Here is a 55925-nt window from a genome sequence, read left to right as displayed (position 1 = left end):
TGAGGTCGGGCGCATTGTGCAGGCCGTAGAGCTCGTCGCAGGGGAATTTCTCGAACAAGCCGTCCTTGATCATCGCGCGGGCGCCGCCGAGGCCTTCCTCGGCCGGCTGGAAGATCAGATGCACGGTGCCGTCGAAGTTTTTGGTCTCGGCGAGGTAGCGCGCGGTGCCCAGTAGTATAGTGGTGTGGCCGTCATGGCCGCAGCCATGGAAGCGGCCGGGGATTTTCGAACTCCATTTCAGATTGGTGTTCTCCTCCATGGGCAGCGCGTCCATGTCGGCGCGCAGGCCGATACGCTTGCCGCTCGAACCCTTGCCCTTGATGACGCCGATCACGCCGGTGCCGCCGAGACCGCGATGCACCTCGATGCCCCAGCTCTTCAGCTTGTCCGCGACGATGCCGGAGGTGCGCACTTCCTCGAAGCCGATCTCCGGATGGGCGTGGAGGTCGCGGCGAATGGCTGTAAGTTCGTCGGCATAGCCGTCGATACGGTCGATCGTGGGCATGTGTTGTGTCCAGTTAGCGTGAGGAGGGAGTGAAAACCGGGCCGTTCGGCTTAATGCGGATGCCCGGCCGCAGGCGCGTCCATGGCAGCGTAGCCGTGTCCGCGGGCATCGCGCCGGGGGCAGCGCAGATCATCAGCGTTTCCGCGATCGGCTCGAAATCGGCGCGGAAGTGCACCGAGCTCTTGTTGACCAGAATCTTCTCACGCGTGGGCTCAATGCCGACATAACGGTACATTGCCTGGTCGGCGAGCTGCGCCTTGTGGGAGGAGACGACGACGCGGACGTCGCCGATGCGCAGGCAGGCGGAGGGGCCCATCTCCATCTCGCGGCCGCCATAATAGGGACCGGGCGCGATAAAGCGGCCGTCGGAGAGTTTTTCGACGACGAAGGTGTCGCGATAGGGCTCGTCGCCGGGAATGCCGGACTTGCCGCCGAGCGACAGCGTCACGGTGGCGCCGACGCCGGCCGCATGCGCGGCCTTGGCTGAGGCCGGATCGTAGATCGCGCCGGTCGCGGCGCTGGCCTTGTTGCGGACCAGTGCGCGCAGCATGCCTGTGGTGTCGGAATCGCCGCCGGCGCCGGGATTGTCCTGGGTGTCGGCGATGATGATCGGCTTGCTCGCGCTCTTCGAGAGCTCCATCGCGTGGCGCACGCCGTCGTCGGGTGACCAGATCTTGCCGTCGAAATCGTCCTCGTGGCTTTCGATCAGCTTTACCATCGCATCCGCGGCGCGGTCGACGTCGGCTTGCGTCTTGCCATAGGCGAATACGCTCGGCCCGCAGTCGCGGAAGTCCGCGGCAGGGAAGCCGGGCGCGAAAGACAGCGTCGGGATGGAGTCGTTCTCCAGCGCAGCGAGCTTTTCGTAGATGCCCTTGGTCGGCTGGTCGTTGGTGCATTGCCAGCTGATCGGAATCAGGAACGGCAATTGCCGGAAGGACTTTGCGAAACGCTGCCTCGTCTTCAGGAGCAATGCGAGATGTCGGGCGCAGGCGCGGCCGGTCTCGGCCATGTCGACATGGGGATAGGTGCGGTAGGCGATCAGCGCGTCCGCATGCTCCATCATCTCGGGCGTGACGTTGGCGTGCAGGTCGAGGCTCGCGACGAGCGGAATGTCCTTGCCGATGACGCGGCGCACGCGCGCGAGAATCTCGCCTTCGCCGTCGTCGAGATGTTCCGTGACCATCGCGCCGTGGAGGTCCAGATAGACCGCGTCGATCGAACCAGCGGCTGCGATCCCGTCAACCATGACACTGACGATGCGCTCGAATGCGTCCTTGGTGACATGCGCCGACGGGCTGGCGCCGCAAGCGATGGTCGGGATGAGTTCCCAGCCGTTGGCCTCGGCGCTGTCGACGAAACCGGCGAGGCCGACATTGATGCGGCGCATCACTTTCAGCACGTCGGCACCTTGCGTCATAGCCGGCCAGCCGCCGCCGTGCTGGAAGTCCGCGAAAGTCGCCTTCGTCGGAGCGAAGGTGTTTGTCTCGTGCAGGAAGCCACCGACGGCGATACGTGTCATCAACTCAAGTCCGGCAATTGAAAGTGCGCGACGTTAGGCTTTGACGTTAGCCTTGGCATTGAGGGGAGAGCAAGGTGGGAAGCAATCGCGCCGCGCATGGCCTCAAGCTGTTTTGGGAATGCTTGCCGCGATCCCCGTCATTGCGAGCGCAGCGAAGCAATCCAGACTTTCTCCGAAGAGGGATTCTGGATTGCTTCGCTGCGCTCGCAATGACGAGGGAGATAGCTACGCGCTCGCCGCCACGCTCTCCGACACCGGCCGGAAGTTCGCAAAATCCCAGCCGCGGCCCGGCGCTGCCTCGAGCAAGGCTCTGGTGTACGCCTCCTTCGGATGCGTCAGCACTTCGGCGGCCGAGCCCTGCTCGACGACGCGGCCGTGCTGCATCACCACGACCTCGTCGCAGATCTGCGCTGCGACGCGCAGATCGTGGGTGATGAACAGGATGGCGATGCCGAGCCGTTTCTGGATCTCGTCGAACAGTTCCAGCACCTGCGCCTGCACGGAGACGTCGAGGGCGGAGACCGCCTCGTCCGCGACCAGCACGTCGGGATCGAGCGCGAGCGCGCGGGCGATCGCAATGCGCTGACGCTGGCCGCCGGAGAACTGGTGCGGATAGCGGGCCACCGCGTCGGCGGGCAGGCCGACCAGCTCGAGCAACTCGCGGGCACGTTTCATGGCGTCGGCGTGTGGCACGCCGTAATTGATCGGGCCTTCCGCGATGCTCTCGCCGACGGTGACGCGCGGGTTGAGCGAGCGGTAGGGATCCTGGAACACGATCTGGATCTTCTTCCGATGCGGCTGCAACAGCCGCCGCGAGATGTCCGAGATCTCGCGGCCGGAAAGGCGCACGCCGCCGGAGGTCGGGTCGATCAGGCGGACGATGCAGCGCGCCACGGTCGACTTGCCTGAGCCGCTCTCGCCGACGATGCCGAGCGTGCGGCCCTTGCGTAGCGTCAGCGTGACCTTGTCGGCGGCGACGACTTCGCGGCCTTTGCCGAAGAACGCGCGCTCGCGGTAGACCTTGCCGAGCTCGTTGGCCTCCAGCACCACCGGTTCCTTGGTCTCGGGCCGCGCCGCGCGCGGCACCAGGCTCGGCACCGCGGAGAGCAGGTTGCGGGTGTACTCCATGGTGGGACTGCGCAGGATGGAATCGAGTGTGCCGGTCTCGACCAGTCGGCCCTGCCGCATCACCGCGACCCGGTCGGCGATCTCGGCGACCACGCCCATGTCATGGGTAATGAACAGCACGGCGGTTCCGTGATCGCGCTGGAGGTCGCGGATCAGGGTCAAAATCTGCTTTTGCGTCGTGACGTCGAGCGCGGTGGTCGGTTCGTCCGCAATGAGCAGCTTCGGTTCGAGCACGAGCGCCATCGCGATCATGATGCGCTGGCGCTGACCGCCGGAGAGTCGGTGAGGGTAGGAGGCAAAGATGCGCTCCACCTGGGGCAGGCGCACCTGCTCCATCATGTCGAGGATGCGTTTCTTCCGCGCCTTCGCGTCGAGATTGGTGTGCGCGCGCAGGACCTCGTCGATCTGGCGGCCGACCGGCACCACCGGATTGAGCGCCGTCATCGGCTCCTGGAAGATCATCGCCATCTGCGTCGCGCGGAGCTGCCGCAGGCGGCGGTCGGTCGCGGTGAGAATCTCCTCACCGACCAGCTTGACGCTGCCGCCGGTCGGAACCAGCGTGCCTTTCGGCAGCAGCCCCATCGTGGTCAGCGAGGTCACCGACTTGCCCGAGCCGCTTTCGCCGACGAGGCACAGCGTCTCGCGCTCGTGCACCTGGATCGAGATGCCGTCGATGATGTTTGCGGCGTTCGGCTTTTTGCCGACGGACACGACGAGGTTGTTGATGTCGAGGATGGGGTTGGTCATCACTTGATCGGTCATCATTTGCCTTCCCGCTGCTTCATGCGCGGATCGAGTGCGTCGCGGGCGGCATCGCCGATCAAATTGATGCTGAGGATCGCGATCGACAGCAACAGGCCCGGCCAGAAGATCAGCGTCGGCTTGAGCTGGAAGTACTGACGGCCCTCGGCCATGATGTTGCCCCAGGTCGGCGTCTCCGGCGAGATGCCGGCACCGAGGAAGGAGAGGATGGCCTCGGTGAGGATCGCCGACGCGCAGACGTAACTGCCCTGGACGATCAGAGGTGCGATCGTGTTCGGCATCAAATGCCGCCACATGATCTTTGGCAGGGATGAGCCGACCGAGATCGCCGCTTCAACATAGGGCTCCTCGCGCGCCGACAGCACGACCGAGCGCACCAGTCGTGCCACGCGCGGAACTTCGGGAATCGTGATCGCGATCAGCACGGTCCAGAGGCTGGCGCCGGACAGCGACACCACAGCGATTGCCAGCAGGATGCTCGGCATCGCCATCAAACCGTCCATGATCCGCATCATGACGGAATCGACCAGCTTGAAGAAGCCGGAGACGAGGCCGATCGCCAGCCCAATGACGATCGACATGATCGCCGAGCCGATGCCGATCAGAAGCGAGATGCGTCCGCCGTACATGACGCGCGAGAGCAGGTCGCGGCCGTAGGCGTCGGTGCCGAGCAGGAATTGCGCCGAAGAGGGTTTCAGCCGCTGCGAGGGCGCAAGCTGGATTGGATCATACGGCGCGATCAACGGCGCCAGGATCGAGATCAGCACGACCAACGCCAGGCAGATGGTCGCTGCCGCGATGATCGGCGTCGAGGTCAGGAATCCGAGGCGCGGCCGCAGCGGCGACGTGATCGGGATGGACGACTGAGGAAGGGTATCGACCGACATTTTTGTTGTTATCCTTGCCTCAGTACCGGATCCGGGGATCAAGCAGGGTGTAGGCGACGTCGATCAGGAGATTGACGACGACATAAATCAACGACGTCAGCAAGATCATCGCCTGGATCACCGGATAGTCGCGCGCCAGAACCGCGTCCACCGTGAGGCGGCCGATGCCGGGGATGTTGAACACGCTCTCGGTGACGACGACCCCGGAGATCAAAAGCGCAAAGCCGGTACCGATCACCGTGATCACGGGCACCGCGGCGTTGCGCAGCGCATGGCGCATCATCACGGCGACTTCGTTGATGCCCTTTGCGCGCGCGGTGCGGACATAGTCCTCGCCGAGCACGTCGAGCATCGCCGCGCGTGTCATGCGCGCGATCAACGCGATGTAGATGAAGGACAGCGCGCAGGTCGGCAGGATGATGCGCTCGAAGAACGGCCCAAAACCGTTCGAGATGCTGCGGAAGCCCTGTACCGGCACCCACCGCAGGTCGATCGCGAAGACCTCGATCAGGATGTAGCCGACCACGAACACCGGCACCGAAAAGCCGAGCACCGACAGGCCCATCACGAACCGGTCGATCCAGGTGCCGTGCTTCCAGGCCGCGATCACACCCAGGGGAACAGCGACGATGACGGCGAGAATGATGGTGGACAGCGCGATCGAGATCGACGGCTCGACCCGCTGGCCGATCATCTTCATCACCGGGAGATTGGAGATGAGTGAAGTTCCGAGATCGCCATGCAGCAGCTTGTTCAGCCAGGTGATGAACTGCACGATCAGCGGCTCGTTGAGACCGAGCGAGGTGCGGATGCGCTCGAGCCGCTCCGGCGTGGCGTTGTCGCCCGCAAGAATCGCGGCGGGATCGCCCGGGGTGAGGCGGAGCAGGAGGAAGACGAACAGCGCCACCACGCCCATCACGGGCACGGCGGCGAAAATTCGGCGAAGGAGATATCCGAGCAAGTTGGATCCCGTCAGATTAGAGTCAAATCAGAGGCAGAGGCTGCAGTGGGTTCTGCCATCAGCCTAACATTTCAGCAATTCCCATGCCATCCGGGCCGCAGTTTTTGCAGTGCGGTCACCTTGTTTTGGTGAGCTGGCTCGGTTGGTGGCGTGGCTCGCGCCATCACTCCAGCGTAGCGAGCAGCCCCGCCATCAGCCGGCCGCGTTCGACGAGACTTTCGACCTCGATATACTCTTCGAGCGTGTGGCCGTTGCCGCCACGCACGCCCAGGCCGTCGAGAGTCGGGATGCCCATTGAGCCCGTGAAATTGCCGTCGGAGCCGCCGCCGGCGCTGGCATGCGGCAGTTCTGCGCCGAGCGACTTGGCGATCGCCCGCGCCTTTTCGTACAGCGCGATGGTGCCGGCATCGGGCTCCCAGACCGGACGCGTCACGCCGCGTGTCACCTTGAAGGCGACATCATCGGTTGTACCGGAGAGCGCCAGCATCCTCTCGACGCCGCGATCGAGGTCGGCCTGGCGCTTAGCCATTGAAAGCGCATCACCGGTGGCGGTCGTGGCGACGCAATTGACCCATTGCCCCCCACGCACGACACCGACCGAAAACGTGCAGTCCTCGCTCGTCATCGCGTCGATGGCGAGAATCTGGCGCGCCATCTCGCGAATCGCCGAGCGACCCGCCGACAAGGTCGCGCCGGCGTGGCTGGGCCGGCCGGTCGCCTCGAGATTGAAGCGCGCGATGGCGTAACGTCCGGTGGTGACGCCGTTGTCAGCGCGGCCGGGCTCGGGCACCAGCACGTATTTGTTGCGCGCGGCTTCGGCCTCGATGATGTCGCGCGTGGAGGGCGTGCCGACTTCCTCGTCGGGCGTGAACAGCACGGTGATCGGCAGCGGCGTCGTGAACGAGGCGCGGGCCAATTGGCGGATCGCTTCCAGCGAAAGATAATTGCCGCCCTTCATATCGTAGATGCCCGGTCCGTAGCACTTGCTGCCCTCGCGCCGCCATTTCAGCTTCTCGATGGTGCCGACGGGGTGGACGGTATCCATGTGTCCGGCAATCAGGATGCCCGGCTCGCCTTGCTTCGGATGCGGAAAGCGTGCGCGGATCACGCCACCAAAGCCCTGGCGACCGGCGATGCGCTCGATCGTCGCACCCATGATCGTCATCTCCCGCGCTGCGATATCGAGCATGCGATTCACGGCGCTCGCGTCCCAGGTCGGGCTTTCGCATTCCACCCAGCCGCGCAGGCCCTGGAGCATCGCTTCGCAATCGAAGGGAAGATTGGCTGGATTCATCTCAATGTCTCTCGAGCTTCGGAACATGGAACGCAGATTGCATCGGCGCGGGGCAGGACAGGCGGAGAGCGTTGTAGAGCGAAACCGATCCTTGTGGAGCCCGTGCGCGCGCCGCTTGGGCTTGCAGCGAAACCGGATTGACGCGCTCGGCACTGTCTGCAAGTCTCGAAAAGATAAAGGCATTGCATGAGGTTAGTTCGCCTAAGGAACGAACCGGATGCTCAATCAATAACCTGCCTTTGAACAGTTTCACGTCAGGAGAAACTTTTATGTTTAAGTTGATGCGCCGGGGGCCTCGCGCGTTCGCCTCCAAATTTGCGCTGTCGGTCGTCGCGCTTTCGATCGCACTGGCGTCGCCGGTGCTTGCGGCCGGCAAGACCATCACGGCAGTGATGCATTCGGATCTGCGCATCATCGATCCGATCTTCACCACGGCCTACATCACGCGTGACCATGGCTACATGATCTACGACACCCTGGTGGCGCCGGATTCGAACTTCAAGATCCAGCCGCAGATGGCGGACTGGAAGATCTCCGACGACAAGCTCACCTACACGTTCACGCTGCGCGACGGACTGAAGTGGCATGACGGTGCGCCGGTGACGGCCGAGGACTGCGTCGCCTCGCTCAAGCGCTGGGCCGCGGTCGACGGCATGGGCCAGAAACTGCTCGACTTCACCGCCAGCATCGAGGCGACCGATGCCAAGACCATCACGCTGAAGCTGAAGGAGCCCTACGGCCTCGTGCTCGACTCGATCGGCAAGCCGTCCTCCCGCGTTGCCTTCATGATGCCGAAGCGCCTCGCCGAGACGCCGCCGGACAAGCAGATCCCGGAGCAGATCGGCTCGGGTCCTTTCAAGTTCGTGCAGTCGGAATTCCAGCCGGGTGTGAAGGCGGTCTACGTCAAGAACACCGACTACGTGCCGCGCAAGGAGCCGTCGAGCTGGACCTCCGGCGGCAAGGTGGTGAAGGTCGACCGCGTCGAGTGGATCACCATGCCGGACTCGCAGACCGCAGTGAACGCGCTGCAGTCGGGCGACATCGATTTCATGGAGAATCTGCCCTACGACATGCTGCCGTTGCTGGAGGCGAACAAGGAGATCACGATCGAGGTCTCGAACAAGTTCGGCTTCCAGACCCTCGGCCGGATGAACTTCCTTTATCCCCCGTTTGATAACGTCAAAGTGCGCCGTGCTGCCTTTCTGGCGATAAACCAGAAGGACGTTCTCGACGCGCTCGTCGGCAATGCCAAATATCAGAAGATCTGCGGCGCCTTCTTCGTGTGCGACACGCCATTCGCGACCGAGGTCGGTGGCGAGACCCTGGTGAAGGGCAACGGCATGGCCGAAGCCAAGAAGGCGCTCGCGGAGTCCGGCTATGACGGCACCCCGATCGTGATCATGGCGCCGGGCGACGTCACGACGCTGAAGGCGCAGCCGATCGTTGCGGCTCAGTTGCTGCGCGAGGCCGGCTTCAAGGTCGACCTGCAAGCGACCGATTGGCAGACGGTGGTGAGCCGCCGCGCCAGCCAGAAGCCTCCGAAGGAAGGCGGCTGGAACATGTTCTTCACCAACTGGGTCGCGGCCGACGTCTCCAACCCGATCGCCAATCTCTCGATCGGCGGCCAGGGCAAGAAGGGCTGGTTCGGCTGGGCGGAGAACGCCAAGATCGAAAAGCTCAAGGACGACTTCGTTCGCGCCGCCTCGCTCGACGATCAGAAGAAGATCGCCGCTGACATCCAGAAGGAAGCCTATGAGCAGGTGATCTACATCCCGCTGGGGCAATATCTCCTGCCGAGCGGCTGGCGCAAATCGCTGACCGGCGTGCTCGACGGTCCCGCCACCCCGTTGTTCTGGAACGTCGACAAGTCGGAGTAGGGCGAGGGCTCTTGGTCTGAAAAGCGAAACGGCGCCGTGGATCTCTCCGCGGCGCCGTTTCCATGAACCAACACTGACTCGACCTCTTCTAGCAGTGGCTGTCGCGCAGCTGCTCCAGCCCTTCACCTGCGAACGGCAGGCTTCTGTCCGGCTGCTGCTCAGAAATTGGTTGCCGTGGGGTGGGCCGCTCGATTTCGCGCGCGGGCTGATCGAGTCTGCTCTCTTGTTCCATCTCGCCTTCCTCTCAAATTGCTGCAGTACAACATCAAACCCGTCTGGAAGTTCCTCACGCGAGGGCGCGATGATGCGGCTTGAACAGCCGTCCCTTCTCCACCACCAGCACGATCGCGAGGGCCGCGAGTGACGACGCGAAGAAGCCAACCGAGAACGGCAGCAGCGTGCCGTCGAAGCTTTGTCCGATCGCCATGCCGACGGCGATGCCGATCAACGTGGTGATCGAGCCGTAGAGCGAAGACGCAGTGCCGGCGATGTGGCCCTGCGGCTCCATCGCGAGGGCGGTGAAGTTGGCGACCATCATGCCGAACGAGAACATCATGAGCGCCGAGAGCACCATGAACAGCGGAAGCGGCAGCGCGCCGAGGCTTTCAGTCAGCAGCATCACGCCCGCCACCGCGGTGTAGAGCGTCAGCGCGCCGTGCGAGATCACGCGCATGCCGAGGGTCCCGACGAATCTCGCGTTGAGAAAGCCGGCAATGGCGGTGCCGGCCGCGATCGCCGCGAAGGCGAGTGGAAAATAATGGCCGAGGTGATAGATACCGACAAAAACCTGCTGGGCCGAAAATACGTAGGCGAACAGCGCACCCATGACGCTACCAGCGGCGAGCGCGTAGCCGATGGTTTGGCGATGGGTCACGGTCTGCCAGTAGGCCCTGAGCACGTCGGCCGGCGCAAGCGACCTGCGTTCGCCTTCAGGCAACGTCTCCGGAAGTCGCAGCACGCACCATGCGAGCGCGAGCAGCCCGTAGAGCATCAGCACGACGAAAATGCCGCGCCATTGCGTGACCAGCAGCACTGCCTGTCCGAAGGAGGGCGCGATCACGGGGACGGCGATGAATATCATCATCGCAAGCGACATCACGCTCGCCATGCGGCGGCCGACGTAACAGTCGCGCACGATCGAAGTTGCGATCACGCGCGTCGCCGAGGTGCCGAAGCCCTGCAGTGCGCGCGCCAGCAGCAGCGTCTCGAAGGACGGCGCGGCAATCGCCAGCACGCTCGCCACAGCATAGACCGCCATCCCGCCGAGCAGCACCGGGCGGCGGCCGAAGCGGTCCGACAGCGGACCCATGACGAACTGGCCTGCGCCAAAGCCGATCAGGAAGGTCGACAGCACCAGCTGGAGATGGTTGGCGACGGGGATATTGAAAGCTGACCCGATATTGGGCAGCGCCGGGAGCATCATGTCCATCGCAAGCGGATTCAGCGCCATGATCGACGCGATCACGATGACGAATTCGGGGAAACCCATGGGCCGGTGTCCCGAGGACACCCAATCGTCGGCATTGACGTCGGACAAGAAGCTCACCTCTGAAATCGAAGACTCTGTCTAACGACGATGCTGCAATGCACAAGTTATGTTTCGGGATGGCTGGCAGGCGGGGCCGGAGCGGACAACAATTGGTGAAGAAGCCACCATTAGGGCTCTCAGATCATTAAAGGCGGCGAAGCGCTGGGCCGGGCCTCAACTAGCCGGCGCGACGGGACTTACCCCGAACGGTTCCATGTCATTTGTCCGCCCAGCATCCAATGGTTGTTTGATCGGATGAAAATCCTCAAGAGCGGGTCTGTCGCGGGTGCGCGGGACAGGCCCGGTCCCTTGTTCGTACCGGGAGCGATCATGCAGCGATCCAGGGCGGTCTTTGTCACGGGTGTCATCTATGCCTTGATCGGCCTGGTCCTCACGGCCGGCGGCATCTGGCTTGCCGCGTTGGGCGGCTCGATCTTCTACGTCATGCTTGGTGCCGGCCTTCTGCTCACGGCCGCGCTGCTCGTGGCGCAGCGACAATCTGCGCTATGGCTGTTTGCAATCGTGCTGGTCGGCACGCTGGCATGGGCCGTCTACGAGGTGCAATTCGATTGGTGGCCGCTCGCGGCGCGTGGCGACGTCGTCTTCCCGATGGCGCTTTGGCTTCTCACGCCGGTGATCGTCCGTGGACTGGTGCGAAACGAGCGGGTGTCCTACCGAAGTGCAACGGCGCCGCTCTGGGCCGCCATCGCCATGGCGTCGGTCGTGCTCGTGATCGGGCTGTTCTCCAGCTATCACGACGTCAATGGCACGATCGCGGAGTCCGGTTCTGCGGTCCCGCAAAGTGAAGCCGACCCGCAGCCGGATGGCGATTGGCGTGCGTATGGACGTACCCAGTTTGGACAGCGCTATTCGCCGCTGGTGCAGATCACGCCTGATAATGTCGGCAAGCTCAAGGTCGCCTGGACCTTCCGCACCGGCGACGTGGCAACGCCAAACGATTCCGGCGAGACGACCTTCGAGGTCACTCCGATCAAGGTGCGCGATACGCTCTATCTTTGCTCGCAGCACCAGGTCCTGTTTGCGCTCGACGCCAAGAGCGGCACCGAGCGCTGGAGGTACGATCCCAAGCTGACCTTCAACAAGACGTTCCAGCATATGACCTGCCGCGGGGTCTCCTATCACGAAACGGGAGCCGGCGCCGTCGACAGCAGCGGTGGTGCGGCGCCCGCCGAATGTCCCCGGCGGATATTCCTGCCGGTCAATGACGGGCGCATGATCGCGCTCGATGCCGACAGCGGCAAGCTCTGCGACAGCTTCGGCGACCACGGCACTCTCAACCTGCAAGACGGGATGGGAATCACGACGACGGGTTTTTTCGAGCCGACGTCGCCGCCGGTTGTCAGCGACAAGATTTTGGTTGTGGCCGCCGCGGTCATCGACAATTATGCGGTCGACGTGCCGTCGGGCGTCGTCCGCGGCTTCGATGTTTACACCGGCAAGCTGGTCTGGGCATGGGACTCCGGCGCGGCGGACGAGAACGCGTTGCCGTCGCCGACCCGCCACTATACCAACGGATCGCCGAATTCGTGGATCTCCGCCGCGTTCGACCCGAAGCTCAACCTCGTCTTTATTCCCACCGGCAACAATGGTCCCGATATCTGGGGCGGCAATCGCAATGAGCTCGTCGAGCGCTATTCCAGCTCCATCGTGGCGCTGGACATCAACACCGGCAAACGCGTCTGGTCGTACCAAACCGTGCATCACGACCTCTGGGACATGGATGTTCCGTCGCAACCGAGTCTGGTCGATGTCACGACGGCCAAGGGCGTCGTGCCCGCGATCATCCAGCCGACCAAGGTGGGCAACCTGTTTGTGCTCGACCGCAGGAACGGCGAACTGATCGTGCCGGCGCCGGAGCGCCCGGTCCCGCAAGGAGCCGCGCCCGGCGACCGCACCGCGCCGACGCAGCCGTTTTCCGAGCTGACATTCCGCCCGGAGGCGAAACTGACCGGCGCCGATATGTGGGGCGGTACGATCTTCGACCAGCTGTTGTGCCGGATTGCGTTCCATCGACTGCGTTACGAGGGCACGTTCACGCCGCCATCGTTGCAGGGCACGCTGGTGTTCCCCGGCAATCTCGGCATGTTCGAATGGGGCGGCATCGCGGTCGATCCCGTGAGACAGATCGCCATCGCCAACCCGATGTCGTTTCCCTTCGTCTCAAGGCTCATTCCGCGCGGCCCTCTCAATCCTCCCACGCCGACGGCCGAGAAGCCGGTCGGCAGCGAGGTCGGGACGCAGCCGATGTATGGCACTCCGTTCGGGGTGGATCTGTCGGGTTTTCTCTCGCCGTTCTCCGTGCCGTGCTACCGGCCGCCATGGGGCTCGATGGCCGCAATCGATCTCAGGACGATGAAGATCGTGTGGCAGCATCCCAACGGCACCATCAGGGACACCACGCCGCTTCCGCTTCCCTTCAGGATGGGCGTGCCGATGCTGGGTGGGCCGATCACGACCGCAGGCGGAGTCGCATTCTACACCGGCACCTACGAGTACACGATCCGGGCTTACGACGTGCGCAACGGCAACGTGCTCTGGGAAGATCGGTTGCCGGCTGGTGCCCAGTCGACGCCGATGAGCTACGAGGCCGACGGCAAGCAATATGTCGTCACCGCGGCCGGCGGCCATGGCTCGTTCGGCACCAAGCGCGGGGACTACGTCATCGCCTACGCGTTGAAGGATTGAACATGGAAGGTCGTCTTGGAGGGATCTTCCGGCTCATGCTGTTGGCACAGGTCGCGTCGTCGGCTCTCGTGGTGCGGGCAGCCGGGGTCGAACCGGCACAGCGCTTGCGCACCGAGGGATTTTAAGTCCCTTGCGTCTACCAATTCCGCCATGCCCGCTTGATCCAACGAGATCAATCACTTAAGTCCCTTGCCGGCCGTCTGGAATTGGCACTTGGTGGGCCGGAGGGGCGGTTCTTCCTTAAGCGAGCCGGCCGCACAAGGCAAAGCCTCAATCCGGACACCGGGTGCTGCTTTAGGCATTCTCAATCCACGGGGACTATTCATCCGGCATGCCTGTTTCGTTTCCCTCCCGCTGTCGCCCCGTGCGTACGCTGCTTCCGCTGGCCTTGCTCTGTGCGGCGCTCGGCGGCTGCGCGAGCGTCAGCGACACCATCAGCCCGGCCTTCGCCGATCCGGCGCGCTATGACCTCTGGGATTGCAAGCAACTTGCGCCCGAGCGCAAGAATCTCGTCAAGCGCATCGCGGACCTCGAGCGATTGATGGCCAAGGCCGAGACCGGTGCGGGTGGCGCCGTGGTGGTCGAACTCGCCTATCGCAATGACTACATCGCCGCGCGGGGACAGCAGAAGCTGATGGAGGAGACCTGGGCCAAGAACAGGTGCCGCGAAAGCGATATGGAAGCGGCTGAGCCGCCCGCTAAGCCGGCGGCTCCGCCCGCGCCGGCAGTTGCCGCCAAGCCGTCCAGATCGAAGTCAGGCGGCGCCGTCAACTGACGTGCTACGCCCGCCAACCGTAGATCCAGTCCTGCCGCGCCAGCATGCGTTCCGGGCCGAGCGCGCGGACCGCAAGGTCGCGTGCGTAGGCGAGCGGCCCGCTGAGATGATAGATGCGGCCCTGCTGCCGCGCGGTCCGCTGCATCCGCCGCACACGCGCCTGGCGCGTACGGCCGTATTGTCTCAGCGCAGCGGTGATGCCCGCGGTGCTCTCGGCGACCTCGAGGCTCAAATGCTGCGCGAGCACCGCGGCATCCTCGACCGCCATGCCGGCGCCCTGGGCCGCAAACGGCAGCATCGCATGCACGGCGTCGCCGAGCAGCGCGACCGGGCCTTTGCTCCAGGGGCAGTCGTCGGGCACGCCGAACAGCGCCCATTTCCGCCAGCTATCGACGGTGGCGAGCATCATGCGCGCCGGCGGCGGCCAGCGCGGCGCGGCGAAGGCGTCCATCACCTCGCGGGGATCGCCGGGCGTGCTCCAGCCCGGCCTGTTCCAGGTGCCCGGAAGCACCGCGACCACGTTGATCTGGCGTCCGCCCGCGATCGGGTAGGCGACGAGATGGGCGTTCGGGCCCATCCAGAGCTGGACCCGACGCGCGGTGTAGTCCTTGGGCAGTTGCGTGGCATCGAGCGTGCCGCGCCAGGCGATCAGACCGGAGAAGCGCGGCTGCACCTCGGGAAACAGATGCTGGCGCACCGTCGACCAGATGCCGTCGGCGCCGATCAGCGCACTGGCAAGGTCGCTGCGCCGGATCGTGCCGCTGCGGTGGACGACCGTCAGCCCCTTGGTGTGAGGCGCGACGTCTTCGAAGGTCGCGCCGAGTTTCAGGTCGATATCGGGATGGTCGGAGACTGCACCGGCGAGGGCGGATTGCAGGTCGGCGCGGTGCACCACCCAATAGGGAGCGCCGGCGCGCGCGGCGGCTTCTCCCAGCGGCATGCGCAAAAGCTCGCCGCCGGCCCGCGCGCTCATGATCGAGACCGCCTCCGGGATCACGGCGCGGAGCTTGAGGCGCTCGGCGAGGCCGAGCTCGACCAGCACGCGGCTGGCATTGGGGGAGAGTTGCAGACCGGCGCCGACTTCCTCGAGCTGCTCGGCCTTTTCCAGCACGACGATGCGGAAGCCGCGGGCCGCGAGCGCAAGCGCAGCCGTCAGTCCACCGATGCCGGCACCGGCGATGACAATCGTTCGGGAGAGCGCCACCCCTGACCGATGGACGCGGTCAGGCCACCTTGTCCTTCAGGACGCATTCCGGCGGACGGGCTTCGCCCGCCTTCAGGTCCGCGGCGAAACGGTACAGCGTCGAGCAGTAGGGACAGATGATCTCGTTGTCGTTGCCGAGGTCGAGGAAGACGTGCGGATGATCGAACGGAGGGTTGGCGCCCACGCACATGAACTCTTGCGAGCCGATTTCGATGACGGGGACACCGGCATCGTTATGGAAGTGCGGGACGACATGGTCGGACATCGTAACTCATCCTGGAGTGGCAATGGCGGCAGACACAATCACCACTGCCGCGGCATTATTAAGGCGCCGCGGACCATACTGGCGGGTGTAGATGATTGCTAGTCCAGCGGAACCAAAAGCTCCGCAATGCCCCATGCTCATTTGCTCATGCAAATTCGACACAATCTTGCGGCCTGAGAGAAGCCCTTCTTTCGTCGGGGACGTTGTGTCGCAATTTTGGCATACTATGTCTGTGGACGCGCGTAATTGCGACCAATGACGACTCAATCGTCAACGATTTCAGGACCGTCCGGGTTTTCCACATGAAGTGGCTGCGAATCAGCACAGCGTTGACCGGTTTTGTTGCGTGCAGCTTCATGCTCGCGCAGGTTGCGCCGCACGCCCGTGAGGCCGGCGCGATCCTCGCCGCGCAGGATGATCCGGCCGTGCTCTCCGAGCTGAAGCTCGATGCGCTGCTGCAGCGGAATGACCGCTTGGTTCAGGACAACATCGAGGCTGCGCTCGCCGCCGGCGATGCCGATCTCGCCGGCAGTTTCGTGGCGCTCGCGCGTGACCGGAACATCGCGTTGCCGGACGACCTCCTGAGCCGCGTGAGCGATGCGGTCAAGGAACAGAATTCCACCTCGTATTTCGCCAAGCGCTTTGCCACCGGCCTCGTCACCGGCAATGCCGACGATGTCGCGAGCCTGTCCGGGACGGTGGCCGGGGATCTCTTCGTGATCGGCGACATCAGGGACGTCGTGCGGGAGGGCAAGCACCTCGCCATGGGCGAGGACACCGATCGCCTGGTGCTCGGCCTCGCGGCGGCCGGCCTTGCGGTGACCGCGGCAACCTATGTGTCCGTCGGTGGCGCTGCGCCCGTGCGCGCCGGGCTGACGCTGGTCAAGGACGCCCGAAAGGTGGGGCGGCTCGGTGAGGGTCTTGCGGTATGGGCCGGACGCTCCGCACGCGAGGTGGTCGATACGCCGATGCTCCAGAACGCCGTGGCCAAGGGCTCCGTGTTCCGCCCCGGTGAGACCGTCAGCGCGATCAAGGCCGCGTTCCGCGCGGAGAAGGCCGGAGCGCTGGTCCGGCTCGGCAAGGACGTGACGCGCGTCGCCGGAAAGACCGGCACGCGCGGGGCGATGGATACGTTGCGGATCGCCGAAGGTCCGAAGGACGTCGCGCGCGCGGCGCGGCTTGCCGAAGCGCAAGGCGGCAAGACGCGCGCGATCATGAAACTGCTCGGCCGCGGCGCGCTGCTGCTCATTGGCGGTGCATTCGATCTGGTGCTCTGGCTGTTCGGTGCGGCACTGACGCTGTTCGGCCTTCTGTCCTCCATCAAGGCGACGACCGAGCGCCTGACCCAGGCCTGGTGCGATCGCAGACGGGCGCGGCGGCTTCGCCGGGCGCAGATCGCGGCCGAAGCCGCTCTGGCGGATGCCGCCACCGCCTGATCGTCATCGCACATCAGGTTGTTGTTTGAGCATGATGTTGCCGAAAAACCGCTGCACAGTTTTCCGGATCGTGCTCTAAAACCAACCATTCCCTTCAAGACCTCACGGAACTGATGATGCCGAGCTTTCACAACGGCGCCGTTGAAATTGCCTATCTCGACGAAGGCGAGGGCGATCCCATCATCCTGGTGCACGGCTTTGCCTCGAGCAAGAACGTGAACTGGGTCTATCCGACCTGGGTCTCTGAGCTGCGCAAGAACGGCCGCCGCGTCATTGCGCTCGACAATCGCGGCCACGGCGAAAGCGCAAAGCTCTACGAGCCCGCGCAGTACTCGATCCCGACCATGGCCGGCGACGTGCTCGCGCTGATGGATCACCTCGCCATCCCGCAGGCCGATCTCATGGGCTATTCGATGGGCGGGCGGATGGCGGCCTGGCTCTCGCTCAACGAGCCGCAGCGCCTGCGTTCGGCAATCCTCGGTGGCATCGGCATCGGCGGCCTGATCGAGGGCACCGGGCCCGGCGAGAACGTGGCCAAGGCGCTGGAAGCGCCCTCGCTCGACGACGTCACTGATCCCGTCGGGCGCACTTTTCGTGCTTTTGCAGACCAAACCCGTTCCGACCGCAAAGCGCTGGCCGCCTGCCTGCGCGGCACGCGCGATCTCATGACGAAGGATGAAGCCGCGCGCATCGACGTGCCCGTGCTGATCGCGGTCGGGAGCACCGACGACGTCGCGGGCTCGGCCAGCGCACTCGGTGCCATCATTCCGGGTTCGGAAGTGCTCGACATTCCGAACCGCGATCACATGCGCGCGGTCGGCGACAAGGTCTATAAGGCCGGCGTGCTCGATTTCCTGTCACGCCGCGGCTGAATCTCGTCCGCGGTTTCGTCGCTGCTCAAGCGCCGCGCCAGTGCCATCAACACCACGAAGGTCGCAACCCACGCCATCCGCGCGCCATAGCGGTCGTGTGGTCCGGAAATCACGCCGCAGATGAAGGCGTTGCCGAGCAGCGCCAGCACGACGGTTGCCGCCAGCAATGTCAGATCGTCGAGCCGGCGGTTTCTGAGCGCCAGCGCGAGGAACGCGACCAGAGCCAGCATCGAGGCCAGCGCGACGGGAACGTGCAGCCAGTTGATATCGTCGAAATTGACAGCCCAGTGCTGCTGGCGCGCCGCGCGCATGGGTGCGACCTGCGCGGGGATGTAACGCTCGATGATGCCATAGGTATGCGGGATCCAGCCATTGGTGCCTTCGCCGGTCGCCACATGCAGCAATTGCTGGCCCATGGCTCTCAAGGCTGCGCCGGCCTGCCACGCCGGATAGTCGGCGAGCGAATGCACGACGATGTAGCCCATCTCGTCGTTCATGCCTTCGAATCGGCCGAGCGTGTTGAACATGCTCTTGCCCCACAGGAACTGGTCGGCGCTCGCCGGTAGTTCATTGCGGTAGGGACAGAGCTTGAAGGCTTCGCGCGGACAGTGATCGCCAAGATAGCGTGCGACGATGCCGTCCTGCATCATGCGGCCGAACGCAACGCCATAGCCGCCGGGCGTCCAGGTCCATTTGCCCGACAAGGCATGGTTCGCCGACATCAGCATCAGGCCGCCGGCGACGATGGTGAGGCTCGCTTGAGCCAATCCGGCGATGGGAAGCCGGCGCCCCAGCAACGGCCGCGCCATCCAGCCGGCGACGCAGAGCCCGAGCAGCACGCCGAGCGTGGCGCTGTGGGTCGCGGCAGCAAAGGCGGTGAAGACGAACAGCGAGTTTTTTTCGAGCGCCGAGGTCCGCTGTCCACCGACCACCAGCAGGAACAGCGACAGCACCCCCAATCCGGCGAAAATGTCGGTCAGCAGCATGCTCGCGAGCCAGGGCAGCGCAGTCGACAGGATCAGAAGCAGGCTGATCGCGACGAAGCGGAACGTCTGCATCAGGCCGAGCACGCGCAAAGTGAGCTGCACCAGCCACAGCGTCGCCAGCGACTGGACCGCGAGGTTGATCCAGAAACCAGAACTCTCGCCATAGTGCAGATAGATGCCGAATACGGTGGAGCGGCTCGGGACGAGATAGCCCTCGTACCAGCGCGCCAGATAGCCGCCGGTATCCCATTGCAACAGCGGATAGCCATTCCAGAACGCCGGCGCGATCAACAGAAGCGGCAAGGCCATCGCGGCCAGCCGCGGCCAGAATGAGCCCGCGGCGGCCGCGCGCAAATGATCGGTGGTGCTGGTCAAATCCGCTCCGTCCTCACTCGGACCATGCCCGCAATAGTCGTTGAGGCGGAATTCACCAATAGTTTGACGCCGCCAGGCTTGAATTCGGCAAAACCCTGACCATTTTGAGCCGACCTTGCTGCCTGGAGCGTCAGAAGAATTGTTGTGATTCAACGGGTTGGCATGCTTTCGCGGGGCAACGCACTGTTCACTCTCAGGCAAGCCCGTCAGGACTTTGTCGGCTAGACTGTGTTATAGAACCAGCGAAACGAGCCAATTCGAAAGAGCAGATCTCATGGCAGTGCATCAGGTCAATCCGGGAGGAAAGCTCGCAACGCTTGATCCGATCTGGGATCGGGTCCGCGGCGAGGCGGAGGACATCGTCCATCGCGAGCCGGAGCTTGCGACCTTCATCTATTCGACGGTGCTGCATCACAGCCGTCTGGAAGATGCGGTGATCCATCGTGTCGCCGACCGTCTCGATCACTCCGCGCTGTCGGGCGATCTCGTGCGCCAGACCTATGACGAGGCGCTGCGCGACGATCCAGATCTCGGCAACGCCTTCCGCGCCGATCTCGTCGCCGTCTACGACCGCGACCCCGCGACCTCGCGCTTCATCGATCCCTTGCTCTATTTCAAGGGCTTCCATGCCATCCAGACCCATCGCCTCGCGCATTGGCTCTATCTGAAGGGTCGCAAGGATTTTGCGTATTATCTGCAGAGCCGGGCGTCTGCGGTGTTCCAGACCGACATCAATCCCGCCGCACGGATCGGCCGCGGCATCTTTCTCGATCACGCCACCGGTTTCGTCTGCGGTGAGACGGCGCTCATCGAGGACGACGTCTCGATCCTGCATGGCGTCACGCTGGGCGGCACCGGCAAGGAGAATGAGGACCGCCATCCGAAGATCCGTCACGGCGTCCTGATCGGCGCCGGCGCAAAGATCCTTGGCAACATCGAGATCGGTCATTGCGCGCGCATCGCGGCGGGCTCGGTCGTGGTCAAGCCCGTGCCGCACAACGTTACAGTCGCTGGCGTGCCTGCCAAGGTGGTCGGCGAAGCCGGCTGCGCCGAGCCGTCGCGCACCATGGATCAGATGATCAACGCCATGGGACTGTGAGACGGAGCTTTGAGCTTGTCAGAAGGGCCGGATTTCCGGCCCTTTCGTCCCAAATTCTTTGGCGATTCATGCTGGCGGTTCGTCGCGTCTCGTCCTAAAACCCCGCCAACCCAGATTTCGATTGGAGACTTGCCGTGGACGTCAAGGAAGTAAGAAAGCTCGACGCGTATCTGAAACGCGTATTCGGCAATTCCAAGATCCGCGTCGTGCCGCGGCCGAAGAAGGATGATTCCGCCGAGGTCTATATCGGCGAGGAATTCATCGGCGTGCTCTTCGTCGACGACGAGGACGATGATCGCTCGTTCCAGTTCCAGATGGCGATCCTCGAGGACGATCTCGTCGATCAGGAATAGTTGTTACACGGAGACTTCGGCTTCGTGCCCCGGACGCAGCGCAGCGCCCCCGGCGATGCGAAGCATCGTCCGGCGCTGGATTCCGCTTCTGCGCAGCAGCGTAAGAACGCTGCAGCGCGTCCGGGACACGCGAGCTGCGAATGCAGCGCCCCTCTATGCCGTGATCGCTTCGCTTCCGCCGCCGCTCTTCGAGCAGAACAAGTCGCTCGCAATGACGAGCATGAGCTCCGCGGCTGCGTAACTCTACTTTTGTGCAAGAATGCGCAGCCGTGCCGTTGCATCGGCAACTACGATGCCATGCGCATCGACGAGCTCGGCGTGCAGAGCCATCTCGCGCTACTGCGTACGAGCAGTTTCTCTGCTGCACGGCTCGCTCGCGTCAATTGCCGCTGGTTCTTGTCGCTCGGCGAGGTGCGACATTTCTCGGCTCAGTCAATCTGCTCTCTAGTGAGATGACGATGCGCCCTGCGCTTTCGCCATGGATGGCGCAGCTGTTCGTTCATGACACAGCGCGCGGTCGAGGGGTTGGAAATGCTCTCATCGATGCTGCTGCCACTTGCGCCGCGAAACTCGGCTACCCTCGGCTATATCTCTACACGTCGGGGACCTTGCCGAGCTACTATGCTTCACGCGGCTGGCAAGCGATCGAGCAGCTCGAATACCTCGGTAAAACACGCACGGTGATGGCATTCGATCTTGGCGCGCAATGACGCCGCGCGCTTCGCAGTCCCGTAGCTCGATCTCATGTCAAGAACCCGCAGTCGCGCCCTTGCATTAGCAACGATGACGCCGCCCGCATCGACGAGCTCGGTCTGCACGACCATGTCGCGATCAGTGCGTTCCACGATCCGCGCACGCGCCGCGATGGAGTCAACCGCGGCGGGGAGTTAGGAACGCATGATGGCATCATGCGCCTGTTTTGCCCGACGGGTCAAGGCGTGATTCGAAAAATACGAAAAAGCTCGACGGTGCCGATGCTTGGCTACTGTGCATGGGGTTGTTTTCGCAGTTATTGTTTTAAGCAGCCCAAGCCGATCTCACGGCAGGGCCGGGAGGCCGCGCCTAGCCCTTCGGCCCGCGCAACTGCGCGGTCAGCCGGTCCATCGCTTCCGCGGCGTCTCGCCATTGCGAGAGCCAGCTCCGCGGAAAGCGGAAGGTGAGGTCGGCGCCGCCGACGCGGCGTTCGGACAGGCACATGCCCGGCGTGGCCGCATCGCGCGTGCAGCGCGCGGTGAGCGCGGGGTTTGCGGCAGAATAGAAATCCTCGCTGCCGTAAGGCGTATCGGCGCGGAACATCCGCATCGTCAGCCCGTCCTCGGGCGTCGCCGCGGCTTGGTCGAGATAGCGCGGATAGATCGTGGCGCTGCGCTGCTCGGGCGAGAGCGCATCGCGGTGCGCGGCGATCGACAGGAAGATGCGGTCGATCGGCTGCATCGCCGCATCCACGCTGTCGGCGGTGACGTGCTTCGGCGCGCCCGGCGGCTCGAGCGAAGGGTACAGGAAGTCGAGATCGATCCGCTCCTGCGGCCCGGAGTGACGCTGGATCTTCATGCGGATCGCAGTGGTCGGCAGGTTGAACAGCGTGCCGCCGACGCTCACCGGCAGCTTGTCCGGGGCGTTCGCGCCGCTCGGGCCCCAGGTCGGCCACAACAAATAGGCGACGAGCGCGACCGCGCACGCCGCGGCAGCGCTGCCGAGCACGATCGGGACGACGTGTGCCCGGGTGCGCGTCCGGGGAGACTGAGGAGAGGTTGCCGAAAACACCGTCATGAGCCGCACGAATGAGCCGGAAGTCGGCCGATGGCCGAATCAGCGGCGAATATGCCACGCGGCGGCGATTTCGCGGAGCGTTCGCCGGCTGCGGGGAAGGGAGAGAGGCCCTGCGCGGGACGGCCGGCGACGTTAACCTTCCCTTAAGGATAATGTAGCGTTAACCCGCCCTATTTGTCACAGGAAGGCTCCGGCGTTGCGTAAGGGCGGACCGTTCCGATGACACCTGAAGCTCTCAATACTTTCTTCGCGATCTGCATCGGTTTCGCGCTCGCGGGCGCGCTCGTGAGCGGGTACCAGGCGGTCGCACGGCGGCCCGCCGGCTTCGGTCTGTTGCAGGACGGCGTGGCGCCGAAGACCTTCGCGGCGGTTCCGTTCCTGGTGTTCGCGGCGCCCTTTCTCATCATGCGAAATACCCTGCGCGGCATGCAGCTGGAGAGCCGCCGCGTCGAATTCGTGATGATGGCGACCGTCATCGCCGGCTTCTGGAGCATGATGAGCGGCACCTTCGTCCTGATGACGCTACGCGCGGCCGGCGTTTTGGTCTGATGCGCGCCCTCTAAGGGCTGCCTGCGCGGCGGCCCTTTGCGTCAAGGCTGCCGTTTCGCTATGGCTGGGTTTGACGCGACAGGAGACCCTCATGGCGATCTACGAGCTCGACGGGCAGGCGCCCGACCTTCCCGCCGACGGCAATTACTTCATTGCGGAGACCGCCACCGTGATCGGCCGCGTGCGCCTGAAGCCAGGTGCGAGCGTCTGGTTCGGCGCGGTGTTACGCGGCGACAATGAGTGGATCGAGATCGGCGAAGGCGCCAACGTGCAGGACGGCTCGACCTGCCACACCGACCTCGGCTTCCCCCTCGTCATCGGCAGGAACTGCACGGTCGGCCACAACGTCATCCTGCACGGCTGCACCATTGAGGAGGGCGCACTCGTCGGCATGGGCTCCATCGTGATGAATGGCGCCAGGATCGGCCGCAACAGCATCGTCGGCGCCGGCTCCGTCATCACCGAGGGCAAGGAGTTCCCGGAACGGTCCCTGATCATCGGCTCGCCTGCGCGTGTGATCCGCACGCTCGACGACGCCCAGGTGCAGAAGATGGGCAGCGCCGCCAAATTCTATGTCGCCAACGGCCCGCGGTTCAAGAAGGGCCTGAAGCGGATCGACTGAGATGCACGCAGGCCGTGCGCGGCCGGCATCTGGTTCCGTACCGTAAAAATACCAGCCGGAGCTTTAATCCTCCGCTAGCGCATCATGCCTATCATGGAGCGTTTTCAACCAGGAGGAGTGGCGCCATGGATGCCGGTGCGGCGCTGGGATCCGGACTCGGCGCCGGAACCAAGTTCGTGAAAAAGCTCGTTCGCTTCGCTCGCGGCGCGGATACGCTGAGCGTTGCGGAGAAGGTCTACAGCATCGCGGGCTTCCTCGCGATCGTCACCGCCTTCCTGCTCGTGATGTCGATCCAGACCGTCCGCCTGCAGACGACCTACCGCCACATGCACGCCTCCTCGGCGGAGGCCGCGATCAATGTCGGGCGCATCAACACGCTGATCTACGCCATCGTCATGGAATCGCGCGGCATATACATGTCCGCCGATCGCGGCGCGATGAAGCCGTTCGCAGACGGTCTGGTGCGCCGTAACCGCGAACTCGCCGAAGCGGTGAAGAGCATGGAGCGGACCGTCGCCGACGATGATGCCGAGCAAGTCTCGAGCTTCCGCCAGCGCATCGCGCAGTTCATCGAATTTCGCCGGGAGCTGGTGCGGCGCGGCCTGGAGATCAGTCCGGCGGCGGCACGCGAATGGGGCGACAACGATGTCAATCGGACGCTGCGCAACAATCTCAACACCGATCTCGAGGGGCTCGAACGCATCTACAGCCAGCGCGCTCGCGAGGCGGACGAACTTGCCAACGAGAACCGCTATGCGGCCGCCTACCTGTTCGCGCTCGGGCTGGCGACGTTGTTTTTCGCGGGGCTGAACGTCGTCGTCATGCGGGTCTCGGTGGTCGGGGCGCTGGCCGAGATCACGCAAGCTACCGACCGCATTGCCGGCGGCGACATCAAGAGCGAGGTGCCGCATCTCGGCCGTCACGACGAGATCGGACATCTTGCGCGCGCCGTGCAGAACTTCCGCGACGCGGTGGCGCGCATCTTCGAGCTCGAGGAGCTCGAGCTCGGCACTGCGCAGGCGCGCGACGCCGCGATGACCGAGCGCGACAAGTTCAACGACAAGTACCAGGCCAAGAAATGGCAGCTGTCGGCGGCGATCAACAGCATGCCGCAGGGCCTGATCATGCTCGACGGCAAGGCCAATGTGGTCGCGATGAACGCCAACTACCGGCAGATCTACAATCTGCCCGAGACGATCCAGGCTGGATCGACGCTCGAGGAAATCCTCCAGCATAGGGTCGAGAGCGGCTTGTTCAGCGGCAACGTCGCGAAGTTTCTCGCGGCGGTACTCGACCGGATCGCTCGGCGCCAGCCGGCAACCTCTGAACTCGCCTTGAACGACGGACGCATCATCAAGATCTACGAGCGTCCGATGGACGGCGGCGGCTGGGTGTCGGTGCAGGAGGACGTCACCGAACAGCGCCAGCGCGAGCGCATTCTCGAGCGGATGGAGCGCTTTCTCGCCACCATCATCGAGAACGTGGCCGAGGGCATCATCGCCAAGGATGCGCGCAACCTGCGCTACGTCTTCGTCAACAAGGCGGCCGAGAGGATGATCGGCATGTCGCGCGGCGAGATCATCGGCAAGACCGCGCGGGAGTTGTTCTCCCCGGAGGCGGCCGAATTGATCGAGCGGCGCGACAAGCAGCTTCTGGCGCAGAAGCAGCAGCTCGAGCCGATCGTCGATACCATCGACAATCCCGCGCGCGGGCGCCGAGTGATCTCGGCCCGCCGGATCCAGATCGGCGGCGCGGGCGAAGAGTCCCACATGTTCGTGACCATGGTCGAGGACCGGACCGAGAAGATGGTGGCGGCCGCGTAGTCATCGGCGCGCCCCATCCCCGAAGCGGCGCGTCAGCTTCCCTCGGACTCTCGCGCTTCGATCGCGCTTGCGACCTTCTCGTGTCCGGCGGCCCACAGCGCGTGCTCGTCGCTCCCGTCCTGGTACGGATTGGCTTCTGCCGGAATGTTCTCGCGCGCGGCACGTTCGCCTTCGGCAAAGGGATCGCGATCGGTCATCGTGGTTTCGCCTGTCTGCTTTGGCTCGTCGAACGCGAGCAGTTTGCGCATGGTCGTGCCTGCCTTGCCGGTTTCAAGCTGATGCGGCGGCATTTGTTCCGGAACCGGTCTTGGCCGCGGCCGTTGACCGGAGAAGGAGAATTTCCGATGGCCAGATCGCCCGCAATCCGTTCAATCAAGACCGTGATTGTGACTTTCGCCCTTGCCGCGATGCCGGCCGTATCGTTCGCGCAAGCGACCGGCGCCTCTGCGGGATCGGCCGGTGGCGTCACCAATTCTCCGGCTCCGCCGCCCGGCACCAACAGTCTGGGTACCGCCCAATCGTCCGGTACGAATGCCGCACCCGGGGTGACCACCGGCACCGGCGCGGGCGGGGGGACTGATGCCGCGGTCAACGCCGAGAACCGGCTGCTCGACAGGAAGCTCAAGAGCATCTGCCGCGGCTGCTGACGCTTGCGCGGAAGTGAGGCAGCGTGGCTGTCGGGATTGCCCATGGGACGCTAGCTTGGTCCTGCTTTGAGCGTGGAGCGTCCACGCGGAGGATCGAGTGATGTTACGCAAGATGATGATGGCGGCGCTGGCCGTCGCGGTAGTCGGGCTGTCGGCCCCGCAGGCGGCCCAGGCGCGGGGCGGTTTTGGTCACGGTGGTGGTGGCTGGGGTCACGGCGGCCACTGGCGTGGCGGCGGCTTCTGGCCGGGGATTGCGATCGGGGCGGGTATCGCCGGCGCCGGCTACTATGGCGGCTATTACGGCTATGGCTCCCCCTACGGCGATCCCTACTATTATGGTACCGGCTACAACGATGGTTATGGCGGCTGCTACGTCGTGCGGAAGCGCGTCATGACGCCATCGGGCTGGCGTATCCGCCACGTGGATGTCTGCGAATAGGCTCGGCTGTACCCACCAAAAAACAAGGTCGTTGACGCAATATACCGTCAACGACCTTGCCAGCCCCGGACATTGAAATCGGCTCACGCCATCCGGTGACGGCGAGCATCGCTCGGAATCATACGGGCGAATGTGATCCAGTTCACAAGTCAAAAAATTTAAAGCCGCGGCGCCGGCTGCTCAGCCGCGCGAGCGCTTGTGTGCGCTGGCATGGACGCGGTGCCGCGCCGGTTTCCTGCGGGTAACCGAGGGGGTCTCCGTCTCGGTCGCCCGGGCGCTCGCAAAGGACTGCCGAAGGCCGTCGATGGACTCGTTCAACGTTGCGACCTGCTCGGACAGGCGCTTGGTGTCGGCCTGCTGGAATGCGAGCAATCGCTTCACAGTCTGGAGCTGGTCCTGAACGACCTGGAGCTGGTCAATCGATTCCTGCTGGGTTGCCTCCAGCCCCTTGGTCTTCTCGACCAGCTGCTCGGACGCCTGTGCGGTGCGAGCCTGAAGCTGCCGCGATGCCACCACCCGGTCGGTCTCGGGGGTTGAGCCGGTATAGGCGCGCCAGATCGCGATCGAGGTCACGCCGGCGATGAGCAGGAGGAGGGCGGCGGCGGTCTGCGCGATGGGCTGGGCGCCGAGGCGAAGGAAGGAGTTGGACGGTGCGTCCTCTGCGAGATCGATCATCGCTGACAAAACCCAAATTGAAACTTGGTGAGTGGCGAAGACCGGCAACCCTGAGGCGACCGGGGCGTCCCGAAAACGTTAAGTTTCGGCAACGAATGGGACCAAAAAGAGGCTGAGAGCAAAAAAACCAGCAATCAGCGGGCCTTGAGGCCTCCGAACGCCCCGTCAGGGCAAAGATCAGGGCTGAAACGGCGAAAACGGCCCGGAATAGGTCTTCGATCGCGGCGCCGCATAGGGCCCGAGCCGGGAAGTCTTCAGTCCCAGTCGCACCAGTGATTCCGCCAAAGTCACCGCGGCGGCGACGCCGTCGATCACGGGCAGGCCGTGCGCCGCGGCGAGTTCATTGGCGAGATCGGCCATGCCGGCGCAGCCGAGCACGACAGCCTCGGCGCGGTCGTCGCGGATTGCGGCCGTGATCTCCGCGGAGATTTTGCCGAGAGCATCGGTGTTGCGCTCCTCGAGTGCGAGCACCGGGACCTCGGCGGCGCGGACGCGGGCGCAGCGATCGGCGAGGCCGTACTTCTGTAAGTTATGCTCGATCGGGACGATGGAGACGCTGAGCGTCGTCACCACGGCGAAGCGCGCGGCGACCAGGCTCGCCATGTGGAAGCCGGCTTCGCCAATGCCGATCACGGGTGCTTTTGCGGCGGCGCGCGCGGCGTCGAGGCCGGTGTCGTCGAAGCAGGCGATGATGTGCGCATCCGCGCCGTCGCGATCGGCTTCGCGGATGCAGCCGAGCATGCCGGGCACCGCGAACGCCTCGTCGTAAAATCCCTCGATCGAGACCGGGCCCATCGCCGGCTGGCGCGCATCGATCACGGTGTCGGGCAGGGCGACCGCGCGCGCCGCAGCGGCGATCTTCACCGTCATGGTCGCAGTGGTGTTGGGATTGACGACGTGAAGCCGCATCAGATCAGACAAGCCCCTTGCCGGCGTCCGAGCCCTTGGCCGCCTGCCGCTTGTTGAGCATGTGGATGGTGCCGAGCGCAAGAGTGATCACCGTGAACGAGACGGCCGAGATCACGGTGCCGAGCGCATAGATGTCGGGGTTCGTCACGGTGGTGGTGAGGCCCTGGAGATCGAGAGGTAGCGTGTTCACCGCCCCGATCGCCTGGCTGGAGCGCGCGAGTTCGTCCCAGGACAGCGTGAAGCCGAACAGTCCAATGCCGATCACGGAGGGCAGGATGATGGGCAGCACGACATGACGGAAGGCCTGCCACGGTGTCGCACCGAGATCGCGCGCGGCTTCCTCGAGCCTGGGATCGAAGCGGTTGAAGATCGCGAACATGATGAGCAGGCCGAACGGCAGCGTCCAGGTCAAATGTGCACCGAGGCCCGAGGTGAGCAGGCCCATCGAGGTCTCGAAGTTGTCGTTCCAATGCGCCTTGATCAGATCGTCGATGATGCGGAATTCAAGCGAGATGCCGAGCGAGGTGATGATCGAGGGCACGATGAGGCTCGCGATCGCCGAGTAGAACAGGATGCTTTGCGCCTTGAACTTGCGGCGAAACGCCATGCCGGCGGCGACCGACAGCACGACGGTCGCAGCCATCACGATGAGACCGAGCAGCAGCGAGCGACGGAAGGCTGCGCCGAGGTCGACGATGCCGGTGCCCTGGAATAGCTTGGACAGCCAGAAGGTCGAGACCCCGTTCATCGGGAAGGTGAGGCCGCCCTGCGGCCCCTGGAACGATAGCACGTAGATCGCGATCATCGGTCCGTACAGAAACAGCACATAAGCCGCGAAGAAGATCGCGAGCACGTAGAAGCCACGCGGGCGGCCCTCCGTCATCGCTTACAGCTCCTTCTTGATGTCGACGATGCGCGACATCATGGTGATGATCAGGAAGGTGATCACAAGCAGGATCACGGCGTTCGCGGCGGCGGCCGGGAATTGCAGCGCGTTCACCCGCGTCTCGATGATCTTGCCGGCGGCCGCGATCTGCTGGCCGCCCATCACGCCGATGGTGATGAAGTCGCCCATCACGATGGTGATGACGAAAATCGAGCCGATCACGATGCCCGGTTTTGCGAGCGGAATGATGACGTTGACAAGCGTCTGGAAGCCGGTCGCGCCGGCGTCATAGGCGGCCTCGATCAGCGATTTGTCGATGCGCACCATCGAGTTGAAGATCGGCACCACCATGAAGAAGGTGAAGAGGTGAACCAGCGCCAGCACCACGGAGAATTCGGAGAACAGCAGCCATTCCACCGGCTGGTTGATCAGCCCTGTCTTCATCAGGCCTGAGTTCACGAGGCCATTGCGGCCGAGCAGCGGAATCCAGGCGATCATGCGGATCACGTTGGAGGTCCAGAACGGGATCGTGCAGAGCAGCGACAGTCCCATCTGCCAGGTCTTGGACTTGATGTGGAAGGCGAGGAAGTAGGCGACCCAGAAGCCGATGAAGAGCGTGATGATCCATACAAGGAAGCAGAGCTTCAGCGTCTTCACATAGGTCTTGGCGATGGTGCAGAGCTCGGGGAGCTGCGCGATGCAGCCCTCGAACGTGTCGGTGTAACCTCGGCCCGAGAAGGCCGGCAGCAACTGGTATTCGTTGTAATCCCAGAACGAGACGACGACGACGAAGACGAGCGGGATCAGGAAGAAGGCGAGAAACACCAGCATCATCGGCCCGGCCTGGAGCCAGGAGATGAAGGAGGGCGACAGCCGCGCCGCTTTGCTGCGGCGCGCCGTCTCCGATCCCCGGACCAGGTCCGGGGATGCTTGTTGAAGGATGTCCTCCGAGGTGTCCATCAGATTAGGCCGCGATGAACTCGTTCCACTTGCGGACCATGTAGTCGTTCTCGTCCATCACGGCGTTCCAGCAGGCGACGCCGCCCATGCGGTCCTCGTAGGAGCCGCCGTCGCGCACGGCGCCGGCCTTTTCGAGCAGCGAGCCGTCGGGCGCCTTGATGTCCTTCTCGGCCGCCTTGCCTTCCATCCAGTAGGCCCACTCGTAAGGCTCCATATGCGCCTTCGCGGTGGAGAGCACGGCGGAATAGTAGCCCTGGCGGTTGAGATAGGCGCCGGCGTAGCCGGACAGGAACCAGTTGACGAACTCGTAGGCCCATTCGAGCTTCGCACCTGAGACGCCCTTGGAGACGCAGAAGCCGGAGGCCCAGGAGCGATAGCCTTCCTTAAGCGGCTGGAAGGTGCAGGCAATCCCCATCGAGCGGACCTTCGTCACCGCCGGCGACCACATCGACTGGATGACAGTCTCGCCCGAGGCCATCAGGTTGACGCTCTCGTTGAAGTCTTTCCAGAAGGCGCGGAACTGACCGGCCTTCTTGGCCTCGGTCATCACCTTCATGGTGAGGTCGATCTCTTCCTTGGTCATGTTGCCCTTGTCGGCATATTTGTACTTGCCGGAGGCTTCCACGACCATCGCGGCGTCCATGATGCCGATCGAGGGGATGTTGAGGATCGAGGCCTTGCCCTTGAATTCGGGATTGAGCAGCTCGGCCCACGAGCTGATCGGCCGCTTGATCAGGTCAGGGCGGACGCCGAGCGTGTCGGCGTTGTAGACGGTCGGGATCAGCGTGACGAATTCGGTTGCCGAGCTCGCGAACTTCTTGGAGTCCTTGCCTTCGAGATAGAGCACCTTCCAGGGCGCGGTGCCCTGGCCGCCGATCTTCTTCCCGCCGGGGGTTTCGCCCTTGGTGAAGACGGGGGTGATGTTGTCGAATTGTTTGATCTTCTTCGCATCGAGGGCGAGGATGTTGCCAGAGGGCACGATCTTTTTCAGCGCGAAATATTCGGTGTCGAGCACGTCGAAGGAGTTCGGCTGGGTCATTACGCGTTTGGTGACGTCGTCGGTCGTTGCGGTGATGTATTCGATCTTGATGCCGGTGTCCTTCAGGCACTGCTTGGAGATGTCGTCGCCCTCGTTCACCGCGGTGCCGAGATAGCGCAGCACCTTCGGCTCGGCCGACATCACATAAGGAAAGCCGGTGATGACGCCGGAGCCGGCGGCAAGGCCGGCGAGACCCGCGGTGCTCTTGAGCAGTGTGCGGCGGCTAAGGCCCTTCTTTCTGGTCGTTTCGGTCATGTCAGTCACTCCTCTGTTGCGCATTCCGGTGATTGATCGGCGCTATTGCAGACGTTGCGCCTTGGCGGGATCCCAGGTGGCCAGCACGCGATCGCCCGGCCGGAACTGGTGGACGTCGAAGGAGGCCTCGGGAAGGTGGGAGAACAGGGCGGTACCGTCTTCGAGCGTGAGCGAGACGGCGATGTAGGAGCCCTGGTACTCGGTCTGGGTCAGCAGCGCCGGCGCGCCGAAGGCGCCGTCAGTGAACGGCGCGATGCCGAGCTGATCGGCGCGCACGGCGATGAGTTTGCCTGCGTCGCTGAGGACGTTGTGACCGCCGATGAAGCGCGCCACGAATTCGGTGCGGGGATGATGGAAGATGTCGCGGGCACTTCCCTGCTGTTCGATCCTGCCCTGGTTCATCACCACGATGTGGTCAGCGAGCGCCATCGCCTCTTCCTGGCCGTGCGTGACCTGGACGAAGCTGATGCCGAGCTCGCGCTGCAGCCGTTTCAATTCGCCCCGCATCCTGACCCGGAGGAATGGATCGAGCGCGGAGAGCGGCTCGTCGAGCAACAGGATCTGCGGCTCGGTGATCAGCGCGCGGGCGAGCGCGACGCGCTGCTGCTGACCGCCCGAGAGCTGTGCGGGCAGCCGGGCCGCGTAGGGGGTCATCGCCACCAGCTCGAGCAACTCGCCGGCGCGCTTGTGCCGTGTCGGGCGGTCAACGCCGCGCATTTTCAGGGCAAACGCCACGTTGTCGAGCACGGTGAGGTGCGGAAACAGCGCGTAGGACTGGAACATCATCGCTGTGCCGCGCTTCGCAGGTTCGAGATCGGTGACGTTCTGCGAGCCGAGGATGATGTCGCCTTCACTGACCGCCTCGTGACCAGCGATCATGCGCAAGGTCGAGGTTTTGCCGCAGCCGGAGGGGCCGAGCAGGCAACAATAGGTGCCGGCCGGGATCTTCAAATTGACGGTGTCGACCGCCAGCGTCGTGTCATAGCGCTTGGTGACGGCGACCAGTTCGAGAGCGGCGGGAGTGGCCATGGCGTGTCCGAGGCGAGGGCGATGCTTCGCCTCTCTCCGCAAGGTCCGTGCCAATCGCCCTCGTATCGTCCTTGGCCGGCCGAATTCCGAAACAGTGCAGCGGAGTCAGATCGTTAGATCGAATCGGGCACATCCGGCCAGCTCGCCGCCTTCGCAGTTGCGTGCACACAAAACAGGCGAGGATTGTATAAAGTTTCGCCTGTGATTGGATACAGATCGTCGATTACCATTCACGTCGATATTCGACGATCGAGCCCTCACCCTCATGGCCGCCAAGTCCCGACCGAAATCCGACGCGCCAGATGCGAGCGATCGCGTCGGCCGCATCCGGGAAGGCGTGACCGCGGCGATCCTCGAGCATCGTCTGCTGCCCGGCACGAAACTCGGCGAGGACGAGATCGGCGAGATCTACGGCTCAAGCCGGACGCTGGTTCGCACGGCGCTTCAACAGCTCGCGCATGAGGGCATCGTCAACATCGAGAAGAACCGCGGCGCATTCGTCGCGCGGCCCACGCCTGCGGACGCCCGCGAAGTGTTCGAGGCGCGCCGCCTGATCGAGCCGACGATCGTCGATCACGCCGTTGACGCGGTGTCGCCCGCCTGGATCGGGCGTCTCCAAAGGCATCTTGCCGAGGAACGCGAGGCGGAGCTACGCGGCGACGCGCGTGCTTCGGTCCGCCTCTCCGGCGACTTTCATCGACTCGTCGCCGAGATGAGCGGCCACAGCATCTATCTCGGTTTCCTCAAGGAGCTGATCGCGCGCTCCTCGCTCATCATCCTGCTCTACCGCCGGCATGACACGCCGGCCTGCGGCACCGATCATCACGCCGGCATCGTCGCCGCGATCCGCAAGCGCGACAGAGCGGCCGCGCGCGCGCAGATGCTGTCGCATCTGGACGAGATCGAGGCCGAGCTGTTCCTGAAGGACCCCGCCGCCGACGAGTTGCGGCTCGCGGATGTACTCGGGGCGTGAGACGCGCGGCTCGCGAGCCGGCGGGAAGCTCCTCCCTGCGTAGCCCGGCAGATGCACTTTTCATATCCGTTCAAGCGCGAGCACGATGAAGGTTCCTAAACGGTAGCTGCGCCCTTCAATGACACCTTCTCAACAGACGGGCGAATAGGAACCCCGCATCCTGCCACATCGTTTGTTCTCTCGAGGAGCAATGCCATGAACGTTCGAGACGAGCACACCCGGTCGCCCTGGATGGATGTTTTGGTCGCCGATGCTCCGGCACTATCGTCCACGGTGGCCACAGACGTCGCAGTCATTGGTTCCGGAATTGCCGGGCTGTCGGTCGCCTATGAGCTCGCCGGTCGTGGACGTTCGGTCGTGGTGCTGGACCGCGGCCGCATTGGCAGTGGGATGACGGCGCGCACCACCGCGCATCTGGCGACGGCGCTCGATGACGGCTACGACGAGCTAGTCAGGGTGCGCGGCTCTGATTGTGCGCGTCATTATTATCATAGCGTTGCAGCCGCGATTGATCGCGCCGAGGCCGTTCAGCGCGCCGAGCGCATCGATTGCAATTTTCGGCGGGTGGACGGTTACTGGGTACTTGCGCCCGGCACGTCCGCATCCGAGCTCGACGAGGAATTGAATTGCTGCCGCACGCTCGGGATTCCCGTCGAAGATTGCATCGAGCCGACCCCGTTCCATGCCGAAGGACTGGTGCGCTCCTTGCGCTTTGCGCGCCAGGCGCGCCTGCACCCGACCAAATATCTCGCTGGTCTCGCCGCCGCACTTCAGGGCCGGGGAGCGCGGCTCTACGCCGACACTTGTGTCGAAGGCATCCGCCAGCAGCATGGCGACATGGTCGTGACGACCACCTCAGGCCACGAGGTCCGTGCAGCCGACGTGGTGGTCGCGACGAACTCGCCTGTCAACGTGCAGGTCGCGATCCATACGAAGCAGGCGCCTTACCGCACCTACGCGCTTGCCGCCAAGATCCCGGGCGACGCGCTGGAGGATGCGCTCTATTGGGACACACTCGATCCCTATCACTATGTCCGGCTGCAGCCGTTCTCTGCCGGCGAAAATCTCGTGATCATCGGCGGAGAAGATCATAAATCCGGCGAGGCGGATGACGGCGCACAGCGTCTTGCCGCGCTCGAACGCTGGGCGCGCGATCGTTTGCCGGACTTGCGCGAGGTCACTCATCGATGGTCAGGTCAGGTGCTGGAGCCCATCGATTTCGTCGGCTTCATTGGCCGCAGCCCCGGCGAGGAGCACCTCTTCATCGTCAGCGGTGATTCCGGGCAGGGCATCACCAATGGGCTTGTGGCCGGCATGATGATTACGGATCTGATCACGACGGGCGCGAGCGCTTGGGAGGAGGTCTACGCCCCGTCGCGGAAGATTCAGAAGAACATCGGCGAGTTCATCAGCGAGAACATCACTCCGTTGAAGAATCTTGCCGAATATCTTACAGCGAGCGAGATTGCGAGCGTCGAAGGACTGCGGCCTGGAGAAGGGCGCCTTGTCCGCAGCGGCCTGAAAAAGATCGCCGCTTGCCGGGACCGGGGCGGAAATCTGCATTTGCACTCGGCCAGTTGCACTCATCTCGGTTGCGTTGTGCACTGGAATTCGCTGGAGCAATGCTGGGATTGCCCGTGTCACGGCTCGCAGTTCGCGCCTGACGGCACCGCACTGAACGGCCCTGCGGTGTCACCGCTCGGCGGCGCCGAAAAACCGGCGGATCTTGAAGCCGCAGAGTGATGCTGCCGCTCTTCGATCTCGTGCTGGTCGAGGCAATCCGCTCATCGGCCTCATCAACTTCGTGGTTTGCGCACTGAGAAGCTGATCGCGCGCTTCCTTGCTCACATCCTGCTCTATTGTCCGCACGCGGAGCGGCTGCCGCCGGAACTACTGCGGCTCCAATCCGAGAGTCTTGATCGACTCGAGCCAGACCGGCCCTTCCTTTTCGTAGAGCGCAAGCGAGGATGCACGATCCATGGCCGGCGCGTCGACTCCGAAGGCATCGAGCAGCTTCTGCACGCGCTCCGTCTTGCCGCCTTCGACCATCAGCTTGGCGAGGATGTCGATCCGGTCCGCCGGCATCGCAGCGGGTGCCACCAGCGCGGTAAAGCTGGTGAGCTGGAAGACATTGCCGGTGACCCCTTGCTCGCCAAATGTCTTGGTCTCGGGCAGCTTCTTCATGCGCACCGGTGTCGGCACGGCAATCGGGCGGCCGACGCCGGTATCGAGCACCGGCAGTGCGGCCTGATAGCTCCCGACCGCCGCCTGAATGACCCCGGCTGCAAGATCCTGCCACATCGGCGCTTCGCCGCGGTAATGCACGATGGAAATGTCGAGGCCGACTTGTCGGTTGAGCTCGGCGATCGCAATGTGCGCGAACGAGCCGATCCCGTACGAGCCGGCCGTGACCTTGTTGCCACGTGCGTACGCGACGAACTCTTCGATCGTCTTTGCATTGGTGGCGGAATGGACCACCAACGGCAGATGCCCCGAAGGCGTCACCGCGACGATCGTGAAATCCTTGTCCGGATCATAGGCCAGCGATTTCAGCAGCAGCCGGTTACCGAGCAAGGTGGACGAGATCGTGTACATCAGCGTGTAACCGTCGGCCGGGGAATCCTTCACCGACTGTGCCGCCAGCGCACCGCTGGCTCCGGTTTTGTTTTCGACAATGACCGGCTGGCCGAGCTTCTGCGAGATATAGTCGCCATAGGCGCGGGCGAAGGCATCGGTGATGCCGCCCGCCGGCGTGGAGACGACTATCTTGATTGCCCGCGTCGGCCAGGCTTCGGCCCAAGCCGTTTCAGAAGCGGCCATCGTTAGGCATGCAATCGCGGCAGCCCAAATTCTCGCGGATGTCCGCACTTCGGCCTCCCCCTTTTCCCTGTGTCATTGGGCAGCCGGCAGCCACCGCAACGAGGTGTCACACGGGCAAGGAAGAGGGTCAAGAAATCAAAATATCGTTTCACTGTATGAAATGATCACGTCCGGTCAGCAGAAGGCGTGCCTGGCGCAGCAAGCCTGGCGCCGAGCGCCTCGGCAAGTGCGGAAGCGACTTTCTTCATCGGAGGTACGAAGCGGCGCACGCCGTCCTCCAGACTGACCGCTTCGCGAAGCATCATCACGTTCATGCTGGCGAACAGCCGGTTCTGAAAGGCGACGGGTACGCCAATCGCCCAGACTGCGCCGCCGAAGACGCGGCGGCTGTAGGTCTCGTCCATGACCGCGAACCCGGCACTGTGGATCGTGCGCAGCACTTTGGCGAGCCTGCCGGGATTGCGCGCGAGATCATTCCAGGGCTCGGGACCGAGGGCAAGGCGGGCGGCAATGCGCTCCTGCTCGGCCGGCTCGCAGAAGGCTAGATAGGCGCGTCCCATTGAGGTGCCCAGAACCGGAAAGCGAAACCCGGGAGGACGGCTGAACAGCAGCGACCCGTCCACCCGCGTCGTGTGGGCGATGACCATGGACTCCTGATCGAGCACCGCGATGTCTGACGGCCAGTGGATCTGCTTGCGGAATTTGTTCAGGATGGGTTCGGCGATGCCGCCGATCCAGGTGGGCTCGTCGTAGCCGGCGCTGAGCTGCAGCGCGCGTCCCGTCGGCGCGTAGCTGGCCGGCTCGGTACGGCGCACCACATAACCTTCATGCTCCAGCGTCTCGAGCATGCGGACGATCGTTGCCTTGTTCAACCCCGTCGCTTTGTGCAGCGAGCCGACGGTCGACTGCCGTTGCTGGTTGATCACCCGCAGGACCTCGAGACCTCTGGACAACGCGATGACGGGGCGGAACGACGTCATGGCAGCTCCTTGTGATTGCCTGGCTGCTACCCAATGGCGGAACGCCGGACCAGTCAACATCGCAGTTCTCGGGTCGCCAGCTCACATGTCCAGCGCCAGATCGTGCGGTGCGGCTTAACGTGACTATTCCTCGCGGGCTGCACTGGCTATATGCTGTGGCTCTGTCATCGAGTTGTCATGTTACCTTAAATGCTGAGGTCAGACGCAGCGCAGGCCCGCGAGACTCCGAGCGCGCCGGATGGGAATCCTGTCCCGAACGACAACAAGAGAACGCAATACGTCGCAGGCTTTCCTCAGGCAAAGTGAACCGGCCGAACCCGGCGCGGAACCTTCGATCATCGAGGCCGCTGTGATCGACCAGACGCCATCGCAAAAGGCGACGCCTGTACCGGCGCCAACCCAGTCGAACGCTGCCGCGCATCCCGCCGGCGAAATCGAGCTTAAACTGCTCGTCGGTCCCGAACGCATGCCGCATTTCAACGCTGCGCCCGTCGTCGCGGCGAACGCGCGCAACAAGGGCACGCGCAAGCATCTCAAGTCCGTCTATTATGACACGCCGGAGCGGACATTGCGTCGCAACGGCTTGAGCTTGCGCGTTCGTCAGAGCGGTGCGTGCTTCGTGCAGACGGTCAAGACCGATGCCGCGGACGACCCGCTGCGCCGCGGAGAGTGGGAGGCGAGGGTGCCGTCGCTTGCGCCTGATCTGGCTTTGGCTCTGCCCTTCATTCCGGAGCAGCTTCGTCGCGAGCTCGAAGCACAGTCGCTCGAAGCGGTTTTCACGGCCGACGTTCATCGTCATGCGCGGATGGTTGACCTGCCGTCCGGCACGGTCGAAATCGCCTTCGACCAGGGCATCCTCACGGCCGGTGACCGGACGTTGCAGGTGAGCGAGATCGAGCTGGAGCTCAAGAGCGGCAGCGCCGGCACGATCTACGAGATCGCGCTGCGGCTTGCCGAGCACGGGGCGGTGAAGCCGTCGATCCGCACCAAATCGGCGCGCGGTTTCGATCTTGCCGCCGACAAGCCGCCATCGGCGCGACGGCCGCGAAAACTTCGCCTCGATGCGTCGGTCACGCTTGAAGATGCCTTCGCGACGATCCTGCGCGCCTGCTTCCTCCATTTGCTTCAATCGCTGCCGGCGGCCGAGGACGGCCGCAATCCGGAAGGCGTGCACCAGCTGCGCGTCTCGCTGCGCCGGCTTCGATCGGCGCTCGATCTGATGCGATCAGTGGGAGCGCTCAGCAATCTCGATGCGCTGCGGTCGGAAGCGAGATGGCTGGCGCAACACCTCTCCGCCGCGCGTGACTGGGACGTGTTCCGGCTCGAGACCTTGCCGACGATCGCAAAGGCCTGTCCGGCGGTGGCGGGCTTCGATGCGCTGGGCCGGGCTGCGGCCGTGCGTCAGTCGGACGCCTATCGCAAGGCGCATGGCGCGCTCGACGATCGCCGCTGCGCCGCGTTCCTCATAGACCTTGGAAACTGGGGCGAGACGCGGGGCTGGCGCAATGACGTCGCCGCCGAAGTCCTCGGCCGGTTCGCCGAGCCCGCCGTCAATTTCGCGCAGCGCATTCTGTCGGAGCAATATGCGAAGGTGCTCAAGCGCGGCCGCCGCTTCAAGTCGCTTTCGGCGGAAGATCTGCACCGGCTGCGGCTGGCGACCAAGCGGCTGCGCTATCTTGGCGAGTTCCTGCTGCCGCTCTACGAGAACCGCAAATCCGCGCGAAAATTATCGCGCAGGCTCGCCGGCTTGCAGGAGCAGCTCGGCGCCTTCAATGACATCGCGGTCACCGCATCATTGCTCGAACGGCTCGGTGCCGAGCCTGACTGCGCCATCGCCGCGGCGGCGGTCGCCGGCTGGCAGGCGCGCGCGTCGGTCGGGGTGCAGCCCGCCTTGCAAAGCGCATGGCGCGATTTCACCGCCGCACGCGTGCCCTGGTCGCGGCAGACGCAGCAGGATTGAACGAAGCGCATCCCAAAAAAGTTGCGGCCAGCCATTGGGGGATGGCTGGCCGCGCGCGAACCGGTCTGGGACGGGGAGGGGTGGGGATGTGACCGGGCCGCGTATCTCTTTCCTTTGTCTCTACTGATCTCTGGCGCTGGCGGTGGAGACCGCCGGCCTGGTATCGCCGAGCGAGACCCAGACGTTGGGATCGCTCTGCGACTGGCGCTTGACGAAGCGGTAGCCGGTCTCTGTCCAGGCAACGACGTTCTCGTTCTGATTGTCGAGAACGAACTCGCCCTTGTCGGTCTTCACCGTCAGCACCGCGTGTCCTTCGCCCTTCTTGTCGCGCACGACGGTGATGAGCAGGGCCTCGCGCGGCCATCCGGCATCGATCAGCATCTTGCGCTTCAACAGCACGTAGTCTTCACAGTCGCCGTAACCGTCCGACGGCAGCGACCACTTTTCGATCACGCCCCAGTGCTCCTGGTCGGTCAAAGGCTTGACGGTCTCGTTGACCCAGCGATTGACCTTGACGAGGTCGCGCCATGCAGCCTGCGACATCACGATGTCGCGCGGTTGCGTTGGCGCGCCCTGGCACTGAGCGGCATTATCCGCACAGAACTCGACCCAGCCGATCGGCGCGCGGGTGGTGTCGCCGAGACTTGCGTAGAGCAGACGGCCTTCGCCGGCCTGCGCTGCCGCGCTCATCCCGAAGAGCATGGCGGCCAGCGCCATTCCCTTCCCCTGTCCCCTGAAATCAAACATTGCGGCCCCCGTTTCTTGTTGGGACCACCTTGCGCAGGGAGCTTTTGAGTTGCCGCTAAGTCAGCCAAGTCAAGTCGAGTCGAATACAAGTAAAAGGCGCCGCGAATTCGATCTATACTTGAGTCAAAATCGAATAAAATTCGATACGACTGGAATTGATTCAAATTTTATCGATTAACGCGGAAATGCTGACGGAACCGGTGTTTGCACGCGCCCGCAGCCCCCGCGTTAACCCGCACGAGGCTCGTCATGACCCATGAAAAAGGCAGCGTCCGCATCGCGGAGGCCGCCTTCAGGCTTGAAATACAGTGGTTTTGGCGCCCTCGCGCTTTACCGCGCGGTAACGCTCTCTTCGAGAGTCTCGATCGGCTGCGAGTGCGTGAACTCGAGGGCGAAGCCGTCTTCGAGGTTTCGGACCACGCGGCCCTGGACCCGGCCGAGCAGAACCGTCGATTTCAGCGGGGGGCGGTTCTCGGCGGCAATCGCCGCGCCCGACAGCGAGAGGTCGATGATGCGGCAGGTCATCTTGGTGCCGTCCTCGAGCGTCAGCACCGCGATCGGGTTGCGCGGCACGATACGGTCGTGGCGGCGGTCTTCCGGCAAATTGAGGATGTCGCGGTTGGCGAGCCAGGTCAGCTGTGCCGCGAGCTTGTCACGCTTTCGCGGCGTCGCACCGACCGTCATGGCGAAGCCATTGTCGATGATGCGGGTGATCTTGCCCTCGACACGGCCGATATGGTCGAGATAGGCGACCACGCGGTCGCCGACATTGCCGATGCCGGGGGCCAGCAGTGCCAGCCCTCCCGGCGACATGTTGATCACCTGGCAGGGGAATTCACGGCGGTCCGGCAGCATGTAGCGGCCGAGCAGGTGAACCTTCACCCGCTGGAAACGCCGACGTTCCTCGGCGGCCGGAAGAAATTTTTTGTTCGCCAACGCCATTTTCACAACCCGACCCCCCGCCTGGCGGAGTCCGGGACGACCCTAAGGTGCACAGGGTTAATGCCGCGTTAGGATCGGGCGCGGCGATGACGAACAGACACAATGCGTTCGAAAAGCCACATCAGTGGCGGGCAGGCCAGCACCGTCAGCGCGCCGAGGTCGAGCGCGACCGCGGCAGTGCCGGCCGATTTGGCGAGCCGGCCTGCCACCGCCGGTCCCAGCATCATCGCGGCATAGAAGAGAGTGTAGAACACGCCCATCCCGATTGCCCTCGTTTCCGGCACGAGCACGCGGGCGGTCAGGCTCATGATCGGGCCGGCTGGATGGCCGCCGATCAGGCCGATCAGGACGAGGATCGTGATCACGGCGTCGGACCGGGTCAGCCAGGCCAGCAGCCCGGCAACCACGAGGCTGGCTGCGATCGCCAGCACGAAGGGCCGCTTGAAGCGATCGGCGAGATAGCCGCCTGCCGGCACCGAGATCACCGACAGCCACATCACGAGGCTGATCGCCGATCCCGCCGCGGCGATGCTCCAGCCGCGCTCGGCGAGCAGCGACGGGCCGAACGAGAAGATCATGGCGAAGCCGACATTATAGAGGCCCCAGATCGCGCCTGCGACGATCACCGCCAAGAGAGCGAGCGGATCGAGCTGCCCGGAGCCGGCCGCGCTGGCGGTTGCTCCCGGCGGCGGCCGGTAGAGCGTGATCAGCACAATGCCGATCGCGGTCAGCGCGCCGGCCGCGAGGAACACGGCGCCCGCGCCATAGGCGGTGCCGATCGCCGGCAGCACCAGGAGCGAGATCGCAACGCTCGCCGGCCAGGAGTTGACGAAGATGGCCATCGCGGTGGCGATCTCCTTACCCGCAAACCAGTCGGTGCCCATCTTGGTGAGCTGCACGGTCAGCAGCACGCCGCCGGCGCCGGAGGCGAGCCGGCGCGCCAGCTGCCAGCCCCAGACGTCGGTCGTGGCCATGACAAGGCTGCCCGCCGTCATCAGCAGCAGCGCTACGATCGTGGTGGGCTTGTCGCCAAGGGTCCGGCCAATCGCGCCGCCCGGCAGCGCCAGCACGATGCCCGGCGTGAAATAGAGCCCGATCAGGATGCCGATATCGGCGAGCCCGACGCCAAAACTCTGTTGCAGCAGCGGCGCGACCGCGGCCACGCTCTGGAACTGGAACGCGATGGTGAGGCGCACGACGAACAGGATCGCAAGAATGCCCCAGCGATTGCGCAATGCCTCATCTCCCCAAGCCCTCTTTCGAAGGTGCGGTGGGGCGGGACGAGAGTCAACCGGCCGCCTTCCTTGTCGCGCGCTGATAGAGCAGACACAGCAGCGCCAGCAGCACCGCTGCCGACAGCCCCAGCGACCAGTGGATGCCGATCGCCGCGCCGAACAGTCCGACGGTGATGCCGCTGAAGGCCCGCATGCCGAGCCCTGCCATGTTGTAGAGGCCGACGACGCGGCCGCGGATGTCGGGCGGCGCGTTCAGCTGCACCAAGGCCTGCGCCATGGTGTTGAACGACAGCTCGAAGAAGCCCGCAAGGAACAGCAGCACGATCGCGACCGGATAGATCCGCATCACAGCAAAGCCGAGCAGCGCCACGCTCCAGAGCATCGCGAGAATGATCGCAGTGCGCGGCGTTCCCTTGAGGCGTCCCCAGGATTCCAGCGCAATGCCGGCCAGCAGCGCACCGCCGGCATCGGCCGCGAGCAGCACGCTGTAGGAGACGCCGGGATCGCCATGGCCGAGATCGCCGGCATAGCCCGGCATCTGGGCGTGATAGGCATTGCCGATCATGAAGGAGGTGAGACCGGCAAGCCATGTCATCGCCGTCAGCACCGGCTGCGTGCCGATGGCGCGGATGGTCAGCATGATGTCGGCAAGGCCGCGCACGGCGAAGCGCCGCACGGCCACGCTGTTGTCGCGCACCGGCGCCCAGAACAGCCACAGCAGCATGGGCAGATAGAACAGCGTGTTGAAGATGATGCCATGCGAGGTGCCGAGCGTGAGCATGATGATGCCGCCGACGGCAGGCCCGACCAAAATGCCGAGATAGCGTGCCATCGCGTTCAGCCGCACCGCGCTCGGAAGATCGCCGGGACCGACGAGGTCGTAGAGCAGGAGCTGGTTCGGCGTCTGCCACAACACGCCGGCGCAGCCGTGGATCACCAGCAGCAGCATGGCGTGCCACATCTGGATCGTATCGGTGATGAAGAAGAAGCCCCATCCGCTCGAGGCCACGATGAACAGCAGCATGCCGCACTGGATGATGCGGCGCGGATCGAACCGGTCGGCGAGCCCGCCGACCGCGACCGAGAACAATAGGAACGGCAGCCAATGCGACAGCACGGCAAAGCCCGCCAGCGCCGGCGAATGGAATTTCTGGAACACCACCCAATAGCTGATCACGTGCTCGATATTGTCCGCCATCATCGCCAGCACGTAAGCCATGAACTGGAGCCGGTACGGCACGGACCTCATCGCCGCGAACGAGCCGGACGCGACGACGGGATTTTGGGGGAGGGGATTCAAGGGGGCACCTGGGTGGGACTCTTGGGGCCTTACACGTTCGCCGCCGGCCGCTCAAGACACTTGGGTGTGTGGGGCGGGTAGTCCGGATGAGCGAAGCGACATCCGGGAACGCTGCCCCGCATATCGCTTTGCTCATGCGGGGGTACGAGCCGCGGCTTGGCACGCCGACGCATCTCACATACGCTTCCCTTCAGCCCGCGCCACTCAATCACAACAGACGGGCAGCGAGGAAACAGCCATGGACCAGATTCGCGTCTGCACCCACGCGGGACCGGGCAGCGAGCCTGTCATCCGCAGCGTGTCATGGCCAAAGGTCGGCAAAAAGGCCGCGCTGATCAAGGTCGGTGCGTGCGGCGTCTGCGGCACCGATCTGCACATCCTGAAGGGACATTGGCCGAAGCCGTTGCCGTGGCCGTTCACGCTGGGCCATGAGCTCGGCGGAATCATCGTCGAATGCGGCGTCGAATTCACCGAGGACTTCATGAGCAAGCCGCTCACGGTCGGCTCGAAAGTGATGATCCCGCCGCTGATGCCCTGCGGCCGCTGCTATTATTGCATCCACTATCCGCAAACCGCCAACAAGTGCCTGACGCCGGTCTATTACGGCCGCTATCTCGGCTTCGACAAGGCGCCTCACATGTGGGGCGGCTGGGCCGAATATGTCTATGTCGATCTCGACATGCTGCCGGGCACCAAGATCTACAAGCTGCCCGACGACATGTCGCTGCGGCTGGGGGCGCTGTCGGAGCCGCTGACCTCCTGCATCCGCGCCTTCAATCGCGCCAGCCGCGCCGGCGGTTTTTCCTGGGGCGACACGGTGGTGATCCAGGGCTCGGGCCCGATCGGCATTCTCGCGGTCGCCGCCGCGCAGGAGATGGGGGCAGGGCGCGTCATCTGCGTCGGTGCGCCGGAGCAGCCGCGGCTCAAGCTCGCGCGCGAGTTCGGTGCCGAGGCGACTGTCAACATCGAGGAGATCAAATCGCCGCAAGATCGCATCGCGCGCGTGCGCGAGATCGTCGGCGGTTTCGGCGCCGATCTGGTGATGGATTGCTCGGGCCATCCGAGCGCCGGCCCCGAAGGCATCGAGATGCTGCGCGACGGCGGCACCTATGTCGAGATGGGACAGTTCACCGACGCCGGCTCGATCGAGACCTCATGGCACCGCATCTGCACCAAGGATCTCAATGTGCTGGGATCCTGGGGCTTTACCGGCAATGATCTGCCGCTCGGCGTCGACATGCTCTATCGCACGGCAGGCAAATATCCCTGGCTGAAGATGCAGACGATCTATCCGTTCACCGAAGCGGGTGTCGCGCAGGCGGTCAGGGACGCCATGGCGATGAAGACGGTGAAGTCGACGATCGTGCCGTGGCCGGAATTGGTGGAGTAGGGGATGGCATCAATCCCGCACGATCTCGCAGCGTTTCTGGTCGAAGCCAAGCGCCGCACCTGCAGGCCTGGACGACGACGCCACCGTGGCCACGCCACTGCTCGCCGGCTCCAGGCAGCTGGAGCATCGCGCGCCGGCTTATGCCTATCGCGATATCTATTTCGGGATGGGGTTCTTCGTCGGGCAGGAGACCGTATCCCGGGATGACCGCGCCATCTGGTCGATGAGCTACAGCGGCGGCGCCGGCGCGGAGATCACGGATCGAGGCACCTTCCTCGCGATCTACAAATTTCTGCGCCAGGCGCTGCTGGCCGTCCGTGCCGAGGAGCCCTATCGCGGACCGCGCCTGCTCGAGCAGGCCGACATGATCTACCGCAACGAGCCCGAAGGCTCGCTCGATCGCTTCCACGGCATCGAGACGATTGCGCGACGGAATGGCGCGCTGCTTTACGAGCTGCGCTATAGTGGCGGCCTGCTGCGATAATTTGCGAACCTTTTTAGCGCGGATGAGCGAAGCGATATCCGGGAGTGCTTGTGGAGGAAGCTTTCCCGCATGTCGCTTCGCTCATGCTGGCTACCGGCGTTTGGAATGAAGACACCATGATGCAAGAACACACAACCGAACCAGACCGACGCCCGCGCTCGCCCTTCAGCGCCATTCGTGCGATCGACTACACCGTCATCTTCGTGCGTGACATGACCTCGATGCGCCGCTTCTACGAGGACGTCCTCGCTTTTCCGCTGCTGCGAGAGTTGTCGCCGAACTGGATCGAGTACGGCTTGGGCAGCAACACGCTGGCTCTCGCAAAACCGGGCCGGACCGCAGCCGATGCGCCGACGCCAGCGGGCAGCGCCGCGCTGCAACTGGCATTCAAGGTCTCCGCAGCCGAGGTCGATGCGTGCGCGGACGAGCTCGTACGGCACGGTGTTGCGCTGCTGTCGCCGCCGACGAACCAGTCGTTTGGGCACCGGACGCTGTTCTTTCGCGATCCCGACGGCAATCTTTTGGAGGTGTATGCGGAAATCTGAGACGCGGCGGACGGGCTGTGCACGAAAAGTTCCACTGAAAATCCGCGAGTTATTCACGCCGGGGTGAAACTTAGGCCCCGGTTCCGGCTTTCAGTTCGTAGGAGACGATCGTGAAGCGAATTTTGAAGCCGGTCACTTACATCGCGGCCACCATCTACTTCCTGGTGGATGCGGTCTTCATGGCCGTAGCGAAACCAATCTCGCGCTGGATCGAGCGGCATTTCGACTTCAGACGATTGCGCGGCTGGATCCGATCGCTGTCGCCTTATTGCTCGCTCGCCTTGTTTTCCGTACCCGTCATTATCCTGGAGCCGATCAAGCCCGTGGCGGCCTACCTTGCCGCAACGGGGCAGGTCGTGAGCGGTGCTGTGACGTTCATGGTCGGTGAACTGCTCAAGCTCGTGCTGGTCGAGCGCCTATTTCAGCTCACGCGTGACAAGCTGATGCGGATTCCGGCTTTTGCCTGGGCGTACGGCAAGTACTCCGAAGTGAAGGCGTGGCTGCAGGCCACCGACGCCTGGCGTGCCATCCGCGCACTGAGCCGCGCGGCCAGGGACACTCTTGTGCGCGCAAGAGCAAGGCTGGTCGGCGGCTTCAGCAAGCTGGCCGCCTCCAGGGATTAGGCGCCGAGCGAATTGCCCTTTATGCGAGCTTGCGAGCCGCGGCGGTGGCCTTGTCGCCCGTGTTCGGCGTGCCGGTCGGCTCGATGAGCAGGAGATGAACCTTCTCGCGTGCCACCGGGCGATGCTCAACGCCTTTGGGCACAACATAGAGTTCGCCCGGACCAAGCGTCACCGTGCGATCCCGCAATTCGATGTCCAAACGGCCTTTCAGGACGAGAAAGAAATCGTCGGTGTCCTCGTGCTTGTGCCAGGTGAACTCTCCCTTCACCTTTACCACCATCACGTCGCAATCGTTGAAGGTCGTGATCGTGCGCGGCGACCAGAAATCCTGGAAGGTCGCGAGCTTGTCGGCAAGCGATATGCCGTCGGCCATGTGTCATCCTTATTCTGCTATCTCGTGGGCTACGATTTGGGATCGGCGTGCTGCCGCGACAAGACTTGCGTTTCGATGGCTGTGATCTCGACGCAAGGCGTGCAGTCGCCACACACGCCGCTCGACTTGGAGAGGTCATGTGCCCATCCCAGCACGCCTAATGCGCGCAATTTGAGCCAGGTGGTCGCAAAAATCTGCTGCTTCGGGGCAAAACCCCGCTATATGCAGCAAAACGGCCCGAAAACGCTGGATATAGTGGGTTGGATTGGCCAGTAAGCTTATTCTCGGCATCACCAAAGCCATGCGTCATAGGCATGGTGATTTGCCCGCGTTTGGCGTAAAGAGCGTGCAAATCAAATCACCACGCGTGCGGCTGGACCATTTGCCGCCTACGCAGCTTCAGGTCGCGCGGCTCGACGTTCCGCGCCTGGACCAACCAAGGTTTATCCCGTGTCTTTTCCGACCATGAGTCCGCCGCTCGCCCGAGCTTTGGCCGAGCGCAACTACGACCGTCCCACCCCCGTTCAGCTCGCCGTGCTCACCGACGAGGCCGCTGACCGCGACCTGCTGGTTTCGGCCCAGACCGGGTCCGGCAAGACCCTGGCCTATGGACTCGCCATGGCCAAGAATTTGCTCGAAAGCGCCGAGCGGTTCGAGCGAGCGGGCGCACCGCTCGCACTGATCGTGGCGCCGACCCGCGAACTCGCTTTGCAGGTCCATCGCGAACTTGCCTGGCTGTATGAACATGCGAACGGGCGCGTCGTCTCCTGCGTCGGCGGCATGGATCCGCGGCGCGAGCAGCGCGAGCTTGCCGCCGGCTCTCACATCGTCGTCGGCACGCCCGGCCGTTTGTGCGATCATTTGCGCCGCGGCCGTCTCGACATCTCGGAATTGAAAGTAGTCGTGCTCGACGAAGCCGACGAGATGCTCAATCTCGGCTTTCGCGAGGACATGGAGTTCATCCTCAAGACGACGCCCGACACGCGCCGCACCCTGATGTTCTCGGCCACGTTCCCGCGCGGCATCGTCGCGCTGGCCAAGCAGTATCAGCAGCAGGCGTTCCGGATCGAGGTCGCCGGCGACGAAGGCGGTCACGCCGATATCGAGTACCGCGCGATCCGCATCGCGCCCGGCGATGCCGAGCACGCGGTCGTCAACGTGTTGCGCTTCTACGAGGCGCCGAGCGCTCTGGTCTTCTGCAGCACGCGCGATCACGTCAGGCATTTGCAGGCGGCGCTGCTGGAGCGCGGCTTCTCGGTGGTCGCGCTATCAGGCGAATTGACGCAGAACGAGCGAACCACGGCGCTGCAGTCGCTGCGGGACGGGCGCGCCCGCGTCTGCGTGGCGACCGACGTCGCCGCCCGCGGCATCGATCTGCCGAGCCTCGACCTCGTCATTCATGCCGACCTGCCCAACGACGCCGAAGTCATGCAGCATCGCTCGGGCCGTACCGGCCGCGCGGGTCGCAAGGGGACGAGTATCCTGCTGGTGCCTCCCGTGCGACGGCGGCGTGCGGAAATGCTGCTGAATCTCTCGGGGATCGACGCGGTCTGGGGGACGGCGCCGCAACCGGACGAGATCCGCAAGCTCGATCACGAGCGCATGAAGGACGCGTTGTTCACCGAGGAGACGACCGCCGACGATCTGGCGCTGGCGCAGGCGTTGCTCGCCGAGCGGTCGGCCGAGGAGATCGCCGCGTCGCTTGCGCGGCTCTATCGCGCGCGGCTGCCGTCGCCCGAAGACATCATGGATCCCGGCGAGCGCAGCAGCCGGCCGCGCGATGATCGCGGTCGCAACGATGCCCGCACGCCGCGCGACGATTTTCGTACGCCGCGCGACGATGTCCGCACTTCGCGCGGCGATGATCGCCCCGAAAGGGCTCGACCCAAATCGGGAAAATCGTCGTCGAAACATGGCATGACGGACGGCAGCGTCTGGTTCCGGGCCAACATCGGACGAAAAAAGAACGCGGAAGCGCGCTGGCTTTTGCCGATGATCTGCCGCCGTGGCGGCATCGACAAGAACGATATCGGCGCTATCAAGATCATGGACACCACGACCGAGTTCGAGATTTCCGAGCGGGTCGTGGAATCCTTCGCCGCCAAGATCAAGCGTCCGGACAAGGAAGACAACATCCGCATCGAGTCGATGGCGGATGCGTCGCAGCGGCAGGCGCCTTTGGAAGAGCGGTCCCACGCGCCGCGGCGCGAGAGCGGCGACAGCGACCATCGTGAACGTCAGGGCGATCGCCCGCGCGAGCCGGGTGGGTTCAAGTCGCAAGAAAAACCACTCGGAAAACCACACGGCAAGCCATACGACAAGGCGCCGGGCGAGCGCGGGCCGAAATTCGACGATGCTCCTTCCTTCGCAAAGAAAAAGAAGCACAAGAACAAGGCGGGCCACGCGGAGCCTTCGGTGACTTCGTGGCCTGGGAAGGGCGCACCCGGAAAAAAGCCGAAGACGAACAAGAAGCATCGCGCCTGATTGCCGTTGTACGGGCGCAGACAGCCATGATGCCGCCGAACTGCACCGGCGGCATCTCTCCGAAATCAGGCGTGAGCAGCGAGGCCGCGCAGCATGTAGGTCGCGCCGTCGCCGTAGGATGCGAGCTTTGCCCGCAGCTCCACATCCGCCGTGACGGGCCGAAAGCCGAGATGCTCCCACAGCGGCCGCGTGGCGTAGACCGACACCAGTGCGAGCGTTGCGATCCCCGAGTCGCGTGCGAGATCCTCGATCGCCACGACATAGTCGCGCGCGACGCCGCCGCGAAGGTCGGGCAGCACCGCGACGTCGTGCAAATAGAGGCAATCCGCATCGCCGGGCAAATGTTCGAGGAAGCCGTCGAGCGGCGGAATCCGGTGCTGGGTCCAGAGATGCGCTAGGCCGTAGCCGACGATCCTCTCGTCCGCGGCAAGCACGCGGCAGCCATCGGGATAGAGTCGCATCTTTTCCGCGAACACCTCGGGGCGTTCAGGCAGGTTGGGGTGGATGCGGGCTGCGATCGCGCTGATCGCCGGCAGGTCGGAGGCGCGCGCGGGACGCCAATGCGGCTTGCTCATGTCGGTCCGTCGTTCCGTCTCAATCATCCCAGTTTATTCCGATGCGACACTGCGTGCAGCGAAAAATATCTTTGCCGCCATCTCAGGAATACGACGGCTCGCGTGGCGTCCTACCCCATGCAAGCCTATTGCATGACAGGAGAGACCATGACGACATCCTCGATCCGCCTCGCGCTCACGCTCGCGATATCGCTCGCGATCGTCCCCGCAGCATTCGCCGCATCGCCGGCCAAGACCGGCAAGACCGACAAGGGCAACGTGCTCACCGACGCCAAGGGCATGTCGCTCTATACTTTCGACAAGGACGCGGACGGCAAGTCGGCCTGCAACGGTCCGTGTGCGACCAACTGGCCGGTGCTGAAGGCCGAGGCGAGCGATGCCGCCGCCGACGGCTACACCGTCATCACGCGCGACGACGGCTCGAAGCAGTGGGCCTACAAGGGCAAGCCGCTCTACACCTTCGCCAAGGATACCAAGCCCGGCGACATCACCGGCGACGGCTTTCTGAACGGCGCCTGGCATCTGGCGATGCCGTGATGGAACGCTAACGCAGGGACCGGTGGGTTAGATCGACCGGACCGCGTGCTCGCTTCACCTCTCCCGCCAGCGTGCGCTCGCGGGGGGAGGTCGCCGGCCGGCCGCATGCCCCTTGCGGCGGACGGCGTCGTTCGCGACAGCGGTCTGCCCGACGCCGGCCTCGGCCGTTCAACACAGTAGCGAAGAGCTGCCGTCCGATACGCTGGGCTATCCGCTCGGCAGCCGCTCCTGCGAGACCGACCCGCTTTCGGGGACCGCTTGCAAGTTGTTCGAGAAGACGCATCCAGGCTCGGCGCGATGCCTGCGACGTTCCGATCACGCAGACTTTTGGCCCGAACAGGCTGATTAGCTTCAAGGTCTGGACCGACGAGATCGCGTGATGTCTGGTCATCCTCCGCTCAGCAACCACGAGCTCGTCTCATTGCGGAAGGCCGGCGAGGCCGAACGCCAAAGCGAGATTCTGCAAGTGCACAGGGTGCGCTGATCTCAGGTTGGCGCATGCAACAGCAGCAACTTCAAAGATGCAGAAGTTTGCTCGCGCCGCAGCATCGCACGACACGAATTAATTCAAATTGAGAGTCCGAAAGCGAACTGAAGCTTCGACCTTCGTCGGTCATAGTTGCCTCCGGCAGGGGGCGAGAGCTGCATATCCGCAGCAGCATCCCACCAGCGTGAAAGTAGGGGCAGTGGTGTCCCGGTGCAGTACGCACCTGGATGCGTCGGGGAGTCTTCAATCCATTATCTAGTTTCGCTTGAAAGGATGAATGCCCGTGAGTGATGCCAATGTGAAAGCCGAGACGAATGCCGCTCCGCTGAATGGGACGGCGAACGGAAATGAAAACTTCAAATTCGATATACCGTTTTTCAACATCCAGGCGATCTTCGGCGATCTCGCCGCGCCGGCCGCCACGCGGGCCAAGGCAAACTTCGAGCAGATGAAGGCGACTTCCGAGGAGATCACCGAAGCTCTCCGCAGGCGTGCCGCCGACTACAGCACCAAGGTCATCGAAATATCCAACACCAACACCAGCTCCGCGCTGGAATTCCTCTCCCAGCTTGCAGACGCGAAGTCGTTTGCGGACCTCGTGAACCTCTCCACCGCTCACGGCCGCAAGACCTTTGAAGCGGCTTCCGCCCAGAATCGGGAGCTTTGGGATCTGGCCCAGAAGGTCGCGACCGAGACGGCCGAGCCGATCAAGAACAGCTTCAAGCGGGTTCTGCATCGGGCTGCTTGAATCGAAGCTAACGGCCACGTGGGTCGGCTGGACGAGTGTCTTCGCGAGAAGAGACGCCGTTCAGCCGATGGCCGCCAGCCTTGCCGCGAGGTGATGCCAAGCTGGAGGGAAATCAGGATGGGTATGGTGATGATCAAGTGCCCGGAAACGGGGAGCGCAATTCCGACAGGCATCGAGATGGATGGCGAAAGGTTTCGCTGCAGTACTGTGTTCTTTTCGCGTACCTATTGCCGGATGTGCGCGGCGACGCACGAGTGGTTCGCCAAGGAGGCCTGGGTTTACGAGTCGGTCTTGGCGAACGGGAAGTCTGGAGGCGGGCAGCCGTCCCGCGCCGGCGCGGCGTGAAGGAGCCTTAATGCATCCTGCGAAACGATCCGATCGATCCTGCGGCTCATCACCTTGTAGCACTCGCATGCGACGACCTCGAGCCGTTGCCTGTCGATCTCGAGTTGGCCGCGTCGATTGGATTTGATCGCCCTTGATGTTCGAAGTGCACTCACGACGTGCGTGACCGTGGTACGGCGGACGCCGAGCAATTCCGACAACGTCTCCTGGGTCAAGGGCAGGACGTCACCGCCATCCGTCCGATCGTGAATGTGCAGCAGCCAGCGGGCGAGGCGCGCTTCGACGGAGTGCAGCGCATTGCAGGCCGCGACGTGCAGGAATTGCGTCATCAACGCCCTAGTGACAATCTGAACCGCGCTTGCGACGGCGGGACTGCGTTCGAGCATCGCGTGAAATCGCGCGGGCGAGATCTGCAGTGCGGTCCCGGCCACGCGGACAACCGCGGTCAGGGGGGATCGGACGGGCCCGAGTGTCGTCATGAGTCCGACGGCGCCGTCGTTGCCGATCACTGCGGTTGCGGCCGTTTGTCCGTTCGGCAACTCCATGATGAGGGCGATCGCGCCGCTGCAGGGGAAGTAGAGATGTTCGATCCGGTCGCCCGATCCGACTAGGACTGCGTCGTGCTGGAGCGGTACTTTCCGCAAATGCGGTGCAAGCAAAGCGAAGTCGGCCGGCGGTAACGCAGCTAACAGGCGATTACCAACTCTGGTCGCGTGCTCCATCACGGGAATCGCCCCTCGACGGAGGCCCGGCGGCTAGCAAGCGCATTGCCTCCGACCGAGCCGCGTTGCCGCGCAGACATCGGCGACGGCAAGCGGGTAAACCCACTTCAACAGATAAGGTTCCAATCACGGATCGCGAGCCTGCGCGCCGGGGGCCAGCGCGTCTGACTGCGATGAAAATCGGGCGGCTTGCAAACGCTGCGCGCCCTGAGACTAGGTGCACTCCTACCGCAGCCCCTCATACACCATCAGCCCGCGTGCGATTTGCAGCTTGCGGATCGCGCGCGGCAGCAGTTTCTCCGGCTGGTGCAGATAGCGCCAGGAGGTGAGGGTGAACGGGCCGAGCGCGCCGCATTCGTCGTCGAACGGCGCGAGCACGCCGGTCACGCTCACCGGTGTATGGGGACGGGCGTTGAACGGCAGCAGCAGCAGTTCGAGATGCGCCTTGCTGCCGTCCTCGCGCGCGGCGGTGACGCCGGCGATTGCGCCGAGACTCTCGTCGGCAACGATGGTCGTGATCTCCTCGATCTCGCGGCGGCTGGTCTCGTCGAACAGCGCCGCAAAGCTGGAGTCCTTGAGGTCGCACCCGGCGAGCGCGCAGACGCGCGTGCCGGCGACGCGGAACGGGAAGCCGAGATTGGGCTCGCAGGACAGAACGAAGATGTCGCCGAGCAGGCCGCGCACGGCGGCCGGATCGATATCGGCCCGGTCAGGGGCCCGCGCAGTGCCGCGCTTCTTGTCCCAATATGCGAAGAACTCGCGGCTCGACGGATGTTTCATGACTGAACGCTTATCCCGGGGCGCAACCTCGCGGGACAAACCTGTCCCGCTTCAGTGCAGCCGCGATCCCTGTGTTGTTGTGCAGGAGGGGATTTGCAGCGTCCATGCCGCGGCGACGTTTTCGGCGCCCCTGGCGCTGCCTTTGCGTCGTTAACGTTAAATTAACTATGCGCTTTCCGTGCGCCGCCCCGCTGCTATGGTGACCGCGGTCGCAAGCCTCGCCGCTTTGCTCCAGGTTCTCGGCGAGGCCTGTACACAGGCGTCAAACAGTTTGGTCACCGGCCGCGGGGAGGGGTGGGGATACTCCCGTCTCTCTGGGTACCGGAAGTCCGACATGGATAGGCAGGGCTTTCCCAGGGCCCTGCCTTTTCCTTTTGTGCACTTGCGCAGAACGGGCAAAGGCGCCTATCTCCAGGCCTGTCGTCAAGCCTGTCGCTCCGATCGCGCCTGAAAGCGAAGCCGCCTTGGATTCCCCGCAAGATTCTCCGCCGCAAGATCCTCCGTTGCAAGACCCCTCGCTGGCGGGGCCGGCCGTCGTCGAGGAGGCTCCGCGCGAGCCGATCCTGACGCTGCCGTTCGCGCTGACCGCCTATATCCTGTTGCTCGCGGTGATCCATCTGCGGGTGCTGCTGCCGCCGGAGCTCGAGAACTGGACCATCGACGTCTTCGGCTTCATCCCCAAGCGCTACGATTCCTCGCTGCTCAATCTGCAGATTCCCGGCGGGGCCGGCGCCAAGGTCTGGACTTTCGTCACCTATTCGCTGCTGCACGCCAATCTCACCCATCTCGGCTTCAACGTGCTGTGGCTGTTGCCGTTCGGCAGCGCGCTGGCGCGGCGCTTCGGCGCCATCAGGTTCTTCCTGTTCCTCGCGGTGACGGCGGCGGCCGGCGCGCTCGCCCATCTCGTCACCCATGAGCACGCGGTGGCGCCGATGATCGGCGCCTCGGCCTCGGTGTCCGGCGCGATGGCAGCCGCAATCCGCTTCGCCTTCGTTCGCGGCAGCTTCCTGTCGTTCAGCCGATCGGATGCCGATACCGCCGCAAGAGTTCCGGCGCTGCCGCTGTCGCGCGCGCTGCGCGACGGACGGGTGCTCGCCTTCCTCGGCGTTTGGTTCGGCGTCAACATCATCTTCGGGGTCGGCGCGATCGGTGTCGACTCCGAGACCACGAGCGTTGCCTGGCAGGCACATATCGGCGGCTTCTTTGCAGGGCTTCTGCTGTTCGCGCTATTCGATCCCGTGCCGCGCGTGCGAGACGATGCTGCGGCTGCGTCATCACAGGACATTTCAGACCGTATTTGAAGCGGCGCTTGCGGTGCCGCCCGAATTCATCCATCATTCCCGAGAAGAATGTTCCGAAGCGACAGGCCGCTAGCGGCGATGCTTCGCAAAGCGCACGAGCGTGAAACCGGCGCTGAAACTGTTAGTTGAAGACCCGAAGAACAAGTCCGGACCGCGAACTGCGGACGGTTTCGATTCAGGGAGGCGACAATGACGGTACGTTCGATTCTCAACACCAAGGGCCACCAGATCATGAGCGTCGAGCCGGACGCGAAGCTGGCGGCCGCGGTCAAACTGCTCGGTGAGAAGAAGATCGGCGCTGTGCTGGTGATGAACCAGAGCCGGCTGGAAGGCATCCTGTCGGAGCGCGACATCGTGCGGGTGATCGGCGAGCGCGGCGCCGGCGCGCTGGAGGAGCCAGTCTCTCAGGTCATGACCCGCAAGGTCGTCACTTGCAAGGAGACCGATACGGTCGCCGAGCTCATGGAGATGATGACCACCGGCAAGTTCCGCCATCTGCCCGTGATCGACAGCGGCAAGGTGGTCGGCCTGATCTCGATCGGCGACATCGTCAAGCGCCGGGTGCAGGAATACGAGGCCGAGCAGGAAGCCCTGCGCGACTACATCAAGACCGCCTGATCAGTAAGACGGCCTATCAGTCCTGCTGGTCGGCTTTGGGCGCGGTGCCCTCGGGCGCCGGCGCCAGCCCGTGGATTGCCTCCTGGATGGAGTCCAGCGCACGCTCGGCAGCGCGGGTGCCCAGGGCGATGAGGTCCTCGGAGCGGTGGAAATCGAACCAGCCGAATTGGCCGATCCGCGGTGTGATCAGCATATCGGGCGGATCGCCGGCGAGGCGGGCGCGGGTGATGCGGTCCTGCATGATGTTGAAGGCGTCGACCATCACCGAAGAGAGGCCGGGCCGGGCGCTGCCGCCGCCGAAGAACTCGCGCTTGACCGTCTTCTCAGGCGAGAAGAACCTCGGGAAGCGCCGCTTTGACGTCGGTTCTTCGGCCACCGGAATCACCGGCTCAGGTATCGCGCCGTGCGAATAGACCGTCGTCGAATAGGTGAAGATGTCGCTGGAAAGATTTGCGGCGATGACGATTTCGGCGCCGAGCGCGCGGGCGGCCGAGACCGGCACCGGGTTCACCAATGCGCCGTCGACCAGCCAGCGATCGCCGATCAGGACCGGAGAGAAGATACCGGGCAACGCGTAGGAGGCGCGCATCGCGTCGACCACGCGGCCGCGCGTCAGCCAGATCTCGTGGCCGGTGCGGACCTCGGTCGCGACGGCGGCGAACTTGACCGGGAGGTCCTCGATCTGGCTCTGGCCGCAGGCAGCCTCGAGCCGGGTCGCCAGCTTCTCGCCACCGATCAGGCCGGAGCCGTTGAGGCGGATGTCGAGATAGCCCAGGATGTTGCGCATCCCTTGCAGGCTGCGACCCCATTCTTCCAGCGTA

54 protein-coding genes, 1 tRNA gene and 2 pseudogenes (2 of these 57 running past the window's edge) are annotated in these 55925 nt (G+C 64.1%); 25 read left to right on the top strand and 32 right to left on the bottom strand.

The window, feature by feature from the left end; translation table 11 throughout:
- The 6 genes from IVA88_RS13270 to IVA88_RS13245 form a co-directional block, all read right to left on the bottom strand.
- Positions 1–505, bottom strand: the start of a protein-coding gene (locus IVA88_RS13270) for a M20 aminoacylase family protein (protein ID WP_247497689.1). It extends 668 nt beyond the left edge of the window; the window shows 505 of its 1173 coding nt (coding positions 1–505); its start codon is at positions 503–505; its stop codon lies beyond the left edge, outside the window.
- 13 nt (positions 506–518) lie between these two features.
- Complete coding sequence (locus IVA88_RS13265) at positions 519–2024, bottom strand: M81 family metallopeptidase (protein ID WP_247497688.1); 1506 nt, start codon at positions 2022–2024, stop codon at positions 519–521.
- A 225-nt stretch (positions 2025–2249) separates the two neighbouring features.
- Entirely contained in the window at positions 2250–3899 is a 1650-nt protein-coding gene (locus tag IVA88_RS13260) for an ABC transporter ATP-binding protein (RefSeq protein WP_247498015.1), read from the bottom strand.
- A gap of 14 nt (positions 3900–3913) precedes the next feature.
- Complete coding sequence (locus IVA88_RS13255; RefSeq protein ID WP_247497687.1) at positions 3914–4801, bottom strand: ABC transporter permease; 888 nt, start codon at positions 4799–4801, stop codon at positions 3914–3916.
- 19 nt (positions 4802–4820) lie between these two features.
- A complete protein-coding gene (locus IVA88_RS13250) occupies positions 4821–5762 on the bottom strand; it encodes an ABC transporter permease (RefSeq protein ID WP_211397784.1) in 942 nt (313 codons plus the stop codon).
- A 163-nt stretch (positions 5763–5925) separates the two neighbouring features.
- Positions 5926–7056: a M20/M25/M40 family metallo-hydrolase gene (locus IVA88_RS13245; protein ID WP_247497686.1), complete on the bottom strand. Its 1131-nt coding sequence runs from the start codon at positions 7054–7056 to the stop codon at positions 5926–5928.
- 269 nt (positions 7057–7325) lie between these two features.
- Between IVA88_RS13245 and IVA88_RS13240 the strand changes: the two genes are divergently transcribed.
- Entirely contained in the window at positions 7326–8933 is a 1608-nt protein-coding gene (locus IVA88_RS13240) for an ABC transporter substrate-binding protein (RefSeq protein ID WP_247497685.1), read from the top strand.
- Between the two features lie 88 nt (positions 8934–9021).
- Here the strand turns inward: IVA88_RS13240 and IVA88_RS13235 are convergent, their stop codons facing one another.
- Positions 9022–9165: a hypothetical protein gene (locus IVA88_RS13235; protein ID WP_247497684.1), complete on the bottom strand. Its 144-nt coding sequence runs from the start codon at positions 9163–9165 to the stop codon at positions 9022–9024.
- A gap of 54 nt (positions 9166–9219) precedes the next feature.
- Positions 9220–10470, bottom strand: coding sequence for a multidrug effflux MFS transporter (locus tag IVA88_RS13230; protein WP_247497683.1), 1251 nt, complete (start codon positions 10468–10470; stop codon positions 9220–9222).
- Between the two features lie 321 nt (positions 10471–10791).
- Between IVA88_RS13230 and IVA88_RS13225 the strand changes: the two genes are divergently transcribed.
- Complete coding sequence (locus tag IVA88_RS13225; protein ID WP_247497682.1) at positions 10792–13167, top strand: glucose/quinate/shikimate family membrane-bound PQQ-dependent dehydrogenase; 2376 nt, start codon at positions 10792–10794, stop codon at positions 13165–13167.
- Between the two features lie 69 nt (positions 13168–13236).
- Here IVA88_RS13225 and IVA88_RS13220 read toward each other — a convergent pair.
- Positions 13237–13325 (bottom strand) — tRNA-Leu (locus tag IVA88_RS13220).
- Positions 13326–13531: 206 nt separating this feature from the next.
- On the opposite strand from IVA88_RS13220, the gene IVA88_RS13215 reads away from it, so the two are divergent.
- A complete protein-coding gene (locus IVA88_RS13215; protein WP_247497681.1) occupies positions 13532–13942 on the top strand; it encodes a twin-arginine translocation pathway signal in 411 nt (136 codons plus the stop codon).
- Between the two features lie 4 nt (positions 13943–13946).
- Here the strand turns inward: IVA88_RS13215 and IVA88_RS13210 are convergent, their stop codons facing one another.
- Both IVA88_RS13210 and IVA88_RS13205 read right to left on the bottom strand, forming a co-directional pair.
- Complete coding sequence (locus IVA88_RS13210) at positions 13947–15146, bottom strand: FAD-dependent monooxygenase (RefSeq protein WP_247497680.1); 1200 nt, start codon at positions 15144–15146, stop codon at positions 13947–13949.
- Between the two features lie 19 nt (positions 15147–15165).
- Positions 15166–15411: a zinc-finger domain-containing protein gene (locus IVA88_RS13205; protein ID WP_007602543.1), complete on the bottom strand. Its 246-nt coding sequence runs from the start codon at positions 15409–15411 to the stop codon at positions 15166–15168.
- 302 nt (positions 15412–15713) lie between these two features.
- Between IVA88_RS13205 and IVA88_RS13200 the strand changes: the two genes are divergently transcribed.
- Together IVA88_RS13200 and IVA88_RS13195 are read left to right on the top strand one after the other, a co-directional pair.
- Positions 15714–16847, top strand: coding sequence for a hypothetical protein (locus tag IVA88_RS13200; protein WP_247497679.1), 1134 nt, complete (start codon positions 15714–15716; stop codon positions 16845–16847).
- Positions 16848–16963: 116 nt separating this feature from the next.
- Positions 16964–17719 carry an alpha/beta hydrolase gene (locus IVA88_RS13195; RefSeq protein ID WP_247497678.1) on the top strand — a complete coding sequence of 252 codons (756 nt, stop codon included), beginning with the start codon at positions 16964–16966 and terminating at the stop codon, positions 17717–17719.
- On the opposite strand, the gene IVA88_RS13190 is transcribed toward IVA88_RS13195, so the two are convergent.
- Positions 17677–19080, bottom strand: a complete 1404-nt coding sequence (locus tag IVA88_RS13190; RefSeq protein ID WP_247497677.1) for a hypothetical protein — start codon at positions 19078–19080, stop codon at positions 17677–17679. The two genes, IVA88_RS13195 and IVA88_RS13190, sit on opposite strands and share 43 nt — an antisense overlap.
- 274 nt (positions 19081–19354) lie before the next feature.
- Between IVA88_RS13190 and cysE the strand changes: the two genes are divergently transcribed.
- Both cysE and IVA88_RS13180 read left to right on the top strand, forming a co-directional pair.
- A complete protein-coding gene (gene cysE / locus IVA88_RS13185; RefSeq protein WP_247497676.1) occupies positions 19355–20179 on the top strand; it encodes a serine O-acetyltransferase in 825 nt (274 codons plus the stop codon).
- A 134-nt stretch (positions 20180–20313) separates the two neighbouring features.
- Positions 20314–20532 carry a DUF3126 family protein gene (locus IVA88_RS13180; protein WP_027567779.1) on the top strand — a complete coding sequence of 73 codons (219 nt, stop codon included), beginning with the start codon at positions 20314–20316 and terminating at the stop codon, positions 20530–20532.
- Between the two features lie 626 nt (positions 20533–21158).
- On the opposite strand, the gene IVA88_RS13175 is transcribed toward IVA88_RS13180, so the two are convergent.
- Together IVA88_RS13175 and IVA88_RS13170 are read right to left on the bottom strand one after the other, a co-directional pair.
- Positions 21159–21356 carry a hypothetical protein gene (locus IVA88_RS13175; protein ID WP_247497675.1) on the bottom strand — a complete coding sequence of 66 codons (198 nt, stop codon included), beginning with the start codon at positions 21354–21356 and terminating at the stop codon, positions 21159–21161.
- A gap of 238 nt (positions 21357–21594) precedes the next feature.
- Positions 21595–22302: a hypothetical protein gene (locus IVA88_RS13170; protein ID WP_247497674.1), complete on the bottom strand. Its 708-nt coding sequence runs from the start codon at positions 22300–22302 to the stop codon at positions 21595–21597.
- 219 nt (positions 22303–22521) lie between these two features.
- On the opposite strand from IVA88_RS13170, the gene IVA88_RS13165 reads away from it, so the two are divergent.
- From IVA88_RS13165 to IVA88_RS13155, 3 genes are all read left to right on the top strand, one after another.
- Entirely contained in the window at positions 22522–22851 is a 330-nt protein-coding gene (locus IVA88_RS13165) for a hypothetical protein (RefSeq protein WP_247497673.1), read from the top strand.
- A gap of 91 nt (positions 22852–22942) precedes the next feature.
- A complete protein-coding gene (locus IVA88_RS13160; protein WP_247497672.1) occupies positions 22943–23473 on the top strand; it encodes a gamma carbonic anhydrase family protein in 531 nt (176 codons plus the stop codon).
- A gap of 125 nt (positions 23474–23598) precedes the next feature.
- Positions 23599–25296, top strand: coding sequence for a PAS-domain containing protein (locus IVA88_RS13155; RefSeq protein WP_247497671.1), 1698 nt, complete (start codon positions 23599–23601; stop codon positions 25294–25296).
- A 32-nt stretch (positions 25297–25328) separates the two neighbouring features.
- Here IVA88_RS13155 and IVA88_RS13150 read toward each other — a convergent pair whose 3' ends face one another.
- On the bottom strand, positions 25329–25544 hold the full coding sequence (locus IVA88_RS13150) for a hypothetical protein (RefSeq protein WP_247498025.1): 216 nt from the start codon (positions 25542–25544) through the stop codon (positions 25329–25331).
- Positions 25545–25640: 96 nt separating this feature from the next.
- Here IVA88_RS13150 and IVA88_RS13145 point away from each other — a divergent pair, with 96 nt between their 5' ends.
- Complete coding sequence (locus tag IVA88_RS13145; protein WP_247497670.1) at positions 25641–25943, top strand: hypothetical protein; 303 nt, start codon at positions 25641–25643, stop codon at positions 25941–25943.
- A gap of 100 nt (positions 25944–26043) precedes the next feature.
- Positions 26044–26382, top strand: coding sequence for a hypothetical protein (locus IVA88_RS13140; RefSeq protein ID WP_247497669.1), 339 nt, complete (start codon positions 26044–26046; stop codon positions 26380–26382).
- 180 nt (positions 26383–26562) lie between these two features.
- On the opposite strand, the gene IVA88_RS13135 is transcribed toward IVA88_RS13140, so the two are convergent.
- From IVA88_RS13135 to IVA88_RS13110, 6 genes are all read right to left on the bottom strand, one after another.
- Positions 26563–27057: a hypothetical protein gene (locus IVA88_RS13135; RefSeq protein WP_247497668.1), complete on the bottom strand. Its 495-nt coding sequence runs from the start codon at positions 27055–27057 to the stop codon at positions 26563–26565.
- A gap of 177 nt (positions 27058–27234) precedes the next feature.
- The gene (locus IVA88_RS13130) at positions 27235–27966 is read right to left on the bottom strand and encodes an aspartate/glutamate racemase family protein (RefSeq protein ID WP_247498014.1); all 732 of its coding nucleotides are present in this window, start codon (positions 27964–27966) and stop codon (positions 27235–27237) included.
- Between the two features lie 4 nt (positions 27967–27970).
- Positions 27971–28849 carry an ABC transporter permease gene (locus IVA88_RS13125; protein WP_247497667.1) on the bottom strand — a complete coding sequence of 293 codons (879 nt, stop codon included), beginning with the start codon at positions 28847–28849 and terminating at the stop codon, positions 27971–27973.
- A 3-nt stretch (positions 28850–28852) separates the two neighbouring features.
- The gene (locus IVA88_RS13120) at positions 28853–29812 is read right to left on the bottom strand and encodes an ABC transporter permease (RefSeq protein ID WP_247497666.1); all 960 of its coding nucleotides are present in this window, start codon (positions 29810–29812) and stop codon (positions 28853–28855) included.
- A gap of 4 nt (positions 29813–29816) precedes the next feature.
- Entirely contained in the window at positions 29817–31106 is a 1290-nt protein-coding gene (locus IVA88_RS13115; RefSeq protein WP_247497665.1) for a PotD/PotF family extracellular solute-binding protein, read from the bottom strand.
- 42 nt (positions 31107–31148) lie between these two features.
- On the bottom strand, positions 31149–32135 hold the full coding sequence (locus IVA88_RS13110) for an ABC transporter ATP-binding protein (RefSeq protein WP_247497664.1): 987 nt from the start codon (positions 32133–32135) through the stop codon (positions 31149–31151).
- 265 nt (positions 32136–32400) lie between these two features.
- On the opposite strand from IVA88_RS13110, the gene IVA88_RS13105 reads away from it, so the two are divergent.
- The gene (locus tag IVA88_RS13105) at positions 32401–33108 is read left to right on the top strand and encodes a GntR family transcriptional regulator (protein WP_247497663.1); all 708 of its coding nucleotides are present in this window, start codon (positions 32401–32403) and stop codon (positions 33106–33108) included.
- Between the two features lie 195 nt (positions 33109–33303).
- Entirely contained in the window at positions 33304–34851 is a 1548-nt protein-coding gene (locus tag IVA88_RS13100) for an FAD-dependent oxidoreductase (RefSeq protein ID WP_247497662.1), read from the top strand.
- 147 nt (positions 34852–34998) lie between these two features.
- On the opposite strand, the gene IVA88_RS13095 is transcribed toward IVA88_RS13100, so the two are convergent.
- Both IVA88_RS13095 and IVA88_RS13090 read right to left on the bottom strand, forming a co-directional pair.
- On the bottom strand, positions 34999–35928 hold the full coding sequence (locus IVA88_RS13095; protein ID WP_247497661.1) for a tripartite tricarboxylate transporter substrate binding protein: 930 nt from the start codon (positions 35926–35928) through the stop codon (positions 34999–35001).
- A 164-nt stretch (positions 35929–36092) separates the two neighbouring features.
- The gene (locus IVA88_RS13090) at positions 36093–36908 is read right to left on the bottom strand and encodes a helix-turn-helix domain-containing protein (protein ID WP_247497660.1); all 816 of its coding nucleotides are present in this window, start codon (positions 36906–36908) and stop codon (positions 36093–36095) included.
- A 189-nt stretch (positions 36909–37097) separates the two neighbouring features.
- Here IVA88_RS13090 and IVA88_RS13085 point away from each other — a divergent pair.
- A pseudogene (locus IVA88_RS13085) lies at positions 37098–38868 on the top strand (CHAD domain-containing protein).
- A 120-nt stretch (positions 38869–38988) separates the two neighbouring features.
- Here the strand turns inward: IVA88_RS13085 and IVA88_RS13080 are convergent.
- From IVA88_RS13080 to IVA88_RS13065, 4 genes are all read right to left on the bottom strand, one after another.
- On the bottom strand, positions 38989–39615 hold the full coding sequence (locus tag IVA88_RS13080; protein ID WP_247497659.1) for a transglutaminase-like cysteine peptidase: 627 nt from the start codon (positions 39613–39615) through the stop codon (positions 38989–38991).
- Positions 39616–39945: 330 nt separating this feature from the next.
- Entirely contained in the window at positions 39946–40557 is a 612-nt protein-coding gene (locus IVA88_RS13075; RefSeq protein WP_247497658.1) for a PilZ domain-containing protein, read from the bottom strand.
- Between the two features lie 68 nt (positions 40558–40625).
- Positions 40626–41792 carry an MFS transporter gene (locus IVA88_RS13070; RefSeq protein ID WP_247497657.1) on the bottom strand — a complete coding sequence of 389 codons (1167 nt, stop codon included), beginning with the start codon at positions 41790–41792 and terminating at the stop codon, positions 40626–40628.
- A 52-nt stretch (positions 41793–41844) separates the two neighbouring features.
- Positions 41845–43092 carry an MFS transporter gene (locus IVA88_RS13065; protein WP_256466795.1) on the bottom strand — a complete coding sequence of 416 codons (1248 nt, stop codon included), beginning with the start codon at positions 43090–43092 and terminating at the stop codon, positions 41845–41847.
- 238 nt (positions 43093–43330) lie between these two features.
- Here IVA88_RS13065 and IVA88_RS13060 point away from each other — a divergent pair, with 238 nt between their 5' ends.
- From IVA88_RS13060 to IVA88_RS13045, 4 genes are all read left to right on the top strand, one after another.
- The gene (locus tag IVA88_RS13060; RefSeq protein ID WP_247497656.1) at positions 43331–44482 is read left to right on the top strand and encodes a zinc-binding dehydrogenase; all 1152 of its coding nucleotides are present in this window, start codon (positions 43331–43333) and stop codon (positions 44480–44482) included.
- Positions 44483–44567: 85 nt separating this feature from the next.
- The gene (locus tag IVA88_RS13055; protein WP_247497655.1) at positions 44568–44966 is read left to right on the top strand and encodes a DUF5680 domain-containing protein; all 399 of its coding nucleotides are present in this window, start codon (positions 44568–44570) and stop codon (positions 44964–44966) included.
- A gap of 116 nt (positions 44967–45082) precedes the next feature.
- A complete protein-coding gene (locus tag IVA88_RS13050) occupies positions 45083–45511 on the top strand; it encodes a VOC family protein (RefSeq protein ID WP_247498012.1) in 429 nt (142 codons plus the stop codon).
- Positions 45512–45621: 110 nt separating this feature from the next.
- Positions 45622–46134 (top strand): hypothetical protein, encoded by a 513-nt coding sequence (locus IVA88_RS13045; protein ID WP_247497654.1) that lies wholly within the window; start codon positions 45622–45624, stop codon positions 46132–46134.
- A 19-nt stretch (positions 46135–46153) separates the two neighbouring features.
- Here the strand turns inward: IVA88_RS13045 and IVA88_RS13040 are convergent, their stop codons facing one another.
- The gene (locus tag IVA88_RS13040; protein ID WP_247497653.1) at positions 46154–46507 is read right to left on the bottom strand and encodes a cupin domain-containing protein; all 354 of its coding nucleotides are present in this window, start codon (positions 46505–46507) and stop codon (positions 46154–46156) included.
- A gap of 465 nt (positions 46508–46972) precedes the next feature.
- Here IVA88_RS13040 and IVA88_RS13035 point away from each other — a divergent pair, with 465 nt between their 5' ends.
- Positions 46973–48991, top strand: a complete 2019-nt coding sequence (locus IVA88_RS13035; RefSeq protein WP_247498011.1) for a DEAD/DEAH box helicase — start codon at positions 46973–46975, stop codon at positions 48989–48991.
- 65 nt (positions 48992–49056) lie between these two features.
- On the opposite strand, the gene IVA88_RS13030 is transcribed toward IVA88_RS13035, so the two are convergent.
- Positions 49057–49566 carry a GNAT family N-acetyltransferase gene (locus IVA88_RS13030; RefSeq protein WP_247497652.1) on the bottom strand — a complete coding sequence of 170 codons (510 nt, stop codon included), beginning with the start codon at positions 49564–49566 and terminating at the stop codon, positions 49057–49059.
- A 147-nt stretch (positions 49567–49713) separates the two neighbouring features.
- Here IVA88_RS13030 and IVA88_RS13025 point away from each other — a divergent pair, with 147 nt between their 5' ends.
- From IVA88_RS13025 to IVA88_RS13015, 3 genes and pseudogenes are all read left to right on the top strand, one after another.
- Positions 49714–50103, top strand: coding sequence for a hypothetical protein (locus tag IVA88_RS13025; protein WP_247497651.1), 390 nt, complete (start codon positions 49714–49716; stop codon positions 50101–50103).
- 72 nt (positions 50104–50175) lie between these two features.
- Positions 50176–50483, top strand: a pseudogene (locus tag IVA88_RS13020) (hypothetical protein); the annotation flags it as partial.
- A 384-nt stretch (positions 50484–50867) separates the two neighbouring features.
- Positions 50868–51338: a phasin gene (locus tag IVA88_RS13015; RefSeq protein WP_247497650.1), complete on the top strand. Its 471-nt coding sequence runs from the start codon at positions 50868–50870 to the stop codon at positions 51336–51338.
- Positions 51339–51616: 278 nt separating this feature from the next.
- Here IVA88_RS13015 and IVA88_RS13005 read toward each other — a convergent pair whose 3' ends face one another.
- Both IVA88_RS13005 and IVA88_RS13000 read right to left on the bottom strand, forming a co-directional pair.
- Positions 51617–52408: a Crp/Fnr family transcriptional regulator gene (locus tag IVA88_RS13005; RefSeq protein ID WP_247497648.1), complete on the bottom strand. Its 792-nt coding sequence runs from the start codon at positions 52406–52408 to the stop codon at positions 51617–51619.
- A gap of 222 nt (positions 52409–52630) precedes the next feature.
- Positions 52631–53185, bottom strand: a complete 555-nt coding sequence (locus IVA88_RS13000; RefSeq protein WP_247497647.1) for a PAS domain-containing protein — start codon at positions 53183–53185, stop codon at positions 52631–52633.
- 503 nt (positions 53186–53688) lie between these two features.
- Here IVA88_RS13000 and IVA88_RS12995 point away from each other — a divergent pair.
- Together IVA88_RS12995 and IVA88_RS12990 are read left to right on the top strand one after the other, a co-directional pair.
- A complete protein-coding gene (locus IVA88_RS12995; RefSeq protein WP_247497646.1) occupies positions 53689–54486 on the top strand; it encodes a rhomboid family intramembrane serine protease in 798 nt (265 codons plus the stop codon).
- A 189-nt stretch (positions 54487–54675) separates the two neighbouring features.
- The gene (locus IVA88_RS12990; RefSeq protein ID WP_247497645.1) at positions 54676–55104 is read left to right on the top strand and encodes a CBS domain-containing protein; all 429 of its coding nucleotides are present in this window, start codon (positions 54676–54678) and stop codon (positions 55102–55104) included.
- Between the two features lie 16 nt (positions 55105–55120).
- On the opposite strand, the gene IVA88_RS12985 is transcribed toward IVA88_RS12990, so the two are convergent.
- A protein-coding gene (locus IVA88_RS12985; RefSeq protein ID WP_247497644.1) for a patatin-like phospholipase family protein crosses the window boundary here: on the bottom strand, positions 55121–55925 show its 3' portion. The gene runs 236 nt beyond the window's last position; only the last 805 of its 1041 coding nucleotides appear in the window; the start codon falls outside the window, past its right edge; the stop codon is at positions 55121–55123.

The organism is Bradyrhizobium sp. 149, from assembly GCF_023073915.1.
Taxonomy (GTDB): Bacteria; Pseudomonadota; Alphaproteobacteria; order Rhizobiales; family Xanthobacteraceae; genus Bradyrhizobium.
Note: the sequence above shows the minus strand (reverse complement) of the source record. Positions and strands in the feature narration are given on the sequence as shown.

Bases quoted from the DNA above. Each gene is read 5' to 3' on its own strand.
- IVA88_RS13265 (WP_247497688.1), bottom strand. From the start codon at position 2,024: ATGACACGTATCGCCGTCGGTGGCTTCCTGCACGAGACAAACACCTTC.
- IVA88_RS13260 (WP_247498015.1), bottom strand. From the start codon at position 3,899: ATGACCAACCCCATCCTCGACATCAACAACCTCGTCGTGTCCGTCGGC.
- IVA88_RS13255 (WP_247497687.1), bottom strand. From the start codon at position 4,801: ATGTCGGTCGATACCCTTCCTCAGTCGTCCATCCCGATCACGTCGCCG.
- IVA88_RS13245 (WP_247497686.1), bottom strand. From the start codon at position 7,056: ATGAATCCAGCCAATCTTCCCTTCGATTGCGAAGCGATGCTCCAGGGC.
- IVA88_RS13240 (WP_247497685.1), top strand. From the start codon at position 7,326: ATGTTTAAGTTGATGCGCCGGGGGCCTCGCGCGTTCGCCTCCAAATTT.
- IVA88_RS13235 (WP_247497684.1), bottom strand. From the start codon at position 9,165: ATGGAACAAGAGAGCAGACTCGATCAGCCCGCGCGCGAAATCGAGCGG.
- IVA88_RS13225 (WP_247497682.1), top strand. From the start codon at position 10,792: ATGCAGCGATCCAGGGCGGTCTTTGTCACGGGTGTCATCTATGCCTTG.
- IVA88_RS13205 (WP_007602543.1), bottom strand. From the start codon at position 15,411: ATGTCCGACCATGTCGTCCCGCACTTCCATAACGATGCCGGTGTCCCC.
- IVA88_RS13200 (WP_247497679.1), top strand. From the start codon at position 15,714: ATGAAGTGGCTGCGAATCAGCACAGCGTTGACCGGTTTTGTTGCGTGC.
- IVA88_RS13195 (WP_247497678.1), top strand. From the start codon at position 16,964: ATGCCGAGCTTTCACAACGGCGCCGTTGAAATTGCCTATCTCGACGAA.
- cysE (WP_247497676.1), top strand. From the start codon at position 19,355: ATGGCAGTGCATCAGGTCAATCCGGGAGGAAAGCTCGCAACGCTTGAT.
- IVA88_RS13175 (WP_247497675.1), bottom strand. From the start codon at position 21,356: ATGGTCGTGCAGACCGAGCTCGTCGATGCGGGCGGCGTCATCGTTGCT.
- IVA88_RS13170 (WP_247497674.1), bottom strand. From the start codon at position 22,302: ATGACGGTGTTTTCGGCAACCTCTCCTCAGTCTCCCCGGACGCGCACC.
- IVA88_RS13165 (WP_247497673.1), top strand. From the start codon at position 22,522: ATGACACCTGAAGCTCTCAATACTTTCTTCGCGATCTGCATCGGTTTC.
- IVA88_RS13160 (WP_247497672.1), top strand. From the start codon at position 22,943: ATGGCGATCTACGAGCTCGACGGGCAGGCGCCCGACCTTCCCGCCGAC.
- IVA88_RS13155 (WP_247497671.1), top strand. From the start codon at position 23,599: ATGGATGCCGGTGCGGCGCTGGGATCCGGACTCGGCGCCGGAACCAAG.
- IVA88_RS13150 (WP_247498025.1), bottom strand. From the start codon at position 25,544: ATGCGCAAACTGCTCGCGTTCGACGAGCCAAAGCAGACAGGCGAAACC.
- IVA88_RS13145 (WP_247497670.1), top strand. From the start codon at position 25,641: ATGGCCAGATCGCCCGCAATCCGTTCAATCAAGACCGTGATTGTGACT.
- IVA88_RS13140 (WP_247497669.1), top strand. From the start codon at position 26,044: ATGTTACGCAAGATGATGATGGCGGCGCTGGCCGTCGCGGTAGTCGGG.
- IVA88_RS13135 (WP_247497668.1), bottom strand. From the start codon at position 27,057: ATGATCGATCTCGCAGAGGACGCACCGTCCAACTCCTTCCTTCGCCTC.
- IVA88_RS13130 (WP_247498014.1), bottom strand. From the start codon at position 27,966: ATGCGGCTTCACGTCGTCAATCCCAACACCACTGCGACCATGACGGTG.
- IVA88_RS13125 (WP_247497667.1), bottom strand. From the start codon at position 28,849: ATGACGGAGGGCCGCCCGCGTGGCTTCTACGTGCTCGCGATCTTCTTC.
- IVA88_RS13120 (WP_247497666.1), bottom strand. From the start codon at position 29,812: ATGGACACCTCGGAGGACATCCTTCAACAAGCATCCCCGGACCTGGTC.
- IVA88_RS13115 (WP_247497665.1), bottom strand. From the start codon at position 31,106: ATGACCGAAACGACCAGAAAGAAGGGCCTTAGCCGCCGCACACTGCTC.
- IVA88_RS13110 (WP_247497664.1), bottom strand. From the start codon at position 32,135: ATGGCCACTCCCGCCGCTCTCGAACTGGTCGCCGTCACCAAGCGCTAT.
- IVA88_RS13105 (WP_247497663.1), top strand. From the start codon at position 32,401: ATGGCCGCCAAGTCCCGACCGAAATCCGACGCGCCAGATGCGAGCGAT.
- IVA88_RS13100 (WP_247497662.1), top strand. From the start codon at position 33,304: ATGAACGTTCGAGACGAGCACACCCGGTCGCCCTGGATGGATGTTTTG.
- IVA88_RS13095 (WP_247497661.1), bottom strand. From the start codon at position 35,928: ATGGCCGCTTCTGAAACGGCTTGGGCCGAAGCCTGGCCGACGCGGGCA.
- IVA88_RS13090 (WP_247497660.1), bottom strand. From the start codon at position 36,908: ATGACGTCGTTCCGCCCCGTCATCGCGTTGTCCAGAGGTCTCGAGGTC.
- IVA88_RS13080 (WP_247497659.1), bottom strand. From the start codon at position 39,615: ATGTTTGATTTCAGGGGACAGGGGAAGGGAATGGCGCTGGCCGCCATG.
- IVA88_RS13075 (WP_247497658.1), bottom strand. From the start codon at position 40,557: ATGGCGTTGGCGAACAAAAAATTTCTTCCGGCCGCCGAGGAACGTCGG.
- IVA88_RS13060 (WP_247497656.1), top strand. From the start codon at position 43,331: ATGGACCAGATTCGCGTCTGCACCCACGCGGGACCGGGCAGCGAGCCT.
- IVA88_RS13050 (WP_247498012.1), top strand. From the start codon at position 45,083: ATGATGCAAGAACACACAACCGAACCAGACCGACGCCCGCGCTCGCCC.
- IVA88_RS13040 (WP_247497653.1), bottom strand. From the start codon at position 46,507: ATGGCCGACGGCATATCGCTTGCCGACAAGCTCGCGACCTTCCAGGAT.
- IVA88_RS13035 (WP_247498011.1), top strand. From the start codon at position 46,973: ATGAGTCCGCCGCTCGCCCGAGCTTTGGCCGAGCGCAACTACGACCGT.
- IVA88_RS13030 (WP_247497652.1), bottom strand. From the start codon at position 49,566: ATGAGCAAGCCGCATTGGCGTCCCGCGCGCGCCTCCGACCTGCCGGCG.
- IVA88_RS13025 (WP_247497651.1), top strand. From the start codon at position 49,714: ATGACGACATCCTCGATCCGCCTCGCGCTCACGCTCGCGATATCGCTC.
- IVA88_RS13015 (WP_247497650.1), top strand. From the start codon at position 50,868: ATGCCCGTGAGTGATGCCAATGTGAAAGCCGAGACGAATGCCGCTCCG.
- IVA88_RS13000 (WP_247497647.1), bottom strand. From the start codon at position 53,185: ATGAAACATCCGTCGAGCCGCGAGTTCTTCGCATATTGGGACAAGAAG.
- IVA88_RS12990 (WP_247497645.1), top strand. From the start codon at position 54,676: ATGACGGTACGTTCGATTCTCAACACCAAGGGCCACCAGATCATGAGC.